Raw genomic sequence first — 57671 nt, forward strand, 5'->3', positions numbered from 1 at the left:
AAATATAATAATTGAAGAATATTCAGTTAAAAATTCAATCAACATAATATTTAATAAAGATAATTTGTTAATGGCAAAAAAAAATTTAGATATTACAGAAGAAGTTTTTAATTTATTTAATCAAAAATTTGATAAAATAGAACTAAAATAAAATGAATTTAAATAAACAAGATATTATTAACCTATTGCCTCATAGAGAACCGATGTTGCTAATCGATGAGTTAATAAATATCAAAAAATTACACTCCGCAACTGCAATAATGAATGTTAAAAAAGATGCTTTCTATGTTCAGGGTCATTTTCCAGATAATCCAGTTATGCCCGGTGTACTTATTGTTGAAGCTTTTGGACAAGCTGCTGCTGCATTGACAGCTGCTGGAATTGATAAAAAAGAATATGAAAACAAATTAGTTTTTCTAATGAGTGTGGAAAAAGCTAGATTTAGAAATCCAGTTATTCCTGATTGTAAATTGGAATTAAAAATAGAAGCTATTCGATCTCACGGAAGAGTTTGGAAATATAAAGGTGAGGCTTTTGTAGAGGGAAAAAAAATGGCTGACGCTCAATGGTCAGCTACTATTGTTGATAGAAAATAATTAGTAATATTTATTGATAAGTATTTAGTAATTGTTTTGATAAAAAACAATTAATGAAAAATCCTTTTTTTTTAAATAAAGGTCCAAAAGAAATTGCTGATATTTTAGCTAAGATCAATCTTAAAAATAAATCTGAATATAGTGGAATAAAAATTTCTGATGTTAAAGACCTTGTAAACGCATCAGATAAAGATATTACATTTTTTCATTCTAAAAAATATGAGTTAGCCGCTTCAAAAACAAAAGCAGCTTTTTGTATAACAACAAAAAATTTAGCTAATAAATTACCTGATACCTGTCAACCTATAGAAGTTGACAATGTTCTTGTATCAACTGCTATGATTACTACATTGTTTTATCCTGATGCTATTACAGATGATTTTGATATTAATACCTCAAATATTGAAAATACTTCTTACAACAATTCTGTAAATCATGGTCAAAACATATTAATTGGAAAAAATGTTAAAATTGGATCAAACTGCTCAATTGGTCACAATACAATTATTGAGAGCAATGTTGTTATTGGTGATAATTGTTCAATAGGTTCTAACGTTATTATTAGAAATACAATAATTAAAAACAATGTTTCAATATTAGACGGATGTGTTATTGGAAAAAAAGGATTTGGTTTTTTTCCAAGTAAAAATGAAAATATACGTTATCCTCATATTGGTATTGTTATAATTGAGGATAATTGTGAGATTGGTTGTGGCTCAACAATTGATAGAGGTTCTTTATCAAATACTATAATTGGCAAAAATACTTTTTTAGATAATCAAGTACATATAGCTCACAATAACAAAATTGGTGATAATTGTATTATTGCTGGACAAGTTGGTTTTGCTGGAAGTTCTACCCTTGGAAATAATGTTATGATTGGTGGACAAGCAGGAATATCGGGACATTTGAAAGTGGGAAACAATGTTCAAATTGGAGGTGGTTCAGGAGTAATTAAAGATGTTCCAGATAATTCTAAAGTAATGGGTTATCCAGCTAAAGATTTAAAAAAATTCATTAAGGAAAATAAGTGATACATAAAACTGCAATAATTGATTCAAAAGCAAAAATAGCATCAAATGTTGAGATCGGTCCATATTGCGTAATTGGTCCTAATGTAGAAATTGGTGAGAACACTATAATTCAATCACATGTTAATATTTCTGTAAGTGTGAAAATTGGAAAGGGAAACAAGATTTATCCTTTTGTTTCAATTAATGATCCACAGGACTTGAAATATAATGGAGAGTCTACAAATTTAGTAATTGGTGATAATAATAAAATTAGAGAATACGTAACTATAAATCCTGGAACAGTTGGAGGTGGAGGTAAAACAGTAATTGGAAATAATTGTTTATTTATGATTTCATCACATATCGCTCATGACTGCCAAGTTGGAAATAATGTAATAATTGCAAACAATGTACCTTTAGGAGGTCATGCAATCATTGAGGATAATGTTATTATTGGGGGCAACTCTGCTGTTCAACAATTCACAAGAATTGGAAAAATGGCTATGATTGGTGGGATGACAGGTGTATTGCATGACGTAATTCCTTATGGATTATCAACAGGAAATAGAAATTCATTACAAGGATTGAACTTAATAGGTCTAAGAAGAGCCAAATTTGAAAATAAGGATATCTTAGGCTTAAGCGAAGCTTATAAAGAAATTTTTGCTACTAAAAATATTAATGAAAATATAAGTAAATTGAATGGTTCTTTCAAAGAGAATCCGTTAGTTAAAAATGTAATTGATTTTATAACAAAAGATAAAAAAAGATCTATTTGTACACCATTCTCATAAAATGATAGGATTAATTTTTGGTGACACTGATTTTCCAAAGGAAATTTTAAAAACTATCAAAAAAAAGAAAATAAAGTATTTGATAGTTGATTTATCAAAAGCAAAAAAATTTAAAAAAGATAAAAAATCTTACTCGGTATCCATAGGTCAGTTTGGTAAAATTATTAACATTCTTAAAGAAAACAAATGTAAACAAGTCTTATTTGCTGGAAGAGTAAATAAACCAAATTTTTCTAAATTGAAGTTAGATTTAAAAGGAATTTATTATATCCCTAGAATAATCAAAGCTTCAAAGCTTGGAGATGCTGCAATCCTAAAAGAAATTATTAAAATATTAGCTCAAAATAAGATTAAAACTAAAAGTTCACTTACATTTAATTCAGAATTATACTTGAAGAAAGGTAATTATTCAAAAATCAAACCAAACAAGCAAGATGAATTAGATATTAAAAAAGCTGTAAAATCATTAAATAATTTAGGACAATATAATTTTAGTCAAGGGGTTGTAGTTAGGAATAAAAAAGTAATTTCTATTGAAGGAAAAGGTGGAACTAAAAAAATGCTTGAAAAAAGTAGAAGCAAAAAATTTAAAAATCAAGGTGTTTTAGTAAAGTTTCCAAAAAAGAAACAAGATTTAAGAATTGATCTACCTACTATTGGATTAAAGACTTTAAAACAATGTAAAACAGCTGGATTGAAAGGTATTGTAGTTAAAAATAAACAACATGTTTTTTTAGATAAAAGGAAATGTATTAACTTTGCTAATAAAAATAGGATGTTTATCTCTGTAATATGAAAAAGATATTTATAATTACCGGTGAACCTTCAGGAGATAAACTTGCTTCCAAAGTCATATATCAACTTCAAAAAAATGATCCTAATATTAAATATTCTTGTGTCGGTGGAACATATTTAAATTCATTAGGAATAAAATCTATTTTTGATCTTAAAGAAATTACCTATATTGGTTTCACAAGTGTTTTGTTAAATATTTTTAAAATAAAGAATAAAATAAACAAAACTGTAGAAGAGATAATAAAATTTAATCCTGATGTTTTATTTAGTGTAGATAGTCCTGAATTTACATTAAGAGTTGCTGAAAAAGTAAAAAAAATAAATAATCAAATCAAGACTGTTCATTATGTGGCTCCTCAAGTATGGGTATGGCGAGAGGGTAGAGTTAAAAAATTTAAAAAGTTTTTAGATCATGTTTTGTTATTATTTGATTTTGAAAAAAAATATTTTGATAAAGAAAATATTCCAAATACTTTTGTTGGACATCCATTATTAGAAAAAGAAACAAAAAATAGAACAGATCTATCTAACATTATATCAAGCGATAAAAAAATTATTTCGCTTTTCTGTGGTAGTAGATCGTCTGAGGTAAATTCACTCTTACCAATATTGATTAATTTTATAATTTTAATGAATAAAAAATTTGATAATTTCACTTTTGTTTTTCATGCTACTGATGAAAATAAAAATTTAATCAACATTAAAATTAATAATACCAATTTAGAAAATGTTGAAGTTATTTCTGATGAAGATATAAAAAAACAAATATTGAATAATTCTATTTTTGCAGTTTCAAAATCTGGAACAATTTCTCTTGAAATCTGCAATGCAAAAGTCCCCTCTATAATTATCTATAAAATGAATTTTTTAAATTTTTTGATTGTCAAAATGTTGGTAAAAATAAAATTTGCTAACATCATTAATATTATAAATAACAAAGAAATAATTCCAGAATTAATTCAAAAAGAATGTAATGCTAAAGAAATTTACAATTCTGTTGTTTACTTTTTAAAAAATCCTGAATTAATGAAAAAACAAATTAGTGATTGTGAGGAAACTTTAACTAAAATTAGATCTAAAACTTCATCTTCTGATGAAGCTGCTTCAGTATTAAACAATTATCTTGTTAGTTAATCTTTTTGTTACTTCCTCTTTTCCCAGAGAAATAATTATATCGTATATTCCAGGTCCAAATTTTGAACCTGTTAAAGCTATTCTCAAAGGTTGTCCTACACCCTTAAAATTTGTATCGTTTGATTTAATTAAATCATTTACAATGGGCTCTAATTTTTCTTTGCTAATTTTATCAACGGCAGCAAATTTAGTAGCAAAATCAGTAATGACTTTTTTTGCCTTGTCATCAATTAGTTTAATATCGTCCTGATTAAACTTTACTTCATCTTCCATGATATATTGACCATTATTAAATATATCTTCTAATGTTTTAGCCTTGTTCTTTAAGAAAGTTAGAGATTTTTTTATTTTATCTTTTTTATCTGATTTAATTTCACTTTTATATAATTTGCAATATTCAGTAAGTTGATTGAATAAATCATTTTCATCAATATTTTTAATGTAATACTCATTCATTGATAAAATTCTACTCATATCTAACTTAGATGGTGACTTTCCTATACCTTCTATGTTGAAGTACTTAATACTCTCATCTAAAGTAAATATCTCCTTATCCTCATAAGACCAACCTAATCTAAGTAAATAATTCCTTAAGGCATCAGGCATTATGCCAATTTTAGAATAATCATCTAATGTTGATGCATTGTCTCTTTTTGATAATTTTCTACCTTCCATAGTATGAATAAGGGGTATATGTGCAAATTTTGGTAAATCCCAGTTCATTGCTTCATAAATTTGCATTTGTTTAAATGTATTAATTTTATGATCATCTCCTCTAATTATATGTGTCATATTCATTTGATGATCATCTACAGTCGCAGATAAATTATATGTTGGTGAACCATCATTTCTTAAGATTATAAAATCTTCAATTGTATTATTTTCAATTTCAACATCACCTTGAACCAAATCTTTAAGTATTGTTGATCCTTCTATTTTACTTTTAAATCTTATCACGGGTTTAATATCTTTAGGAGCATCTTTCTCATCAGCATCTCTCCATTTTCTATTGTAGATATACGGAAGTTTTTTTTGTCTAGCTCTTTTCTTTTGCTCTTCTATTTCTTCTGCTGAGCAATAACATTTATACGCGTTACCATTTTTAAGTAATTCATTTGCAACCCTAATATGATCATTGATTTTACTTGATTGAATGTATTCATCCCCATCATGCTCAATACCAAGCCATTTTAAAGAATTAATAATCTGTTTTTTATGTTCGTCTTTAGATCTTTCTTTATCAGTATCTTCAATTCTTAGGTGAAAAGTTCCTTTTTGATTTTTAGAGAACAGCCAATTAAATAATGCAGTTCTAACTCCTCCAATGTGAAGAGCTCCAGTAGGGGACGGTGCAAAACGTGTTGCTACTTTAGACATCAATGTTGTTTAGACTATTTTTTTAGAAGTTTCTATATAAAGATACTAAAACTCCTTGAACTTTTACTCTATCAGGTCCAAAAATCTTAGTTTCATAGTTTCTATTGGCACTTTCAAGGGCTACAACTTTGCCTTTTTTTCGAATTCTTTTTAACATAGCCTCATGCTCATCAATCAATGCTACAACAATTTTACCATTATCGGCAGTGTCAGTTCTTTTTATAATCACTGTATCACCTTCATGAATACCTGCATCTATCATTGAGTCACCTTGAACTTTCAACCCAAAGTAATCTCCATTTTTTTCTAAATTATTTGGCAGGGGAATTCTAGAAACTTCATTTTGTATTGCTTCTACAGGCGTTCCTGCAGCAATTTTTCCAAGAACTGGTACTTCAATTTCATCAGAATTAATTTGTTCTTCATCTAATCCACCTTTAATTACACTTGGTGAAAAGCTATTATAAATATCATTTGCAGAAGCGGTCTCTGGTAATTTAATTACCTCTAAAGCTCTTGCTTTGTGAGCTAATCTTTTAATAAAACCTCTTTCCTCTAAAGCACTAATCAACCTGTGAATACCTGATTTAGATTTTAAATTAAGAGACTGTTTCATCTCTTCATATGAAGGAGAGACGCCAGAACTTCTCAACTTCTTGTTGATAAATAAAAGCAGGTTTTTTTGTTTTTTTGTTAGCATAAGAACAAATATCGTACAAATAATGTTCTATAAAAGTTCTTTTAAATTAACAATACTTAAAAAAACAAGTAAAATAGGGCTTTATTTAGCTATAAAACAGAAAAAATAGAATTTTTATCTAAATTTTTCAAAAGTGATTCACCAATCAAAAAAGTGTTAATTGATGTTTTATTATTTAGTTCTAACAACTCTTCTTTATTTTTAATTCCGCTTTCAGATATTAAAGGACCTTTATGATTTTTTATAACATCATAAATATCATAAGTTGTATTTATATCAGTTTTAAGAGTTTTTAAATTTCTATTGTTTATTCCAATTAAAGCATCTTTAAAATTCAAAGCTTTTTTTGCTTCTTCCACTGTATGAACCTCAACTATAACAGACATATTGTATTTCAAAGCCTCATCGTATAATTCAGAAGCAAGATTATCTGAAACCCCGGCCAAAATAATTAAAATAGCATCTGCGCCATAGCTTTTTGCCAATGGTATTTGAAATTTATCGATAAAAAAATCTTTACACAATACAGGTAAATTAATTTTATCTTTTATTTTACTGATGTGAATTAAATTTCCTAAAAAATAATCTTCTTCGGTTAAAACTGAAAGACAAGTTGCTTTATTATTTAAATAAATTTGAGCGATATCTACTGGGTTATAATCATCTATTATTATACCTGCCGAAGGACTTGCTTTTTTAATTTCAGCAATAATTGAAGTTTTATTATTTTTTATATTATTTTCTATTTTCTCTTTAAAATTAATATAGCGATTATTTTTATCAATAAATTCATCCAGAGTTTTAAGATCTAAGGATTTTTTTAATTTATCAACTTTTTCAATTTTCTTTTGAATGATATTTTGAAGTATATTTTCAGACATTTTGAATTTTTTCTAGATGTAAAAAAGTTTTTCCAGAAAGGATAAATTCTCTTGTGTGATTATAAGCTTCAGAAAAGTCAGAAAATTTTTCTCCAACAATTAAACCTGCTGCAGCATTTAAACAAACTGCTTTTGAAAAATCATTATCCTCACCTTTAAATATTTCAATCATTTTATCAGAATTAAATTTAGCATCATCACCTACTAAATTTTTAAAATTATCTGCATTAACTCCTAAAGCATTTGGATCTATTTTTATTTCAGATATTTGACCATCTTTTAATTGAATAACATTAGTGATTGCATATGGAGATATTTCATCTAATCCATCCTCACTATTTACTATCCAAGCAAATTTTAAATTTAAATTTTTAAGTCCTTCTGCAAAAATTTTTAGTAATTTTTTATCAAAAACGCCAACAACTTGTCTTTCTACAAGAGCAGGATTACTTAAAGGACCAATCATATTAAAAATTGTTCTTTTTCCAATTTTCTTTCTAACAGGACCAACAAATCTCATTGCACTATGATAATTTGGTGCAAACATAAAACCAAAACTATTGGTATTAATTTCTTTTTCTATATCCTCAGGTTCTAAATCAATTTTAATTTTAAGAGCCTCCAAAACATCACCAGATCCACATTTTGAAGAAACAGCCTTATTTCCATGTTTAGCTACTTTTGTGCCCATACTTGCTAAAAGTAGAGCAGAAGCTGTTGAAATATTAAGTGTATTCATGCCATCACCGCCTGTTCCACAAGTATCAATACAATCATTTACATTCACTCTTTTTGATTTTTCTCTTAATACAAAAACACCACCAGCTATTTCATCGGCAACCTCACCTTTTTCAGACAATAGTGTTAAAAAGCTAAAAATTTGTTCATCACTGGCTTTTCCAGTCATTAAAATTTCAAATGCAGACTTACTTTCCTCAAATGTTAAATCTTGTTTATTTGTTAGTTTTTCTAAAATTTGATCCATAAATTTAATAATTTATAAAGTTTCTCAGTATTTTCATCCCAAATTTAGTTTTTATACTTTCAGGATGAAATTGCACGCCATGAATGTTGAATTTTTTATGTTGAACACCCATTATAACACCATCCTCCGTTTCAGCTGTAATCATCAGCTCTTTTGATAATGTTTTTTTATCAATTACCAAACTATGATATCTGGTAGCTTCAAATGTATTTGGAAGATTTTTTAAAATACCGATTTTTTTAGATTTAATTTTGCTTGTTTTGCCGTGCATTAACTTTCTTGCTTGTATAATTTTTGATCCAAAAACTTGTCCAATTATCTGATGACCCAAACATACTCCTAAAAAGGGTAATTCTTTGTATAATGATTTCAATATTTTAATACAATTGCCGGATTGATTTGGGTTGCCGGGTCCTGGTGAAATAACAATTTTATCATATTTCTTTTTACTGATTTCTTTAGAATTAATTTTATCATTCCTAACTACGTCAACTTTAATATTTAATGAGGAGATATAGTGATACAAATTAAAAGTAAAACTATCGTAATTATCTATTAACAATACTTTCATTATCTTAAAGCGTTTATTAAAGCTTTCGCTTTATTAACTGTTTCCTCATATTCATTTTTAGGTTTACTATCTGCAACTATACCTGCACCTGCTTGCACATAAAATTTTTTATTTTTAGCCACAGCAGTTCTTAAGGCTATGCATGTATCAAATTCGCCATTTGCAGCGAAATATCCGATACCACCAGCATATACTTTTCTTTTTGTTGTTTCTAATTCATCTATAATTTCCATAGCTCTAATTTTTGGAGCTCCAGATACAGTACCTGCTGGAAAACCAGCCAAGAGCGATTTAAATTTTGAAAATTTTTTATTATATTCCCCAATTACATTTGAAACTATATGCATAACATGAGAATATCTTTCAATAATGAAGCTTTCTGTAACTTTTATTGAATTTATCTTTGAGACTTTACCAGCATCATTTCTACCTAAATCAAGAAGCATCAAATGTTCTGAAAGCTCTTTTTTATCTTTAAGTAGGTCTCTTTCATAAAAAAGATCTTCTTTTTTAGTTTTACCCCTTGGTCTAGTTCCTGCAATTGGTCTAACAGTAATTTTATTATCCCTAAGTCTCACAAGTATTTCAGGACTTGCACCGATTATTTGAAAATCCTCAAAATTGAAGAAAAACATAAAAGGAGAAGGGTTTGTTACTCTAAGTTTTTTATAAATATCTAAAGGTTTTTTTGTTAATTTTGCCTCAAATCTTTGACTTAAAACAACCTGAAAAATATCTCCTAATTTTATATATTTTTTTGCCTTTTTTACTATCGATAAAAATTTATTTTTTGAAGTGTTAGATTTCACTTTTATATTTTTTGATTTTTGAATTATTTTTTTATCAATATTTTTAATTGATGACTGAATGAGCAATTTAAACAAATCAGATTTAACTTCTTCATATTTATTTTGATAGCTTTTAATTTTTTCATCTTTAAAAATGTTAGATATATAAAATATTTCTTTTTTTAAATTATCATGAATGACTAATGTTCTTGGACGAAGAAGTCTCACATCAGGTAAATTGAGATCATTTTTACAATTATTTGGAATTTTTTCTATATATCTAATTGAATCATAAGAAAAATACCCAGAGATTAATGAGCAAATTTTAGGTAAATTTTTAGGAGTTTCAAATTTGAAGTCTTCAATGATTTTTTCAATTAATTTTTCTGGCTTGTCATTTAATTTTCTTTTTTTATTTTTTTGAATTAGATAAGAATTATTACTATTAAATTCCCAAATTTTATCAGGATTTTTACCAAATATTGTATATCTACCTTTGATTTTACCTTTTTCTACAGACTCGAATATAAAACTATTTTTTTCCTCTAGGAAATTATCGATTAGGTTTAATACTTCCTCATCATTTTTTACTTTCTTTTTAGTAAAGATGATTTGATTTTTTTTGCTTCTGTGTCGAAACTTAAAATCTTTGAAGCTTCGATTAATAATCATTTGAAGTAATTTTTAACTCTATCGATAGTTTTTTGGTTTAATTGTATTTTATATTTGCTAGCTAGCAGTTGATCATAGGCAGCCAAAATACTTTTTCTTGTATTGGTAAATTCACTACTTACAAAATTCTTGTAATCTTCATCTTCTTTGTTTATCTGGTTTTTATTATATCCTGTTATTTTTACTAGATAAATTTTATTTTCACTATTGTTTACTAAAGTAAAAGAATTGACTGGCAATGAGTAAAGCATTTTTACAGAATTTATCTCAAAAACTTTGTCATCGTTAATAGAGCTAATTGACATGTACTCTTTGTTAAAATTACTTAACTCATCAAATTTAGTGTTGTTAAATTTATTATTTTGAATTTCTTCTAAAATTTTTCTGTTGTAATCAAATTTTCCTTTTTGATAAATTAATTCAACTATTTCACTTTTGATTATTTCATCATCTAAATCTGGAGATAGATCATATTCTTGATCTATATTATAAAGTAAAAAATTATCACCACTCTCAATTAAATCTAATTTCGTTTCTTTTTTTGAATAAATTAATTCTTCATTTATTTGTTCACTTGAGGTAGGTGCAAATTTAAAAATATCTATTATATTTACATTAATATTTTCCAAAATATTTTCAAAACTCGTACCTTGTGAAATTTTGTTTTCAATTTCATCAATTTCATCAAAAAAGTCTTGATTAAATTCTTCAATACCAATCAAATTTTTAGGATTTAAAATAACGTATCTAAAATCAATATATTCTCTTTTTAATTGGTCTTTATTTTCATCAATAAATACTTTTATTTCATCATCTGTATAATCTGACTTTAGTTTATATAGATTTTCCATATCAAAGTATTCAATATCTAAAGATCTATTATTTTCTTCAAATTTTTTATTAATTATAAATTTTGGTGTAATAGTTCCAGCTCCAATAAAATCAAATAAGTGTTTTTGTAATTCTCTATTTTTTAATTTTAATTCAAACATTGGTGCAGACATATTGTTTGATAATAAAAATTTTTCATACTTAATTCTTTCAAATTTACCATTTTCATCATGAAAGTTTTTATTCTCTTTAATATTTTTAAGTATTGTTTTTTCATTAATTGAAATATTAAAATCCTTAATCTCTAGATCAATAAGTGTGGTTGATATAAGTCCTGATAATAGTTCCTCTATAATATTGTTATCTAAATTATTTCTAATTGCATCTGCTGAAATTCCACTTTGATTAACGTAATCCATAAAATCTTGAGTGGTGACATTTGTTTTATTTATTTTTGCAATATTGTTTTGATTATTTGTACTAAATCCACCACCAAAACCACCAAAGCCAAAAGCAATAATAATTATAATAATTAAAACCAATCCACCAAATTGTTTCCAGCTTAAGTTTTTTAATTTTTCAATCATTGCGTTATAAATTTATTGATCTGTAAAAAACAAATCTATAGATTAAAAAGTCAATTATGACAAATAAATATATGTATTTTGTAGCTAATTGGAAAATGTTTGGTGATTTAAGAACTCTAAATTCACTTGATAAAGTAATAAAGTTTTCAAAAACTAATAAAAAAAATAAGTTTAAAATAGTTTATTGTCCACCAAATACATTAATTCGACCTTTATCGAGAAGACTAAAAAAAACAAAAATAGAGGTTGGTGCTCAAAATTGTCATCAGAGCTATGATTACGGTGCTTACACTGGTCAAGTAAATTCCACCATGCTTAAAAATGTTGGAGCAAAGTTTGTTATTTTAGGACACTCAGAAAATAGACAACTAGGTGAGACAGATAATTTAATTAATTTAAAAATAAACAGTGCAATTAAATCAGGTCTCAAAATTATATTTTGTATTGGCGAAACTTTAAAAGAAAGAAGACAAAAAAAAACTAATCAAATTTTAAAAAAACAAATTGAAAAAGGATTAAAATCTATAAAGAATAAATCTAAAATTATTATAGCTTATGAACCTGTATGGTCTATCGGTACGGGTGTAATTCCAAAAGAAGCTGATTTAAATAAAACTATTTCATTTATTAAAAGTATATTTGTAAAAAAATATCCTAAAATTTTATATGGTGGATCTGTAAATACTAATAACGTAAGTATATTAAAAAAAATTGGTAGCATTGACGGGTTTTTGATTGGAGGTGCATCGCAAAACCCAAAAAAATTTATTGATATAATCAAAAAAACCATTAATTAGACCCTCATGGAAACTTTATTATTAGTAATCAACATCATACTTGCAGTTATTTTGGTTCTTTTGGTTTTATTTCAAAAATCAGAAGGAGGTGCTCTTGGAATCGGAGTTTCCCAAGAAAATTTTATGCTCTCTAGATCAGCAGGCAGCTTCATGACAAAAGCCACTGCAATCGTGGCAACACTTTTTATAATTTGTAGTTTAGCTCTAACAATTATTTCTAGAGCAGAACTTACTCCTACAGGGTCGGTATTGGATACAGTTGAGGAAAAAACTGAAGATACACCTTCAATTCCAGAAAATAATTAATTAATCCTTTTCAATTCATTTTTTATTCGCTATAAGATACTTCCATGGCGCGATATATATTTGTCACCGGCGGCGTGGTTTCTTCCCTTGGTAAAGGTCTCTCTTCAGCATCTTTAGCATATTTATTACAATCAAGAGGTTACAAAGTTCGTCTAAGAAAATTAGATCCTTATTTAAATGTGGATCCGGGAACAATGAGTCCGTTTCAACATGGAGAGGTTTTTGTAACCGATGATGGGGCTGAAACAGATTTAGATCTAGGTCACTATGAAAGATTTTCAGGTGTAACTGCAAAGAAAACAGATAACATTACAACTGGAAAAATTTATAGTGATGTTCTTAGAAAAGAAAGAAAAGGTCAGTATTTAGGTAAAACTGTTCAAGTTATTCCACATATTACGGATAGAATTAAAGAATTTATAAAACACGATACATCTAAAGAAGATTTTGTCATTTGTGAAATAGGCGGAATAGTAGGGGACATAGAAAGTTTACCATTTGTAGAAGCGATAAGACAATTTTCGAATGATATTGGTAAAAAAAATGCATTATTTATTCATTTAACTTTAGTTCCTTATTTAAAAGCATCGGATGAAATAAAAACCAAACCAACACAACATTCCGTAAAAGAACTAAGAAGTATTGGTATTCAACCTGATATTATAATTTGTAGATCAGAAAGACCTATTCCTTTAGAACATAGAAAAAAAATATCTTTGTTTTGTAATGTTGATATTAAAAATGTAATTGAAACTGTCGATGTTAAAACTATTTATGAGGCACCGATTAGTTTTGCTAATGAAAAATTAGATGTTCAAGTTTTAAATTATTTCAAAATAAAATCCAAAAAATCAAATAATTTAACACCATGGAAAAAAATAACTAAAATCACTCTTAATACTAAAAGAAATGTTAACATTGCAATTATTGGAAAATACGTTGAATTAAAGGATGCTTATAAATCTTTAGATGAAGCACTCACTCATGGAGGAATATCCAATAATCTTAAAGTTAATTTGGTTAGAATAGACTCTGAAAAATTAAAAGTTTCAGAAATAAAAAATAAACTTAAAAATGTTTCAGGAATTCTAATTCCAGGTGGGTTTGGTAAAAGGGGAACTGAGGGTAAAATTGAGGCGATAAGGTATGCAAGAATAAATAAAATTCCGTTCCTTGGAATTTGTTATGGAATGCAAATGGCAATAATTGAATTTGCTAGAAATCAATTAAAGATTAAAAAAGCAACTTCTTCTGAGTTTGATAAAAGTGGCGTTCATATTATTGGCTTGATGCATGAATGGGAGAAAAGTGGCAGAAAAGTTAAAGGAACAGATAAAGATTTAGGGGGTACCATGAGACTTGGTTCTTATGATGCTATCTTAAAAGATAAATCTAAAATAAGGGATATTTACAAGTCTAGATTAATTAAAGAAAGACATAGACATAGATATGAAGTGGATATTTCATATAAAGAAAAATTTGAGAAGAAAGGATTAATATTTTCAGGTTTATCCCCAGATCATAAGCTACCAGAGATAATTGAACTTAAAAATCATCCTTGGTTTATAGGAGTTCAGTTTCATCCTGAATTTAAATCTAGACCTTTGAACCCACATCCTTTATTCTCTTCTTTTATCAAAGCAGCAAAAAATCATAGATGAGTGCGATTAAAGTAAATTGTGAAAATATAGAAATTTCAAACAATAATAAGATTTGTATTATTGCAGGCCCTTGTCAGTTAGAGACAGAGCAACATGCAATGGATATGGCTGGAAAAATTAAGGAAATTACTTCAAAATTTGGCCTTGGATTTATTTACAAAACTTCATTTGATAAAGCGAATAGAACAAGTTTAAAAGGTAAAAGGGGAGCAGGATTAGATGCTTCACTTCCTGTATTTGATAAAATTAAAAAAGAATTGAATGTACCCATTTTAACAGACATACATAATTCTGAACAATGTGAAATTGTTTCAAAACATGTTGATGTTTTGCAAATCCCAGCTTTTTTATGTAGACAAACAGACTTGTTAATTGCTGCAGCTAAAACAAATAAAATTATTAATGTAAAAAAAGGTCAGTTCTTAGCACCGTGGGATATGGTTAATGTAACAAAAAAAATTTCAGAGTCTGGAAATGATAAAATATTAGTAACTGAAAGAGGTGCAAGCTTTGGTTACAACACTTTAGTTTCTGACATGAGATCTTTACCCATTATGGCAAAGAATGGTTATCCAGTAATTTTTGATGCAACTCATTCTGTTCAACAACCAGGTGGCCAAGGAGAATCCTCAGGTGGTCAAAGAGAATTTGTTGAATATTTAGCAAGAGCTGCAGTTGCGGTTGGAGTTGCTGGTGTATTTATTGAAACGCATCAAGATCCTGATAATGCTCCATCAGATGGACCAAACATGGTACCATTGAATAAATTAGAGAATCTATTAAAACAATTACACGATATAGATAATCTAATTAAAAAATAGTGAGTAAAATTTTAAAAGTAAAAGCACGTCAAGTTTTTGACAGCAGAGGAAATCCAACAGTAGAGGCAGAGGTTTATATTAAAAATAATAGTGCATCCGCTATTTGTCCTTCAGGTGCTTCCACAGGAACTTTTGAAGCTTTTGAGAAAAGAGATAAAAATAATAAACGGTATTTAGGAAAAAGTGTTTTAAATGCAGTTAACTTAGTTAACACAAAGATTTCAAAAAAATTAAAAGGACAAAGTATCCATAATCAAGAAAGAATTGATGCTTTGTTAATTAACTTGGATGGTACAAGACAAAAAACTAACTTAGGAGCTAATACGATGTTAGCTGTTTCTATGGCTGTAAAAAAATTGTCTGCAAAAGTAAAAAAATTACCTTTGTATAAAACTTTTTCTCAAAAAAATAACTTTCAATTACCTTATCCATTAATGAACATTATTAATGGTGGAGCGCATGCAAATAATGGTCTTAGAATTCAGGAGTTTATGATCAGACCTGATCGTGCAAAAAGTTTTTCTGAGGCAATGCGGATTTGTTTTGTTGTCATTAAAAACTTAAGCAAATTAATTAAAGACAAAGGTTTATCAACTTCAGTAGGTGATGAAGGTGGGTTTGCACCGATGATCAGTAGTAATAATCAAGCTTTAGATTTAATTGTGAGTGCGATTAAAAAATCAGGGTTTATTAATGGGAAAGAAGTTTCTATTTGCCTAGATGTGGCTGCTAATGAATTATATAAAAAGAACAAATACTCTATTCATTCAAAAAGTTATATTTCAGTAGATAAATCTATTAAGGAATATCAAAAAATAATTAAAAAATATAAAATTAAGTCTATAGAAGATCCATTTGCTGAAAATGATTGGTTAGCATGGAATAAATTAATGAGGTCAATAAAAAAAGTTCAGATTGTTGGAGATGATTTATACGTAACAAACCTGGAAAGATTAAAGAAAGGTTTTTTAAATATTTCCTCAAATTCTATTTTAATAAAATTAAATCAAATTGGCACTGTTTCAGAAACTTTAGATGTAATTAAATTTGCTCAAATCATTGGATATAAAACAATTATATCTCACCGATCAGGTGATAGTGAGGATACGTTTATTGCTGATTTAGCGGTTGGTACTAATTCAAATCAAATTAAAACAGGATCTTTAGCCAGATCTGAAAGGGTTGCAAAATATAATCAATTAATCCGTATCGAAGAAGAACTTGGAAAAAAAGCGAGGATGAATAAGATCAATTAATGCTTCGATTAATAAAAAGAAATTATTTTTTATTAATATCTGTTTTTCTTATTTTTTATTTTGGTTTCAATTTAGTATCTGGAGAAAGAGGTCTTTTTTCGTTTATAGAAAAAAAGGAACTTTTGTCTAACTTGAAAAAAGAAGAATTAACCCTAAATAGTAGAATAGAAGATGTAGATCACAAAAATTCACTTCTAAGCACTAATTTAGACCTTGATTATATTGAGACTTTAATTAGAGAACGATTTTTGTTTGGTAAAAAAAATGAGACAATTTATATAATTAAAAAAGATGAAAAGTAGACATCCAGAAAAAGAAAACAAACCGATTAATCCAATTAAAAAAAAACCTGAATGGATTAGATCAAAGCTTACAAATAGTAAGGAATTTTTTTTAACTAAAACAATAGTAAATAACAATAATCTTGTAACTGTTTGTCAGGAAGCAAACTGCCCAAATATAACCGAATGTTGGAGTAAGCGACATGCAACTTTTATGATTATGGGAGACACATGTACAAGAGCTTGTGCTTTTTGTGATGTTAAAACTGGTGTGCCAGGAAAATTGGATCAACTTGAACCTATTAAGATTGCAGAAGCAGTAAAAAAATTAAATTTAAAACATGTTGTGATTACTTCAGTGGATAGAGATGATTTAGATGACGGTGGATCAGAACATTTTTTTGAAGTGATTAATCAAACTAGAAAAACGAACCCGAATACAACTATTGAGGTTTTAACACCTGATTTTTTAAGAAAAGGAGATGCATATAAAAAAGTATTAGCTGCTAAACCTGATGTTTTTAATCATAATATTGAAACTGTCCCTAGTCTTTATTTAAAAGTTCGACCTGGATCTAGGTATTTTGCATCTTTAGAACTTTTGAAAAATGCAAAAAAAGTTAATAAAAATATTTTTACTAAATCAGGAATAATGGTTGGCTTAGGGGAGACAAGAGACGAAATTTTACAAATCATGGATGATTTAAGAGCTGCAGATGTTGATTTCATAACGATCGGTCAATATTTACAACCTTCTACCAAACATTATCCATTAGATCGATATTACACACCAAAAGAATTTGAAGATTTAGGAACAATAGCAAAAGCCAAAGGATTTTTGTTAGTTTCTTCATCCCCTTTAACAAGATCCTCATATCATGCTGATGAAGATTTTGCGAAACTTCAACAAAACAGATTAAAAAATAATTAATGCCAAAAGCATCAGTTAAGAGATTAATTGATAATAGAAAAGATAAGCTAATTGAGTTTGTTTTAGATATTGAAAAATACCCAGAATTTATTCCTTTCTGTGATAATTCAAAAGTTTATGAGAGAAGTGATAAAGGGGATACAATAAATATAATTGCGGATCTTACAATAGGTAAAGGGCCGTTTAAGGATACATTTAAAAGTGACGTTAAATTAAATAAAAAAAATGATCATATTCATGTTGTTAATTTAGGTGGACCGTTAAACCATTTAGAAAATAATTGGAAATTTATTGAAGTAGGAAATGATGCTGATGGTTACAAAACAGAAGTTTTATTTGATATTGATTTTGAAATCGAAAATAAGTTTTTAAACATTTTAATGACTAAATCTTTTCAATTTGGCTTGGAAAAGATAGCAGACGCGTTTCAAAAAAGAGCTGAAAGTATTAAATAATTTTACTGATTATCTTAATTGCAGTACGAACTGTTGATTTTTGTATTAAATTTCGATTTTTTGATTTAAATTTATTTTCTTTGATAAGCAAAGTTGCACCTTTTTTGACACCAATATAAACAAGACCAACCGGTTTTTCTTTTGATCCACCGCCTGGACCAGCAATTCCTGTTATCGACACGTTGATTTTACTCTTTGAAATTTTAGATAAATTTTGAACCATTGCCTTACAACACTCATTGCTTACCGCACCATATTTTTTAATAATATTTTTATTAACTTTTAACATCTTTATTTTAGCTTGATTAGAGTAAGTGGTCAGACCCATTTGAAAGTATTTTGATGAATTAGCTAATTTGGTGAAATTATGAGCCAATAATCCACCTGTACAAGACTCAGCTACGGATACAGTTAATTTTTTCTTAATTAATTTTTTATGAAGTAATTGAATGCTCATTAGAATTTTAAACTTATTAAGTATATTAATATCATTGAATATAATCCTGCCATTATATCATCCATAATTATTCCAAAATAGTTCTTATGATTTTTATCAAAATAACTTACTGGAAAAGGTTTTAGGATGTCAAAAAATCTAAAAAATAGAAAAGATAAAATATAATAAATTTCGATTGAAATACTTATCTGATTGGTTTGATTTAAATACAATAATAAAATTAAAGGCATGGATTGCCCTAATACTTCATCAATTACTATTTGCCTTGGATCTTTATTTTTAAATTCAGATTCAGTGTCTTTTACTGCATAAAATGAATAAAAGAATAAAAGTGTAAAAAAGATAATTGAAAATTTAAGATCTGTGTAACCTAGAATTTCATAAGCAATATAAATAAAAACAGTTGTCACAACAGAGGTTATAGTTCCAGGAATTTTAGTTAAATATCCATAGCCAAAAAAAGTTGACAACAAAACATTTATTTTTTTCATTGCGTAATTGAGCATATAACTTCACAAGCTATTGCTTTTTCCCTTCCGATTAATCCAAGTTTTTCTACTGTTTTACCTTTTAGATTTATTAATTCTTTATCAATATTTAATAAATTAGATAGAGATTTGATTATTTTATCACGATGCTTTGAAACTTTTGGTTGTTCACATATTAAATTTATATCTAAATTATTTATATAAAAATCATTATTATTTAATATTTCAATAATAGGTTTAAGCATTTTATGGGATCTAATATTTTTATATTTTTTTTGATTATCCGGAAAAAAGGTACCAATATCTTTTTTTCTCATAGCTCCAAGAAGAGAATCGATTATTGAATGAATAATCACATCTCCATCTGAGTGTCCCTTAAGTCCTGAGTGATAAGGGATTTTAACACCACCTAAAAAAAGTTTTTTGCCTCTTATTAATCTATGAATGTCAAAACCTATACCAAAATAAGTTTTATTAGTTTCTATATCTTCTTTAAAAGTAATTTTATTATTTAAATTTTCTCCTTTAATAAATTTAATTTTTAGATTGTTTTCAATAAATAATGTTGCTTCATCAGTAATTTTATCTTTTTGTTTATTTGAAAGATTATATAAATCTTTAAATTTAAAAGCTTGAGGGGTTTGAGTTAAAATTGAATTATTTCTATTTAAGTTAAAAAGTTGGTTTTTTATTTTGTATTTAATAGAATCTTTTGAATTTATAGAAGGTATTACTGCTTTGTTGTTTTTAAGTGATTTAATTAGATTTTTTAAAATCTTGATAGTGAAGTTTGGTCTTGCAGCATCGTGAATTAGAACATTATTAGGTTTAAATTTTTTAATATATTTTAAGGCTTTTGAAGAAGAATCAGATCTCTCTTTACCACCCTTTATTATTGATACATTTTTAGGAAATTTTTCTTTAATACTTTTTTTATTATTTACGACTAATATAATTTTTTTAAATAGCTTTGATTTTAATGCTTTTTCTAAAGAATGTTTAAAAAGAGCTTTGTTTTTGTAAATATTGAATTGCTTTGGTTTATTTGAATTAAATCTTTTGCTTTGTCCTGATGCTAGTATTATAAAATAATTATTCATTTATATAGTATTTTTTATATTCAAATGTACGATTTTATTAAAAAAAATATATATCTAATAATATTATTTATTATCACTTTAGCGATAGGTTTTTTAACCTTTTTAACTTTTATTGATAAAGGATTTATTGAATTATCAGATCAAAATTTACAAATATTATTAGTTCTAAATATTGTCCTTTTAGTAGCACTTTTTGTTTATATTTTTATTGAAATTAAGAACGCAATTAAAAATGATATCGATAAGGATGGTTTTAAATCCAATAAAAAATACATTACATACTTTGGTTTATTTACTTTAATTCCATCAGTACTAATTTCAATATTTTCACTCTTTTTATTTTCTTTTGCTTTAGAAAAATATTTTGACAAAAAAGTTACCACAGTTGTTAACAATTCTTACGAGTTAGCAAGAAATTATGTTGAGGAAATTAGAAATAAAATTCAATCTGATATTGTTTTAATAGCTTTTGATACGAATAAAAGTAAAAAATTTCTAAATGATAATCAAAATGAATATAAGAGATTTTTAAATACACAAAAATTGATAAGAGATGTTGATGAGGTACACATTATAGATATTAATAAAAAACTTTTATTTTCAACTTTAAATGATGATCAATCATATGTCCCTCCAGTTGATAAAGCTTTAAATTTAGTTTTGGATGATGATCGTCCTTTAAAGATTATTAATGCACCCGCAAATATTTCCGCTGCAATAATGAGATTGCAAAATTTTGAAGATAGATTTTTATATGTTGTTAAATATTTAGATAAAGATATTTCAAGGTATTTAACAGAGTCTGAAGAAGCTATTAATTTTTATTACACCGTCGAGGAAAAAAGCACTGGTATCAAAATCTCATTTGCTATTATTTATATTATAGTTGTTAGTGTTTTATTGTTTGTCTCTATTTCTATAGCAATAAAATTTTCGTCTAGATTTTTTAGGTCTATCAATAATTTAATTCTTGCATCAACATCGATTGGACAAGGGAATCTTAATGCAAAAGTTCCTGAAGTTAAGACAGACAAAGATTTAGAGAATTTAAATAAAAATTTTAATTTAATGATAGACAGACTGAAAAGCCAGCAAGAAAAACTAATTATTAACGAAAGACATGAAGCATGGGGTAGCTTAGCTAGAAAACTTGCTCATGAAATTAAAAATCCACTTACACCAATTCAATTAACTATAGATAGATTAAAAAATAAATATTCTAAACAATTAGACAAAAATGAAACTGAAAACTTTAAAGAAAATTTAAAAATTATAAATAATCAAATAAAACAAATCGAAAAATTAGTTAACGAATTTTCTGACTTTGCAAGAATGCCTAAACCAATTTTTAGAGAAAATAATTTAGTAAATATAATTCATGAAAATATAAATTTGCTAAAAGAATTAGACAATTCTATTGATATTACTTTTAAAAAAGATTTTGAAAAAATTGTTTTAGAGAGCGATAAAGAGCAAATAAGTAGAGTATTTTTAAATTTGATTAAAAATTCTATAGAAAGCATTAATCAAAAAGCTCAAAACAACGACAAATTCAGCAAAAAAATCACTATTGAACTTACTGAAGATGATAGCCACATAGAAGTATCTATAGAAGATAATGGTGTTGGTTTTAGTGAATTAAAAAATAATATTAAAGATATACTTAATCCGTATTTCACAACTAAGAAAAATGGAACCGGTTTAGGATTATCAATAGTTAACAAAATAATTAATGATCATAATGGAAAAATTGAATTTATACCAATTCAAAATGGTGCAAAAATTAATATTTCATTTATAAAACAATAATGAGTGAAGAAATTTTAATTGTAGACGACAACGTTGATATCAGAAATATAATTAATGAATTAATTATAGATGCTGGCTATAAAACTCGTTTAGCAGCAAATTATAACCAAGCACTAGCTGAGATAGATAAAAAATTACCTGATGTTGCAATATTGGATGTAAAATTAGATAAAGGAGATAATGATGGTATAGAACTTTTATCTCATATAAAATCCAAAGATAAAGATGTGCCTGTCATTATAATTTCTGGTCATGCAAGTATTGAAATGGCTGTAAAATCACTTCATGAAGGAGCTTTTGAATTTATTGAAAAACCATTTGATCAAGAAAGATTATTAAATTTTGTCAAAAGAGCGGTAGAAAATTATAATCTTAAGAAACAAAATAAAGAATACGAAAGCAAATTATTTTCTTCTTATGAATTAATAGGAAACAGTAAAAATATATTGAACATTCAAAATCAAATAGAAAAGATTTCAGTTACAGAAAGTAGAGTTTTTATTAATGGACCATCTGGTTCCGGTAAAGAATTGGTTGCAAGAAAAATTCACAAACTATCTAACAGAAGTAAAAATCAATTCATAATATTAAACGGTGCCTTACTAGATTCAAGTAAATATGAATTAGAGTTATTTGGAGAAGAAAAAGAAAATGGCTCTATCTCGTATGGTGCTCTTGAAAAAGCAAATAAAGGAACTCTATTAATAGATCAAGTTTCAGAGATACCATTAGATATTCAATCTAAAATTTTAAGAGTTCTTACAGATCAAAAATTTAAGAGAGTTAATGGTGCCAATGATGTAAGTGTAAATGTAAGATTAATTTGCTCATCAAGTAAAGACTTGAAAAAAGAAATAGAAATTGGAAATTTTAGAGAGGATTTATTTCATAGAATAAATGTTTTTGAGATAAATATTGAACCATTAAATCAAAGAATTTCTGATATTCCTTTGTTAATCAAATATTTTTCAAGAAAAATATCTGAGAATTATAATATTAAAGAATTAGATATAGATGAAAACAATAGTTATATTCTCAATCATAATTGGCATGGTAATGTTAGAGAGTTAAGAAATTTAATTGAGAGGATTGCAATATTACAACCAGATTCAAAAGATAAAATTTCAAATATCATTAAGGAGTCTTTAAAAAATACAAATTTTGATGATCAATTGTCTGAAAATAGCCTTTCTGTGCCATTAAAAGATGCTAGAGAAAAGTTTGAAAAGGAGTATTTAACTATTCAACTTAAGAAATTTAATGGAAATATTTCTAAAATGGCAAATTTTGTTGGAATGGAAAGAAGCGCATTGCATAGAAAATTAAAAGGTTTGGGCATCAAAGAATTTAATTAGATGAATATAATCATTTGTGGGGCTGGAAGAGTAGGGTTTACTATAGCTAAACAGCTAAGTGAACAAGGTCATTCTATAACTGTTGTTGATCCTTCTAGCGAAGATATACAAAAAATTGATGATGCTTTAGATGTTAAAGCTATAGTGGGAAAAGGAACTTATCCGTCTATTCTGGAAAAAGCTAACGCAGCAGAGACTGACATGATTATAGCAGTTACGAGAAATGACGAAATTAATATGCTTATTTGTCAAATAGCCTTTTCAATTTTTAAAATTCCAAAAAAGATAGCAAGAATAAGATCTCAAGATTATTTAAACCCAAAATTTACAAGAGTTTATAATAAAGAGAATTTACCAATAGATGTCATCATTTCCCCTGAAATTGAAATTGCAAAATCAATACAAAGAAAACTTGAGGCGCCAGGAGCACTAGACAGTGTTCCATTTGCAGATAATAAAATAAGATTATTAGAGATTTTAATTAATGAAAATTGTAAATTAATTAACATTAAACTTAATGATTTGACAAAAAAACATCCTAATTTAGATGCAAACATTATTGGAATAATTAGAGATGAAAAATTTTTAATTCCAAAGAAAAATGATGATGTTCGAAAAAATGATAAAATTTATGTAATAATCAATTCATCACAAATGTTAGATACTCTAGAAGCTTTTGGACATGAAGAAAAAGTATCTAAAAACATTTTAATTGTAGGTGGTGGGAATATAGGTTTTAATTTAGCTAAAAATATTGAAGAAACGTTGGATGCAGCAAGAGTTAAAATTATTGAAAAACAAAAAGAAAGAGCCGAATTTCTTGCCAGTGAATTAAATAATACGATTGTTATTAATGGAGATGCTTTAGATGAGGAGGTTCTCGTAGAGGCTAATTTACAAGAAGCAGAAACGGTTCTTGCTTTAACAAATGATGATGAAGATAATTTGATGGTAAGTGTTCTTGTTGAAAAATTTGCAAAAGATGAAAAAGATGTAGATGACAAAAGAACAATGGCTCTAATTAATAAGCCAAATTACTCTCTATTACAAAATTCTTTAAAAATTGATGATCTCATAGATCCTAGAATGAATACTGTCTCAAGTATTTTAAAACATATTCATAAAGGTACCATCGAAACAGCTTATACAATTATGAATGGTGAATATGAAGTAATTGAAGCTGAAATTATAGAAACATCAGAACTTATTAATAAAGAATTAAAAAATTCTAACTTGCCAGAAGAAATAAGAATAGGTGCTGTATTAAGAGAAAATAAAGTTATTATACCTCGATCAAATTTTGTTTTTCAAAAGGAGGATAAAGTTGTTTTTTTAGCAAAGAAAGACTCAATTTCAGTAGTAGAAAATATATTTAGAATTAGTTCTATTTAATTAAATGTCATACTTTAGAGTAAAATACTTAAGTTTTTTTTTTATATTAATTTCTTTCTTTTCTTTTTTTAATATTATTTATTCATATTATTTTAATTTATACCTAAATCTAAACACATATTATTTTAGCTTAATTATTTCTGCGGTAATCGGAATAATATTTTACAAAATTAAAATTTCCTCCAAAAAACCTTCGGTATTTGAAAAAATATTAACCATCTTATTGGGATATTTTTTAATGCCCTTGATTTTATCGATACCTTTTTATTTGAGTATTTATAATTTATCTTTTTTAAATTCTTTATTCGAAGCTGTTTCTGGATTTACTTCAACAGGTTTTACTGTTTTTGAAAATATTAAACATATTGATCAAGGATTAATTCTATGGAGATCATCAATACAATGGATAGGTGGTTTATATTTTTTATACTCTATTATTTTTTTAATTGATATCTATGACGAAAGTTTAAAAAAATCTTTAACTAATTTTTTATCTTTTAATTCTTCTGAGATTTTAAAACAATCAATTAAAATTCTTTTATTATACTCTGGATTAACCATATCGATTTTTATTATTCTAAATGTTCTTGGAATTAGATCATTTAATTCACTTAATTTAGCAATGACGATAATTTCTTCAGGGGGATTTCTACCTGTGAATGAACTTTCGTCAATTTTAATAAATGAATTTCAAATAATTATATTCTCTTTTTTAATGCTAATTTCCTTTTTTAGTATTTTTTTTACATATAATTTAATTTTTTTAAGAAATAAAAATTTAAATTTCTTTTATGAAGATATACATTTATTTTTATATTTTATTGTAATTGTAAGTATTTTTTTTGTTTTCTTTAGTTATAATGCTAATTTCATATTTAGTTTTTTATCTTTAGTGAGTAGCATTTCTAATATTGGTATTTCTCTTCAAGTTGATCAAGCTAACTTACACTTTATATATATCTTACTTGTAATTATTGGTGGATCTTTTTTTTCTACAAGCTCAGGTTTAAGGTTTTTAAAAATATATTCTTTAACAAAATATTCTATTAATCAAATTCTTTCTTTTAGCAGGCCAAAAAATGTATTCATGAATAAGCTTGTTTTTTCTAAAATTAAATTTGATACAAAAGACATAAATAAATATTTTTTAACAATCTTAATTTTTGTTATTTCACTTTTTTCTTTAACAATCTTATTGTCTTTGTCTAATATTCAATTTGAATATTCATTTAAATTAGCTGTATTGACATTAATGAATACGGTTAATTCATCTGCTTATGGTCTATCGGACTTTAATTTTCAAAATTTGCATTTTTTAACCAAATATTTTCTAATATTTTTTATGATTATCGGAAGGGTTGAACTGATATCTTTATTGTTGATTGCTAAAAAATTTCTTTTTAAAAATTAATTAAGTATTATATATATCGATATATATTGCGCCCTTAGCTCAGCTGGATAGAGCATCGGTTTTCTAAACCGAGGGTCGTAGGTTCGAATCCTTCAGGGCGCGCCATTTCTCACATTTTTAGCAAATAATAATTTAATATTTAGCTTGACGTAATTTTATATTGAACTTGATTTTTTAATTATTTTTCCTTGAACAGTAATTTCTTACATGCTTAAATTAGAAATATTCAAAAGTAATTTTGAATTATTTGTTAACAAATAAAAATAACATAAAGGAAGAATAATGTTTAAATACTTAAAACAATTAACTTCTTTAGTTGCTATGGTTGCAGTGTTGTTTACTTTTACAACAGAAACTATGGCTGCTAAAAAATCTAAAACACTTAAAAACACTCAAAAGAAAGGTTTTGTAAGATGTGGAGTATCTCAAGGTCTTCCAGGATTTTCTAATGCTGATGCTGCAGGAAATTGGACTGGTATTGATGTTGATGTATGTAGAGCGGTAGCTGCTGCAGTACTAGGTGATGCAAACAAAGTAAAGTTTACACCACTAAGTGCTAAAGAAAGATTTACAGCTTTAACTTCTGGTGAGATTGATATCTTATCGAGAAACACAACTTGGACTCTTTCTAGGGATGCTGATATCGGACTTACTTTCGTTGGAGTAAACTTCTACGATGGTCAAGGTTTCATGGTTAGAAAAAGTTCTGGTATTACTTCAACAAGCCAATTCAAAGATGGTATCTCAGCTTGTACAAACATTGGTACAACAACTGAGTTAAACATGAGAGACTTCTTCAACTCTAAAGGAATTTCTTATGAGCCAGTTGCTTTCGAAAAAGCTGATGAAGTTGTAGCTGCTTATGATGCTGGTAGATGTGATACATACACTACTGATAAATCAGGTCTAGCTGCACAAAGAACTAAAATGTCTAACCCAGATGAACACATTGTATTACCTGAAACTGTTTCTAAAGAGCCTTTAGGACCAGTTGTAAGACAAGGTGATTCTGTATGGGAAGATATCGTTAGATGGTCTTTAAATGCTATGATCGAAGCAGAAGAGTATGGAATTACTTCTGCAAACGCAGACTCAATGAAAACTTCAGATAACCCAGCTGTAAAAAGATTAGTTGGTGCTGAAGGTGAATTAGGTGCTGCTTTTGGTCTAGACAATGAGTGGAGCTTAAGAATTATTAAGCAAGTTGGTAACTATGGTGAAAGCTACAAAAGAAATATAGCTGACACTGGAATTTTACCTGACAGAGGTCCAAATGAATTGTGGACTAAAGGTGGAATTCTTTATGTACCACCTGCAAGATAATTGCACATTTAACTAATTAAAAAGGGCTAGATTTTTCTAGCCCTTTTTTTTATAAGCGTTCAAATGGACCTAAAATTACAAAAAATCATTCCCCAATTAATTACCGTTTTAGTTGTAGTATTAGTTTTTGGATTTTTTACATATAATGCCCAAATCAATATGGAGAATAGAGGTATTGATTTTGGATATGGGTTTCTTTCACAAGAATCTTCATTTGATGTACAATTTTCACTTATAGAATACGATGGATCCCATTCTTACTTCAGAGCCTATCTAGTTGGTTTGCTTAATACTATTTTAGTTTCTGTAATTGGAATTGTTATTGCAACAATTTTGGGAGTTATAGTTGGTGTTGCAAGACTCTCGCCAAACTATTTAATAAATCAGTTTGCTGCCTTTTATGTGGAATTTTTTAGAAACATCCCATTACTTTTACAAATATTTTTTTGGTATTTTGCTGCTTTAAGAGCTCTACCATTGCCTCAAGATGCGGATGCAATGTTAGGTGTTTTTTTCTTAACGATTAAAGGTTTGTATGTTCCAGCATTTGTTTGGGAAAATCTTAATGTATTTTTATATTCAATAATTGCAGCAATAATTGCAATAGTTGTAATTAGAATTCATGCAAGAAAAGTTCAAGAAACGCAAGGTAAACAGTTACCAGTTTTTTGGATATCAGTAGGTTTAATTTTTATATTACCTTTACTTAGCTTTTTAATTGGAGGTGTGAGTTTATCGTTTGAAATTCCTAAATTAAAGCAATTAGCTGCAACATCATTCAAATATGAAGGTGGTATAAGCTTACCCCCTGAATTAATAGCTTTAACTTTATCGCTGGCATTATATACAGCAACTTTTATTGCTGAGTGTGTAAGAGCTGGAATTCAAGGTGTAGGTAAAGGTCAAAAAGAGGCAGCTGCATCAATTGGATTGAATCCTAACCAAGTTTTAAAATTAGTTGTTATGCCACAAGCATTAAGAATTATTATTCCACCAACAACAAACCAATATTTAAATTTAACTAAGAATTCTTCATTAGCTGCTGCAATTGCTTATCCTGATCTAGTACTAGTTTTTGCGGGGACTGCATTAATGCAAACTGGTAAAGCGATTGAAATAGTTTCAATAACGATGTTTACTTACCTAAGCTTAAGTATTTCAATTTCAATTCTTATGAATTGGTACAATAAAAAAATTGCTATTAAGGAAAAATAAATGTCAAAAATTAATTTTTTAAAACCAGATAAAGATAATTTGACTACCTTTTTATATATGGGTTCATTTTTATTTGTTATTAGTGTTATTGATGTTTTTCTTAATTCATTCTTTAGATTAAACATCACTGGATTTTTACCTGAATCATTAAGCTTTATAATTCCAATTATACTAGGTTTTATAGGACTGTATTTTATTAGAATTGAACACAGTGGTAATAAATTTCTAGATCAAGTAAATAAAAATATTAATACAAGTAATTTTAATGCAATCTTATCCCTATTAATTATATTTGTAATTATTAAATCAATACCACCAGTTTTAAGTTGGTTTGTGGTCGATGCAAGTTTTGCTGGTGATAGTAAAGATGTTTGCTCAGGCACTGGTGCTTGTTGGACTTACATAAAAGTCTGGTTTCGAAGATTTATGTATGGAATGTATCCAAATGCAGAACAGTGGAGAATAAATTTATCTTTTATTGCCTTAGCTCTTTTAGGTTCTGTAGGATATTTTGCTACAGAAAAATTTAAAAAATATTTAACTTTATATTATGTTGTAATTTATCCATTTATAGCATTCCTATTTATTTTCTTTTTTATATCAGGCGGTCCTGTATTTTTTGACTTTTCTTACGGAATAATCGCAGCAGTAATTTCAATAATTATTGGTTTCTTTATTCCAAGTAAATTTAAATTTTATTATTTTATATTTGTGCCAATTACTCTTTATATTGTTTTAAAATATTTCATCTTTTACGAGGAATTAATTGAATTAGGTAAACTTGATGGATTAAATTGGGTCGAAACTGGAGCTTGGGGAGGATTATCACTTACATTTATAATTTCATTTTTCTGTTTAATTTTCTGTTTTCCTATAGGAATGGCATTTGCTCTTGGTAGAAGATCAGATTTTCCATTAATAAGATATATATCAATTGGTTTTATTGAATTTTGGAGAGGTGTTCCGTTAATTACAGTTTTATTTATGTCTGCTGTGATGTTTCCAATGTTTTTACCTGCAGATTTTTTTATAGATAAGTTGGTGAGATGTATAATAGCTATTTCTTTGTTTGAGGCGGCTTATGTTGCTGAAGTTATTAGAGGAGGCTTACAAGCATTACCACGTGGTCAATATGAAGCTGCAAAATCATTAGGTATGGGATATTGGAGAATGCATATATTTGTAATTCTTCCTCAAGCTTTAAAATTAGTAATTCCAGGTATTGCTAATACTTTTTTAGCTTTAGTTAAAGATACTCCTTTAATATTTGTAGTTGGTTTACTTGAAATAGTAGGAATGTTAAATTTAGCCAAAACTAATCCAGAGTGGTTAGGTTTTGCTATGGAAGGCTATGTTTTTGCTGCAATAATTTTCTGGATTATTTGTTATGCAATGAGTAAGTATAGCTATAATCTAGAACAGAAATATAAAACAGAGCGATAAATTATGTCTGAAAGTATTATTCAAATAAAAAATGTAAATAAATGGTTTGGTGATTTTCAAGTTTTAAAAGATATTAATCTAGAGGTTAAGCCAAAAGAAAAAATTGTTGTTTGTGGCCCATCAGGATCAGGTAAATCTACATTAATTAGATGTATCAATAGATTAGAAGAACATCAGCAAGGTGATATTATTGTTGATGGAAACACTTTAACTGAAGATACAAAAAATATTGAACAAATTAGAGCAGAAGTTGGAATGGTATTCCAACAGTTTAATTTATTCCCTCATTTATCAATTGTAGATAATTGTACTCTTGCACCAATTTGGGTAAAAAAAATGCCAAAAAAAGAAGCTGAAGAATTGGCTTTAAAACATTTAGAAAGAGTTCAAATTCTTGACCAAGCTCACAAATTTCCTGGTCAATTATCAGGTGGTCAACAACAAAGAGTTGCCATTGCTAGAGCACTTTGTATGGAACCAAAAATAATGTTGTTTGATGAGCCTACATCAGCTCTTGATCCAGAAATGATTAAAGAAGTTTTAGACGTAATGGTTGATTTAGCAAACCAAGGTATGACAATGATAGTTGTTACTCATGAGATGGGATTTGCTAAAGAAGTAGCTGATGAGGTTATTTTTATGGATGAAGGAATGATTGTTGAAAGAGCTGAAACTAAAGAGTTTTTTGCTAACCCTAAGAGTGATAGGACCAAGCTGTTTTTAAGTCAAATACTATAAAAAATATATTAATTTAAGGCAATAAATTTAGATTAAAGCAATCGAAATATGTTTATTTTCCATTCAACTAATGCTTGACAGTATTTTGATTATTCCAAATTTCTTTCAAAAAAAAATAAATTTTTCTATTGCAGTAACTTTAATAAATAGGTTGAATAGACTTTATAAATTTAATTAAGAGGGGTCTTAATGGAAGATAATTTCAATAAACACTTAGGCAATAAGCTTAAGCTGAGAAGATTAGCTTTAGGTCTAACACAAACTAAAGTAGCAAAAGCAATTAATGTAACATTTCAACAAATTCAAAAATACGAAAAAGGGACTAACGGTGTAAGTTCGATAAGACTACTTCAACTTGCAAACTATTTAAAAGTACCGATTAATTATTTCTTTGAAGATTTTTCAGAATATTTAGTGAATTTGGAAAAATCACAAGAAGGTCACATGAATGTTAATTATAATTTTTTAGTTAAATTATATTCAGAACTTAATGCTGATCAAAAATTAAAATTTAATAAATCTTTACAAATTTCAGGATCAGGAATTTCTAAAGCAGTTTAATTAAAGTTTTAATTAAGACCCTAGATATTAATTTTAGAGATATTCTATTTTTTAATTTCATTTTGGCTCCTCGGGCAGGACTCGAACCTGCGACCAATTGATTAACAGTCAACTGCTCTACCAACTGAGCTACCGAGGAATGTAAAAAAGCCAACTTACTTTTTTTTATAACTAAAACAAGATTTTTTTTGGAGGCAACGCCCGGAATCGAACCGGGATACAAGGATTTGCAATCCTCTGCGTAACCATTCCGCCACGTTGCCATCTTATTTTTAGCTAATAGCTCCAGATGCCTTTTTATATTAAATTTTTTCTATTAGTCTATTAAATAACGATCCAAATTGATTATTGTTAATTTAGATTATTAAATTATAAACTTTAACACCAATGAGTAGCGATAAATATATACATTCTGATGTAGAAAATAGAATTTATTCTTATTGGGAAAAAAATGGTCTTTTTAAACCTAAAGAAAATTCAAAAAAATTCTCAATTGTAATACCTCCACCAAATGTGACGGGTAGTTTACACATGGGACATGCTCTTAATAATTCAATTCAAGATTTATTAGTTCGTTACCATAGAATGAATAATTTTGAAACTTTATGGCAACCGGGAACGGACCACGCTGGCATAGCTACTCAAGCTTTAGTAGAAAAAAAATTAACATCAGAAAAAATTGATAAAAATGAAATTGGTAGAGAAAAATTTATTGAAAAAGTTTGGGAATGGAAAGAGCAATACGGAGACATAATAATTAACCAATTAAAAAAACTAGGTTGCTCTTGTGATTGGTCAAGAAATGCCTTTACCATGGATGAGAATTTATCCAAATCAGTAATTAAGGTTTTTGTAGACCTTTATAACAAAGGTTTAATCTATAAAGATAAGAAACTAGTTAATTGGGATACAGTTTTAAAAACAGCTATTTCAGACCTAGAAGTAGATCAAAGAGAAGTAAATTCTAAAATTTATTACATCAGATATCCAATAGATGGAACGGAAGAATTTATTACAATTGCAACGACAAGACCCGAAACTATGCTTGGTGATACAGCTATAGCTGTAAATCCAAAAGACGAACGATTTAAATCCTTTGTTGGAAAAACAGTTACTATTCCAATTGTTGGAAGAAAAATAAAAATTATTGAAGATGACTATGCAGATCCTGAACAAGGAACAGGGGCATTGAAAATAACTCCTGCACATGATTTCAATGACTATGATGTAGGTCAAAGAAACAATCTTGAAATAATTAATATTTTTACAGAAGCAGGTAAAATAAATGAAAATGCTCCAGAATATTACAGAGGTCTTGATAGGTTTGAAGCTAGAAAAAGAATTTTAAAAGAACTTAAAGAAAAAGAATTTTTTGTAAAAGAAGAAAATATTAAAAATAAAGTTCCTTATGGAGATAGATCCAATTCAATAATCGAACCTTTCCTAACAGAACAATGGTTTGCTGATGCTAGTAAATTATCAGTTAAAGCTAAAGAAGTTGTTAATTCAAAGAAAACAAATTTTTTTCCTGAGAATTGGTCAAAAACTTATTTTCAATGGATGAATAATATTGAGCCATGGTGTATTTCAAGACAGCTTTGGTGGGGCCATCAAATACCTGCTTGGTATGGTCCTGATGAAAAAATTTTTGTTGCTGAAAATGAAGATGATGCAAAACAACAAGCTAAAAAACATTATGGTAAAAATGTTGAATTAAATCGTGATCTAGATGTTTTAGACACTTGGTTCTCATCTGGCTTATGGCCTTTTGCAACACTTGGTTGGCCGGATGATAATAAATATGTCGATAAATTTTATCCAACGTCAGTATTAGTTACAGGTTTTGACATTATATTTTTCTGGGTAGCTAGAATGATTATGTTTGGTACTGAATTTTTAAATAAAGAACCGTTTAAAGATATTTATGTTCATGCATTGGTTAGAGATGAGAAGGGACAGAAAATGTCTAAATCGAAAGGAAATGTAATTGATCCTTTAGATTTAATTGAAAAATATAGTGCTGATGCACTAAGATTTACTTTGTTATCAATGGCATCACCAGGTACAGATGTTAAGCTTTCTGAGGATAGAGTTAAAGGTTATAGAAATTTTTTAAACAAATTATGGAATGCAAATAACTTTTTAATCACTAATGAATGTGATTTTAAAGATATAGATAAAGTTCCTAGTTTAAATGTAAATATCAACAAATGGATTTACTCAGAACTTATTGAAACTAAAAATAAGATAGAAAAAAACCTTAATGATTACAGATTTGATGAAGCAGCTAAAAACGCTTATCAATTTGCATGGCATTCGTATTGTGATTGGTATTTAGAACTATCTAAAACAATACTATTTTCAGAAGATGAAAAAGCTAAAGCAGAGGTTAAAAAAGTATCATCTTTTGTATTTAAACAAATTTTGATTTTGCTACATCCTTTTATTCCGTTTGTTACTGAAGAAATTTGGCTCAAAAACAAATTTGATAATGATGGTAGCGATTATCTTATGCTTAAAAACTGGTTATCTGGTGAAATAAACAAAGATAGTAGCACCGAACAAGTTGAAAATATCATCAATATTATTTCAGAGATTAGATCATTTAAAAACGAGTTAAATGTAAGTCCAGGCTCATTCATTGATGTATCAATAAGCAACATTAATAAAAATCAAAAAGATTTTATTAATACGAATGAAATTATTCTAAAAAAACTAGGAAGAATAAACAGCATATTAGATAAGGATTTAGATAAACCAGCTGCGACAATGGTTGTTTCTGGAGATTTGTTTAAGATTTATTTCGATAAAGATGTTGATTTAAAATTAATTAAAGAAAATTTAACAAATAAACAAAGTAGATTGGAGCAAGAGATGAATAAAATATCTCAAAGATTAGAGAATAAAAGTTTTGTAGACCGAGCTCCAAAAGAGATTGTTGAACAAGAAAAAAATAATTATAATAATTTAAAGAATGATATTGAGAAAATATCAGTAACAATAAAGGGTATATAATGGCTAAATTTAATAAAAAGAAACTTCCAAGTAGACATACATCATTAGGTGCAGATAGAGCTCCGCATAGATCGTTTTATTATGCTATGGGAGAAACTGAGAAAGATGTAGCAAAACCCTTTGTTGGTGTGGTTTCTACATGGAATGAGGCAGCTCCTTGCAACATTGCCTTAATGAGACAAGCCCAATCAGTTAAAAAAGGAGTTAGAGCTAATGGTGGAACTCCAAGAGAATTTTGTACAATTACCGTTACTGATGGTATTGCAATGGGTCATGAAGGAATGAAGTCTTCATTGATATCTAGAGAAGTAATTGCTGACTCTGCTGAACTTACGGTTAGAGGTCATTGTTATGATGCTTTAGTTGGTATCGCAGGGTGCGATAAATCCTTACCTGGTCTAATGATGTCTATGGTTAGATTGAATGTACCAAGTGTATTTATATATGGTGGATCAATCCTTCCAGGCAAATATAAAGGAAAAGACGTAACAGTTGTAGATGTATTTGAGGCGGTTGGAAAACATTCAACAGGTCAAATGTCTGCTGCAGAACTTAGAAAATTAGAATTAGTTGCTTGTCCTAGTGCAGGCGCTTGTGGAGGTCAATTTACTGCAAATACAATGGCATGTGTATCTGAAGCAATTGGATTAGCACTTCCTTATTCAGCAGGAACACCAGCTCCATATGAAGAAAGAGATAAATACGCAAAAGCTAGTGGTAAAACAGTTATGAACCTCTTGAAAAAAGGAATTAAACCAAGAGACATTGTTACAAGAAAAGCTTTAGAAAATGCTGCAACTGTTGTTGCTGCAACAGGTGGTTCTACAAATGCAGGATTACATTTACCTGCTATTGCGAACGAAGCAGGTATTAAATTTGACTTAATGGATGTTGCTAAAATTTTCAAAAGAACACCTTATCTTGCAGATTTAAAACCAGGTGGAAAATATGTTGCAAAAGATATGTGGTTAGCAGGTGGTGTTCCAATGTTATTAAAAACTTTATATGAAGGCGGATATATTCATGGTGACTGCATGACTGTTACTGGAAAAACTATGAAGGAAAATTTAAAAGAAATTAAATTTAATCCAAAACAAAAAGTAATGAGATCTTATAAAAATCCATTATCACCAACAGGAGGTGTTGTTGGATTGAAAGGAAATTTAGCTCCAGAGGGTGCAATTGTTAAAGTTGCAGGACTTAAAAAATTACAATTTACTGGTAAAGCAAGATGCTTTGAAAATGAGGAAAGTGCAATGAAAGCTGTTCAAAGCAAAAAGTATAATGATGGTGATGTAATTATAATTAGATACGAAGGACCTGTCGGAGGCCCTGGTATGAGAGAAATGTTATCGACAACAAGTGCAATTTATGGACAGGGAAAAGGGGAGAAAGTAGCCCTTATTACTGACGGTAGGTTCTCTGGAGCCACTAGAGGCTTTTGTGTGGGTCACGTAGGCCCTGAGGCCGCTCTAGGGGGTCCTATAGGCCTTTTACGTACAGGTGACATCATTGATATCGATGCTAAAAAAGGAACAATTAACGTAAGACTTTCTAAAAAAGAATTAGCTACAAGAAAAAGAAAATGGAAGGCTAGAAAATCAGATTTTGGATCTGGTACTTTATGGAAATATGCACAAACAGTTGGACCTGCGTATTTAGGTGCACCAACTCATCCAGGTAAGAAAAAAGAAGTTAAGGATTATTCAGAAATTTAATGAAAATTCGTCCAGTTATTTTATGTGGAGGTGCTGGAACTCGACTTTGGCCAAATTCTAAAAATCATCAAGCAAAGCAGTTTATTGATTTTGGTAATTGGACTTTACTTGGAAAAACACTTGAGAGAACTAAAGCATCAATTTACGACCCTCCAATTATTAGCACTAATAAGAAATACTTAAGCAAAGTAAAACAGCATTTAAGAAAAAACAAAATAAATAAATATAAAATTGTTGTAGAACCAGCTAAAAGGAACACTGCACCAGCTATTTTAAGCACTGCTTTAATTAAAGATATTCCAGACCATCAGCCTTTAATGTTTTTTACAGCAGATCATCTGATTGAAAAAATGAGTATTTTTAATAAGGCAATAAAAAAAAATAAATCAAATCTAAATAAAGAAAATATATTTGTTTTTGGAATTAAACCTAAATCTCCAACTAGTGATTATGGTTATTTTTTAACTAAAAAAATTAAAGGAAATATTAATAAAGTAACAAGATTTATTGAAAAACCAAAAGAAGCTAAAGCAAAACAAATTATAAAGAATAAAGGTTATTGGAATTCAGGGATGTTTTATCTCCGAAAAGACTCCATTATTAATAACTTTAAAAAATATCAACCTAAAACTTATAAAAATTGTGTAAATGCAGTTAATAAAGCAAAATATAAAGCTAATACTTATCGCTTAAATAAAGCTTCATTTATAAAAGCAACCGCCAAATCATTTGATTATGCAATTCTTGAAAAAACCAAACAAATTAACGCTATCAAATTAGATATACCTTGGTCAGATCTTGGTAGTTGGAGAGAAATTCTGAAGATGTATGACAAAAATAAAAACAAATATATAAAGAAAAAAAATGTGTATTACCGTCCATGGGGCAGATACACCAATTTATTTGAAGGAAAAGAATTTTTAATAAAAGAACTATATGTAAAACCAAAAGGAATCTTAAGTTTACAAAAACACCATCACCGAGCTGAACATTGGTTAGTCACCCAAGGTAATGCCAAAATAACGCTTAATAAAGATATTATAATTAAAAAACCTGGTGAACATATATTCATTCCGTTAGAGGCAATCCATAGAGTTCAAAACTCAGGAAAAAAACCTGTAAAAATTGTTGAAGCTCAAATTGGCTCAATTTTGAAAGAAAGTGATATTGTTAGATATCAGGACGTATATGGCCGTGTTAAATAATATAACACGACCATAAAGATTTATTTAAAACCAATTATTTGGGATAATAATGTAGTGGATCGCTAAAACGATACCTACTGAAACACTTAATCCAAAAATCATTTTAAGAAAGTCTTTACCAATTAATGGGAAGACATACTTAAATTTATAGTCTTTATTCATAGTTGATATTGCAAGTTCTCTACCACACAATAACCCAACGAACACCCATGTTGTTGACATTGGCAAATCATTAAGCTCTTTAAAGTAGAATAAAACACCAGCATAAATCACATTAATAATTGTAGCTGATCTTGCATATCTTGTTCCTGTTTTTTCAAGAACAACTTTTTGAATTGGTCCACCTTGAATGTAGAAAATATAAAATAGTAATGAAGTAAAATAGGCCATTACAATTAAAAGTAATGATAAATCTAATTGCCTAGGCAGATATACAGCAATATTAGCTACATCGTGAGATAACCAAACCCACCATAACCAACCCGATGAAACCCAAACAGCATTTCTCCAAAAGCTTCTCCATTTGTCATCTACTTCATCAAATTTTTCATTAATAAACTTTGATACTGCTATCCAGGCTATATAAGCAACCATTGCTGCTAATCCATAACCTACAACGCTTTTTAACAACATTTTTTCAAGCACAACGGTTGAAGCAAATGCTGAAAGAACTAAAAAGGTTGTTGATACCGGTATCCCAATTCTTGTTAATAATAATAGTATTGCAGGTGCTACTGCATGATACCATTGAATTTCTTGATAAGGTATTCTAGTTAATCTTCCGTAAGAAATATCACCATCATAAGTATACCACCCCCAAGCTAACGCAAAAATCATAACTGCTGATGCCGATCCAGCTAGCACGTACCATTTAAACCACTTCTTTTTTGAAGCTATAAAGGTACCAAGTGTTTGAATTGAGTCGTTAGCGATTACGCTATATCCAGCAAGGGCAAACCCTATTACTGTATATACTAAAGTCATATCCATTTATTCTCCTATATATTATTGTTTTCGGTTCCGTCTAATGACTTGAGAAACTAATTATTCGTTAAAGGTAAAAAATTCTACGATTAAATTTATTTATTTGAGAATCAAAGAGTTGATTCATTAACGTTTAATCTAAGTTGTAGAGAAGTCTATAAGTGAAATATTTTATTTTGAAAACCTTAAGAGGATTCGTCTTGAATATAATATTTAAAAATTATGTAAATAAAATTTTAATATAATTTACATATATAAGTTGTGTTATTTATAGATAATTTTAAGAATATACGCTGCTAAAATTAATCCAATAAATTCAGCTAAAATATAGGTTGGTGTATTAAGATAATTAATTCCAGTAAAAGAATCAGTAAATGTTCTAGCTATAGATACAGCTGGATTTGCAAAAGATGTTGAGGAAGTAAACCAATAACCTGCAGAAATATATGTTGCTACGCTAATCGCAACTATTATTTTTCCATCCTTTAAAGTTGCAAAAATAATAAATATAAGACCAAAAGTTGCTACAATTTCAGAAAAAAATATATGCAATCCGTCTCTATTTTTAGTTGATAACTCTAAAAGAGCGTGTTCAAAAAAAACATTAGCCAACATTACTCCAAATAAACAACCAGATATTTGTGCAGGAATATAATATTTTAAAAGATTACTTTTAATTTTTTTTCTAAAAAACATAGCTAAACTTACAAAAGGATTAAAATGAGCCCCTGAAATATCAGCAAAGGATGTAATTAAAACAAATAATCCAGCTCCAGTAGCAATTGTATTGGCTAAAAGCTTAATACCATCATCATTTGTTAGATTTTCTGCCATGATACCAGATCCAACGATAATCATTACAAGAAAACAACTTCCTAAAAATTCGCCAATAATTATTTTTTTTTTAATTTTCATTTTCTAACAAAATTTTAATTTTTTTACTTATTATATCGTAAGTCTCACTAATAATTTCGTTTATCTGCTTTTCATTTGAATTTTGAAATTTTGATACAGGATCATCAATATCCCAATGAATAATTTGGTTATTGTTTGGCCATACAGGGCACACTTCTTTATTTGCACTATTACATACTGTTATTACATGATCTATATTAAACTTCTTATTTAAAAATATATCAAAATTTTTTGAAGAATAATTTTCAAGATTAAAATTTTTTATTTTAGTTAGATATAATTTGATATTTTCGTTAATTTTTCCTGTCGGGTTGCTTCCAGCACTATAAGCTTTAAACTTATATGAATATTTATTGTTAATAATACTTTCAGCTATGATGCTTCTTGCAGAATTACCAGTACATACAAACAGTATATTTTTCATTAAATTATGATTTTATAAATTCCTATTAAAAATAAAGGTATTTGTAATCCAAAATTAGTTAAGATAGCCTTATCATTGCTGATAAAACCAGCAATAGTCCATCCAATAACTCCTAATCCATGAAAATATATATTTAATGGATATATATTTAAATTAGTTAAAAGTATTCCTGTTAGTACCAAAAATGTACTTATCCACTTAAGATATTTTCTAATAAACATGATTTCCTCTCTAAATTTTTTTTAAATAATTGTTCTATTTATAAAATATTGAGGTTAACTAAAAGAAAGATTTTAATTTTATAGTTTAATTTTTTTGAAGTTCATAGATAGAAACGTAGTGTTTCTTCTTAGGCAGTGGGATTATGGTTGGAACTTTAGTCAATCTTGGTTTTATTGATTTATTTCCTACAATAATATTTTTGTCATAATTTTCTAAATCAACTTCAGGATGAGGGTTTCCATCATTGATTAATGGCCACGCATCACAAGCTCTATAACCAAATAAAATTAAGGGTCTTGAGTTATTCATTTGATTGTGCCCAGACCCATGAACTGATCTACAATGAAAAAATACTACTGTTCCAGCTGTTCCAGTTATGGAAACACTATCCTTAGTTCCTATTTTATTTTTCTTAGTGTCTATTTTTCCAACAAAATAATTTTCTTTGCTGTGATGGCTGTACAATTTCTTTTTGTGTGAATTCTTTATTATTTTAAGTGGCCCATTTTTTTCGTAGCAATCATCTAAATATATGCCAACTGTAATTAAATCATCGTTTGTATGCGGGTAAAAAGCCCAATCTTGATGCCATCCAATTTCACTACCTTTTTTCTTATTAGGAAGCTTAAAATTTAATTTACCTAGATGAAATCTAACTGTTCCACCTAACAATTTTTTAGCTATAGATATAATTCTTTTATCTCTAGATAATTCATAGAAAACTTTATGTCTGTTCTGAGGATTATTTAGTCTTAAAATTTCTTTATTTTTTGAAGAACCTGAATTGTATACAAAATGGTAATTATTATAGGATTGAGTTCCATTTGCACCATTAGTTTTTTTTCTTTTTTTTTCTTTTGAAATTACTTCATTAACAATTTTATTAATTTTATTTATCTTTGCTTGAGAAATTAGATTTTCTTTAACAAGAAAGCCATTTTTTTTATATAAATTTAAATCATTCATATAGTCAGATTATGAAAGAAAATAAATCTTCTTTAAAATAAATACAATGTTTTTTGTGAGATTAAATAACAGTAATAATTATTTGTTAATCCGAGAATTTAAAAAAATTCCCGGATTAAACCTAATTTTAAATTAACAACCTTTGAAGGATGCAGACATATTCCTAATTAAATTGAAATATAGATCTTTACCTGGGTCTAATGTAGCTCCTAGTGGATCTAAAACGCCAGTTTTAATCTTCATATCTTTTGCAACTGCATTGATAATATCAGGATTAAACTGAGGCTCTGAGAATACACAAGCTACCTTATCATGCTCGATAATTTCTCTAATTTCAGCAAGTTGTTCAGCACCAGGCATAACATCTGTATTAACAGTAAATGCACCTAACACTTTAACATTAAATCTTTCCTCAAAATATTGATAAGCATCATGGAATACAATTGAAGAAACACTGCTGCTTAAATCTGTCATTACATCAATTGTAAGTTTATCGATTTCTTGTAAAGCTTTAGCTAAATTACTTTTGTATTTAGCATCATTTTTTGGATCATTTTCAATTAGGTGTTCAGCCATTTCATTTAACATAGCTTTTGCATTAATTGGGTCCAACCAAATGTGTGGATCAAATTCACCATGTGCATGTCCTTCATGATCATCATGTCCGTGATCGTCATGATCATCCTCTTTTTTACCATGATCGTCATGATCGTGGTCATGATCATCTTCTTTTTTACCATGATCGTCATGGTCGTGATCATCTTCCTTTTTACCGTGGTCATCATGTCCGTGATCGTCATGATCATCCTCTTTTTTACCATGATCGTCATGTCCGTGATCGTCATGATCATGTTCGTCAAAAATATTTCTTTCTCTAAATTTTAATACTTGCAAACCTTTGATTTCTATTAATTCAATTTTTTCTGCTTTTTTTGCAATTGAACTTAGTGGTTTTTCTAAAAAATTTTCTAAATCTTCACCTACCCAAAATATTAGATCAGCATTTTGGAGCATTTTTGCATGAGAAGGTTTCATTGCAAATCCGTGTGGAGATGCATATCCATCAACTATTAGATCAGGTTTAGCAATACCGTCCATTAAATAACTGGCTAATGAATGAATTGGTTTAATAGATGCAACTACTTTTATTTCAGCTTTTGCTGGTGTAAAGAATGTTAGAATTGATAATATTGAGAATATAAGTGGTATTTTTTTAATATTTTTCATAATAAGTAATTTAATTGGTTGTTATAATATAACAGTATGTAATAATATAACATTTACAAGTCAAGCAATTTATGAGTTTTGAAAATAGTACATTAGTAAAATTAAATAACGCTGGTTTTAAACAAAATGATAAATGGCTAGTGGAAGGTGTTTCATTAACTGTTGAAAAAGGTAAAATAGTCACTCTTATTGGTCCTAATGGTTCTGGAAAAAGCACTACAGCTAAAATTGCATTAGGAATTTATAAAAACATAGAAGGAACTGTAGAAAAATATACTAACAAAGTTGGATATGTTCCTCAAAAAATCTCAATTGATTGGACACTGCCATTAAGAGTATATGATTTTATGCTTTTAACAGAAGACATAAAAGATGAAGCAATTGATGAAGCTCTTACGCTTACAGGTGTTACACATCTAAAAAATAAAAATCTAGGGAATTTATCAGGAGGTGAATTTCAGAGAGTTTTAATAGCTAGAGCTATTTCAAAAAAACCTGAATTATTAGTCTTAGATGAACCTGTTCAAGGCGTAGATTACACAGGAGAGATTGCATTATATGAACTTATTAAAAAAATTTCAGATACTTTAAATTGTGGAATATTATTAATTTCTCACGATCTACATACAGTCATGACTGCAACGGATCATGTTGTTTGTTTAAATGGACACGTATGTTGTTCTGGAACACCAATGGATGTTGCAAGAAATAACGAGTATAAAACGTTATTTGGGGAACAAGCTTCTCAAATTTTAACAGTTTATGAACATAAACATGACCACGTTCATTCTGATGAAGGTCAAATAAAAAAAAATTAATATGTTAGATGATTTTTTTGTTAGAGCGTTAATTGCTGGTATTGGTGTTGCTTTAGTAACAGGACCACTTGGATGTTTTGTTGTTTGGAGAAGATTATCTTATTTTGGTGATACTTTATCACATTCGGCTTTATTAGGCGTCACGATGGCTTATTCTTTTGAACTTAATATTGCGCTATCTGTGTTTATAATTTCATCTGTAATCGCACTGATATTAATTCAGCTACAAAAAAAAACTAATTTACCAGGGGACGCTTTGCTTGGTTTATTGGCTCATTCTTCATTAGCAGTTGGATTAGTGGTTATTGGTTTTTTAACTTTTATTCGTTTTGATATTATGGGTCTTTTATTTGGTGATATATTAGCTGTAACAACAAATGACATATTTATTATATGGACTGGTGGAGCAGTAATTTTAATAGTTCTTAAATTGATTTGGAAACCATTGTTTGCATCTACAGTTAATTACGAATTAGCTGAAGCAGAAGGGTTGAATCCTGACAGGGCAAAAGCAATATTTACTATTTTGATGGCTGCTGTAATAGCCATATCAATTAAAATGGTTGGATTATTATTAATTACTGGAATGTTAATTATCCCTGCGGCAATGGCTAGAAACATATCAGACAGTCCTCAAAAGATGGTTTTATTTTCTGTTATTGGTGGTCTTTTATCAGTTTTATTAGGGCTATTTTCTTCATTAGAATTTAACACATCATCTGGACCTTCAATAATCATGGCCGCTTTAGTATTATTTATACTTTCTTTACTTAATATTAAACAATCGATTAAATTGAAAAACTGATAACTAATTGATAAGAATTTAATAATGCAAAAAGAACATAACCTTTCCAAAAATCAAAAAATTATTTTTGATCTTATTGATAAATCTGGCGGGCCTATGAAAGCTTATTCAATTTTATTTAATGTTCAAAAAAAAGGAATTAAAGCTCCATTACAAGTTTACAGAGCGTTAGATAAGTTAGTTGAAATTGGAAAAATTCATAAGATCGAAAGTAGAAATGCTTTTATTGCTTGTCAAAATTCTAGCTGTCAGGTTTCAAAAGCTACAGCTTTTTCAATTTGTGAAAGTTGTGAGAACGTATCTGAAATAAGTAATTCAAAACTTTCTAAATATTTATCTAATTTTTCAGACAATTCAGGAATGAAATATAACAAATATAATTTAGAATTTTTTGGTTTATGTAAGAAATGTAAATCAAAATAATGAGCACTATATCATTAACTTTAGACGAAATATTTAAACTAGCTAAAAAAACTCTTTTAGCTAACGGTTGTGATGATGAAACAGCATCAATACTATCAGACTTGATCAGAAATGCTGAACGAGATGGCTCGGTATCACATGGTCTATTTAGATTACCAGCATATGTCACTGGATTAAAAAGTGGAAAGATTAATGGAAAAGGAAAACCAGAAGTAAAAAAAATATCTCCATCAGTAATTAAAGTTGAAGGAAATAATTGTTTAGCACCTGTTGTATTAAACAAAGGATTACCCGAATTAGCAAAAGCCGCGAAAGAAAATGGTGTTGCTGTATTAGCAATAAATAATTCACATCATATGGCTGCTATGTGGCCTGAAACAGAAAAATTAGCGGAAGATGGTTTGGTTGCTTTTGCTTGCACATCTTATAAGCCTGCTGTAGCACCTGCTGGTGCAATAAAGCCTTTATTTGGAACAAACCCAATTTCGTTTGCTTGGCCACGTCCAGGTAAAACACCAGTTGTTTATGATATGGCAACTGCTTCAATGGCAATGGGAGAAGTTCAAGTTGCTAAAAGAGAAGGACACAAAGTTCCACTAGGAACTGGTTTAACTAAAGATGGTAAAGAAACAACTGATCCAGGTGAAATTGCTGATGGTGGAGTTTTGTTACCTTTTGGTGGTTACAAAGGATCTGCAATTGCAATGATGGTAGAATTAATGGCAGGTGCATTAGTTGGAGATAATTTTAGTTTTGAAACTGCTGCCAAAGATAATAATGATGGTGGTCCTCCAAGTGGCGGTGAATTCATACTAGCCATTAGCCCAGATAAAACTTCAGGTACCAATTGGCAAAAACATGCTGAGGAATTTTTTGAAAAAATGAAATCAATGGGTGAAGTAAGATTACCTGGAGAAAGACGACATAAGAATAGAATGGATACTGGTCCAAGAAATATTAACGAAGAATTAGTAAATAAAATTAAATCTTTAAGCTAAATTAATCTCAATTGGTGTGTGATCAGAAGGCTTTTCTCTTCCACGTGGATCTTTATTAATATTAATATCTTTAATTTGATCAATTATAGAATTTGAAACTAAAAAATGATCAATCCTCATCCCATTATTTTTTTGCCATGCACCTCTCATATAATCCCAAAATGTATATCCTTCTTTATCCTCATGAAAATGTCTGTAGACGTCATTAAAACCAAGATTAATCATTTCTCTAAATTTTTTTCTTATTTCAAGTCTGTATAAAGCATCGTCTTCAAAACTTTTAACATTATAAACATCTTCTGCTGAAGGGATAATATTGAAATCACCAGCTAAAATAATATTTGAATTTTTTTTAGATAAAGTTTTTAATTGCTTTATTAATTGATTAAGCCAATCTTTTTTATAATCGTATTTTTCAGTATCTACAGGATTACCATTAGGGGTGTAAATATTTATTAATTGTATATTTTTTTTCTTATGTTCAAATTCAGCTGAAATTATTCTTGATTGTTTTAACTTATCCTTAATTAAATCTGTTTTGACATTTTTTAATTTATTTTTTGAGATGATGGCTACACCATTGTAACTTTTTTGACCAAATACATGACTTTCATAATCCATTGATGAAAAATCATCATATGGAAAATTAATATCTTCAGTTTTGATTTCCTGCATCATTAAAATATCAGGTTTATATTTTAATAAATAGCTTTTGATATTTTCAATTCTTGCTCTTACCGAGTTAACATTCCAAGATGAAATGAGCATTAAAGTGAGAAAGAAACTCCACAACCACACGAAGATTTGGTTTGTGGATTAGATATTTTGAATTGTTCACCTATAAGTTCAGAAACATAATCAACCTCAGATCCTTTAAGCAAATCAGCTGAAGTTTTATCAATTAAAATATTTTGATAATTTAAATCATCATCTTGTTTTGATTTATCAAATGTAAATTCATATTGAAAACCAGAGCATCCTCCACCTTTAATAGCGATTCTAAAGAATGACCCTTTGTCTTTTTTCGATAACAAATTATCTATTTGTTTTAACGCTTTATCCGTAAATTTAATTTCTTTAATCATGTCTCAACACTGATATTACTAATATAATACTTAATTATTTAAATTAAAGGATGAAAAAAGACACTTTGTTAGGCGTATTTAAAAGTAAAGGTAGACTTAATAAAGAAGCTAATTCAAAATATAGATCTCCTTTTCAGCGTGACAGAGATCGTATAATTCATAGCGCATCATTTAGAAGATTAAAGCATAAAACCCAGGTATTTGTTAATACAGAAGGGGATCATTTTAGAACCAGGATTACACATTCAATAGAAGTTGCTCAAATAGCAAGATCAATTGCGAAATATCTAAAATTAAATGAAGATTTAGCAGAAACCTTAAGTCTTGCTCATGACTTAGGACATACTCCATTTGGCCATGCAGGGGAGGATGCTTTAGATGAGTGTATGGAAAACTATGGTGGCTTTGATCACAATCTTCAAACACTAAGAATAGTAATGTTTTTAGAAAATAAATATTTTAAATTTGCGGGATTAAATTTAACCATTGAAACTTTAGAAGGACTTTTAAAACATAATGGACCAGTAGATGATCTAAGTATGGTCAATAAACTAATTGGTTTAAAAACTTTTAAAAAAAAGATTAATTTTAACACCTATGCATCATTAGAAGCTCAAATATCAGCTATATCAGATGATATTGCCTATAATAATCATGATATTCAGGATGGTATTAAAGCAAACCTATTTAAACTTGAGGAATTAGTTGAATTAGATTTTTTCAAAAATATTTATCAAAAATATAAAAATAAAATTAATAAAAAAAATTATAAAATTGCTATTTACCAAATCATAAGAGACTCAATAGATATTATGATTAGAGATTTACTAAGTAATACTGAAAAAAATATTAAAAAATTTAAAATTAAGTCAATAAAAGATGTATCAAAATCAGATCAATTAATAGTTTCTTTTTCAGATAAAATAGAAAATTCAGAACGAGAAATCCGATCATTTTTAAGACATAGAATGTATGACAATAAATCGGTACTTAATAAGAATCAAAGAGGTAAAATGATAATTAAGAGATTATTTAAAATAATTAAATCAAATCCTAGAAAATTTCTTACTAAAGAGCAATTGACTAAGGACAAATATAGAGCTATTTCAGATTTTATATCTGGTATGACAGATAGATACGCAATTAACCTTTATAACGGTAATAAATGAATATTTTTGAATTATATTTAGATAAAATTAAATCAATTATTGTTGAGCTTAGTAAAAAAAATCAACTTATCGTTCCAGAAAGTTTCAATGGTATTAATGCGGAAATACCACCCCCAAAATTTGATTGTGATATTTCAACTAATGTTGCTATGGTTTTATCGAAACTAAATAAAACCTCTCCAATCGAATTAGCAGAAAAACTTGCATCCGAAATAAAAAATAGCGATGATCAAATAGACAATATTTCTGTTGCCAAACCTGGTTTCGTAAATATTAAATTTAAGTCATCTTTTTGGTCAAACTTTATTAAAGAAATTATTGATAACGCAGAAAAATTTGGAATTAATGAGAAAGAGAAAAAAAATAATTACTTAGTTGAATTTGTATCAGCCAATCCAACTGGGCCTTTGCATGTTGGTCACTGTAGAGGGGCTATTTTAGGTGATGTCATATCTAATGTGTTAATATTTAATAAACACAAGGTTACAAAAGAGTATTATGTAAATGATTATGGTAACCAGATTATAAATTTTACAAAATCAGTATACTTTAGAATTAGGGAAGTAAAATTTAACGAAACATTTCCTCAAGACAACCCTGATTTATATCCTGGAGATTACCTTATTGATTTTGCAAAAAATATAGTTTCGGATAATTCAGATCTGAATTTTGATGGTTATGATGAAATAAGCGATAAGTTAACAGCTTTATCTATAAAACAAGCACTACTTTTAATTAAAAAAAACCTTAAGAGTTTAGGAATTAACCACGATAATTTTGTTAGTGAAAAAAGCATTGTTTTAAACAATGAAGTAGAGAGTGTAATAAAATTTTTAGAAAAGAATAAATTAGTATACAAAGGAAAAATAAAAGCTCCAGCTGGAGAAGACGATAAAAACTGGGTAGAAAGAGAACAGTTACTTTTTAAATCTACTGATTTTGGTGATGATAAAGATAGAGCATTACAAAAATCAGATGGAACATGGACTTATTTTGCAAGTGATGTTGCTTATCATAAAAATAAAGTAGATCGTAAATTTGATTATTTAATAAATATTCTTGGTGCAGACCATGCTGGATATATCAAAAGAATATCATCTTCAGTTGAAGCTTTGTCAGGAAAAAAAGATAAATTGATTTGTAAAATTAGTCAGCTAGTAAAATTAATTAAAGATAACAAACCATTTAAGATGTCTAAACGAAAGGGAGACTACATTACTGTTGATGATTTAATTGAAGAGGTTGGAAAAGATGCAACTAGATTTATTATGCTAAACCGAAGTAGTGATGTCGAATTAGATTTTGATTTTGATGCTGTAAAAGAAAAATCAAAAGATAATCCATTGTATTACGTTCAATATTGTTATGCTAGAATTTCATCTGTCTTTAGACATATTGGTAAAGATTTAAATTCAAATATTAAATTTGATGATTTTAGTTTCGAATACTCAAATGATGAGATTAAAATTTTAAAAAAGATTTCAGAATGGCCAAAATGTATCGATGCAGCTAGTTCAAAATTAGAACCACATAGAATACCAGTTTATTTATATGATCTTGCTTCAGAATTTCACTCTTATTGGAATCTTGGTAAACAAAACCCAGAAAAAAGATTTATTAATGATCAAAAAAAAGTTTCACCAGATAAATTAATTTTTTTAAAAGCAATATCTAACGTTGTAAAATCCGGGATGGATATAGTTGGTGTAAATACACCAGATAAAATGTAATGTTAAAAGAAATTAAGTATTTAATCTTTATTCTTGTAATTACTTTATTTATTTTTTTGACTGGTAGATATTATTTTTCAGATGAAAATAAGAAGAATTCATACAGATCCTATAAATATAATGATGAAAAAATTAAATTATATTCAAAAAATCTACCTGTTTTGGAAAACGACACACAAAATTCAATAGAATACGTTAAGCAAACAAACAAAAAAAAGAAAAAAAAGTTCAATTTTTGGAAACTTTTAGAGAATGATTAAGAATAGAAGAGCTTTTATTGTTGGTTTAAAATCATCAAAATTATCAAACAAAGAGATTACTTTTTTAAATAAATATAAACCATGGGGAGTTATTTTATTTTCAAGAAATATAAGTTCAATTGAACAAACTAAAAAATTAACCGATAAAATAAAAAAGATATTTAAAGATAAAAAATACCCAATACTAATTGATCAAGAAGGTGGACGAGTAAATCGATTAAGTAAAATTATTTCATTTGACAATTTAACCTCTGAATATTTTGGTAATTTATTCACAAAAGATAAGAGAAAATTTAATATTATTTATAAATTATTTATCGATAAAACTTCATATTTACTTAAATCAATTGGTGTTAATATAAATACTGTTCCTGTTTTAGATATTCGAGTTAAAGGAGCTAGCAACATTATTGGTGATAGGTCTTTTTCAAAAAATAAAAAAAATATCTCTAAAATTGGAGATATTTGTATTGATTTTTTTCATGAAAATTCCATTGGCACTGTCATAAAACACATACCTGGACATGGATTAGCTAAGGTAGATAGTCACAAATTTACTCCAGTAGTTACCAAAAACTTAAATTATTTGAATAAAAATGATTTTTTCCCATTCAAGAAAAAACAAAGCTATTTTGCTATGACAGCACATGTAATATTTCGAAGCATTGATAGATTAAATACAGCTACACACTCTAAAGAAATTATAAATTTAATTAGAAAAAAAATTGGTTTTAAGAACATTTTAATATCAGATGATTTATCAATGAAAAGTTTAAAAGATGATTTAAAAACTAATACTATTAAAACGTTTAGCGCAGGTTGTAATCTTGCTCTTCATTGCAATGGTAAATTGTCTGAAATGAAGGTAGTTGGTGATAATTCACCAAAGGTTAGTAATTTTATTATAAAAAAAACATCGTCATTTTATAAAATTTTAAGTTAATATCTAAGCATGACTATTTCTGATTCTGCATTATTTAATGTTGATATAAATAACTATAATGGTCCTCTAGATGTACTTTTAGATCTAGCAAAAGCTCAAAAAGTAGATCTTGAAGAGATATCAATTACAAAGTTAGCAGATCAGTTTCACGATTATATTACAAAAGAAAAAGATTTAAACTTAGAAATTGCTTCAGAATATTTATTGATGGCAACTTGGTTAGCTTATTTAAAATCTAAATTATTACTTCCAGGAACACCAGAGGAAGAATTTAAAGTTCAAGAAGTTGCTGAAAAATTAAAATTACAACTAAAAAAATTAGAACTAATAAGATTACTTTCTGAACAAATGCTAAAAAGAAAAAGACTGGGTAGAGAAATTCGATTAAGAGGAATGAAAGGAAATATAAGATCTATTTATAGTACAGAATATAATTTAAGTTTATTTGAACTACTTAAGTCATATTCAACAATTATTATGACCAAAGACTTTCAAAAAATGAATATTCCAAAATTACCTGTCTTTACTGCAGAGGATGGAATTAAAACTATAAGAGAGTTTTTTGGTAAATTAATTGATTGGAAAAAATTAGATGATTTAATTCCTAAAAATTTTAAAAACGGTTCAAAATATAAACGTACTGGTAAAGCAGGAATTTTTGCTGGTTCATTAGAATTAGTTAAAGAAGGAAACCTGACTATGAAACAAGATAAATTATTTGACGATATTTATGTGAAGGAAAATAATGATTAAAAAAGAAAAAATTTCAAAAGATAATATCGTTAAATTTCCATCTAAGTTAACTGATTTAGAAAAAGAAATCGAAGCAGTTATTTTTGCTGCTGCTGAACCATTAGATGTTGATACAATCGAAAGTAAAGTTACTAAAAAAGGTAGCGTATCTAAATCATTAGAAAAGTTGCAGCAAGAATACTCTAAACGTGGAATTAATCTAGTTTGTATTAAAGAAAAGTGGTCCTTTAGAACTACTCCTAACTTGTCAAACATCATGTCACAAGAAAGAACGGTTGAGAAGAAACTTTCTAGAGCAGCAGTGGAGACTTTAGCTATAATTGTTTATCATCAGCCTGTTACTAGAGCTGAGATAGAAGAAATAAGAGGTGTTGCATTTGGAACAAATACTCTTGAAATATTGATGGAACTAAACTGGGTGAAACCAGGTGGACGTAAAGATGTACCGGGTAGACCAATTCAATATGTCACAACTGATGAATTTTTAAGTCATTTCAATCTTCAAAAATTATCTGATCTACCAACAATTGATGAACTAGGTGCTGCTGGATTAATTGACAGTTCTAGTGTCGATAATGCTATTTTTGGAACAGGTAAATTCTATAAAGAAAAACAAGAAGAAAAAAAAGAGGATATTTATTCTAATATTGACGAGATGTTGAATAGTACTCTTGATACAGAGGAGAAAGATTAATAAAAAGTAACTTTTAAATTAATCATAAAAAGGTTATAAGTTTTTTATGAGCATAGGAATTTGGCAAATAGCAATCGTAGTTATATTAGTAGTCTTATTATTTGGACGAGGTAAAATCTCTAGTCTAATGGGTGATGTAGCTAAGGGAATTAAAAGTTTCAAAAAAGGAATGGCGTCAGATGTTACTGACGATACAGAGCCAAAAAATATATCCGACAAAAATAAAGACTCAGAAAACAAAGATTAAATCACATGCCTACTATTGGTTGGTTTGAGATATTAATTGTTGTTGGTATCGCAATTGTTGTTCTTGGTCCTAAAGATTTTCCAATCATGTTAAAAAAAGCTGGTTCTTGGATAGGGACTGCAAAAAGATATGTAAGTAACATTCAAAATGAAGTCTCTAATTTAGAAATTGATGAAGAAAAAATTGATAATGAAATAAAAAAAGAAACTAAAAAAGATGAGCAATGAAGAAAATGAAGGTGGATTTGTTAGCCATCTAACAGAACTAAGAAAAAGATTAATACATAGTTTTATATTTTTAATAATCTTTTTTGTTATTTGTTATATCTTTGCAGAACACATTTATGGTTTTTTAGTTGATCCATTTGCTCAAGCTGTAAAAGATGATGGATCTGATAGAAGGCTTATTTTTACAGCCTTACAGGAAACTTTTTTAACGTATATTAAGGTATCTTTTTTCACAGCTTTTTTCGTAACTTGTCCTTTTATTCTAATGCAAATATGGAAATTTATTGCTCCAGGTTTATATAAACATGAAAAAGTTGCCATACTCCCATATCTTGTATTAACACCCATCCTTTTCTTTTTGGGAGGTATGCTTGTTTACTATTTGATAATGCCTCTAGCTATTAAATTCTTTTTATCATTTGAAAGTACAGGGATGTCTACAAGTTTACCAATTCAATTAGAAGCCAAAGTAAATGAATACTTATCACTTGTTATGAAGTTAATTTTTGCATTTGGAATAAGTTTCCAGCTACCTATAGTCTTAAGTTTATTAGCAAGAATAGGTGTTGTTGACAGTGAATTTTTAAAAGAAAGAAGAAAGTATGTAGTAATAATTATATTTGCTGCAGCCGCATTACTTACACCACCAGATCCAATTACTCAAATAGGTTTAGCTATACCTTTATTAATTTTATATGAATTATCAATATTTTCAGTAAAATTTATAGAAAAGAAAAATTTAGAAAAAACTGATGCATAATTTAAAAGAAATTAGAAAAGACTTTTCAAAATTTGAAAAAGATCTTGAAAAACGTTCAGTTAAAATTGATTTTAATAATTTAAAAAAACTTGATGAGTTAAATAGAGATTTAATTCAAAAGAAAGAAAATTTAGAAAAAGAAAAAAAAGATATTTCAAAATCAAAAGATGAAAGTTTATTTAAAAAATCTAAAGAAATATCTACCGAATTAGAAAAGATTTCTGAGCAACAAAAAAATACTAAAACTGAATTAGATAACATTTTATCAAGCATACCCAACATACCTCATCAAGATGTTCCAAATGGAAAAGATGAAAATGATAATGTAGAAGTTTTAAAAGCTGGAAAAGTTCCAGAATTTGATTTTAAGCCCAAATCTCATCACGAACTTGGTGAAAATTTAGGTATGCTTGATTTTGATCTTGCAACAAAAACAACTGGATCAAGATTTGTATTTGTTAAAAAAGAATTAGCGTTATTGGAACGAGCATTATCTAACTTTATGCTAGATACTCATATTGTTCAAAATGGCTACCAAGAGATTTCACCTCCATTGATTGCCTCTGATGATACAATGTATGGAACAGGCCAATTACCAAAATTTGAAAACGATCAATTTGAAATAAAATTTGATGAAGGATCTGATAGAAAATTTTTAATTCCAACTGCTGAAGTAATTTTAACAAACATTGTTAAAGATAAAATTGTAGACCAAATAGATTTACCAATGAGATTTGTTGCCTCAACCCCATGTTTTAGAAAAGAAGCCGGCAGTTATGGAAAAGACACCAAGGGAATGATTAGACAACATCAATTTTATAAGGTTGAGATGGTTAGTATTGTAGAAAAAGAAAATTGCCTAGAAGAATTAGAGAGAATGACAAACTGCGCAACAGATATTCTTAATAAGCTAGAGTTACCTTATAGAAAAGTAATTTTATGTTCAGGTGATATGGGTTTTAGTGCAGAAAAAACTTATGATATTGAAGTGTGGTTACCATCAGAAAACAAGTATCGTGAAATATCATCATGCTCTTCTTGTTCAACATTTCAGGCACAAAGAATGAAATCAAGATATAAAAATAAAAACAAGGAAACTGTTTTTGTTGGAACCTTAAATGGAAGTGGTTTAGCCGTGGGTAGAACTTTAATTGCTGTATTAGAAAACTATCAACAAAAAGATGGTTCGATTATTGTTCCTAAGGTACTGCGACCGTATATGAATAATTTGGAATTGATTGCAGCTAAATAAAGTTGTTTTAATTACACAGATAGTATAAGTATTCACTTAATTTATTAAGGAGATTTATGGAAGGATCAGGAATAGGACAATTTATACCGTTAATTTTAATTTTTGTTATTTTTTATTTTTTCTTAATCAGACCACAGCAAAAAAAAGTTAAAGAGCACAAAGCAATGGTTGAAAGCCTTAAGAGAGGTGACAAAGTTGTTACTTCTGGTGGAATTACAGGCACTGTGGAGAGACTTATAGACAATGATAAAGTTGAAGTAGAAATTGCTGAAAACGTTAAAGTTGAGATAGTTAAATCAACTGGTATTCAAAGTCTTGTTAATACAAATACACAAGAAGTTAAAAAATAATTATTTTTAGTTAAGTGCTTTATTTCTCTAAGTTAAGAATTTTATTTATAACTCTTTTTTCGGTTTTATTTATTTTAATTGCTTCATCAAATCTTTTTAAATTTGATGATGATTTTTTTGATAAAAAAATTAATCTTGGATTGGACCTTCAGGGTGGATCATATCTATTACTTGAAATTGATAATAAACCTGTAATTGAACAAAAATTACAAAACCTAACAACAACAATAAGAAATTACTTCAAAGAAAAAAATATTAAAATCAACAATATTAAAATAGATAATCAGAACATTTTTTTTAATGTAACAAATAACGATAAGCAATCTGTCTTAGATGTTTTTCAGGACGAAAATAGTGACCTTAACCCTTATTACCCAAGATTTAAATCACATCAGTTAGAAATAGAAGACACAGGGTTAAATTTAAAAGTTAATTTTTCAAGACAGGGTTTAATTAAACTTAAAACTTCTTCTCAAGATCAAGCTATAGAAATAGTAAGAAGAAGGGTAGATGAGGTTGGAACTAATGAACCCAACATACTTAAAAGAGGAAATAACAGAATTTTAGTAGAGCTTCCTGGATTAGATGATCCAATGAGAATAAAATCATTACTTGGGAAAACTGCAAACCTTACTTTTCGTTTTGTAACAAATGATGAAAATGATCGTTTTGGTGTTGAAAAGTTAAAATTTGAAAATGGCCTAGAAGAAGCCATAGTTAGTAAAAGAATTATAATCAGTGGTGAAAACTTACTTGATGCTCAACCAAAAATGGACACTCAAGTTAACCAAACAATTGTTTCATTTACTTTAGATAGAGTAGGTGCAAAAAGGTTTGGTAAGGCGACATCAACTGGTATTGGAAAGCAATTAGCAATTGTTTTAGATGGTAAAATTATTAGTGCACCTGTAGTTAGAGATACGATTGCTAGTGGCTCTGGTCAGATAAGTGGCGGCTTTACTTTTCAAACAGCAACTGATCTAGCTTTATTATTAAGATCAGGAGCATTGCCAGCACCATTAGAAATAATTGAAGAAAGAACAGTGGGTCCAGATCTTGGACAAGACTCAATTAATGCAGGAATGATTGCTTTGGCAATAGGTTTTATGTTGGTCATAATTTTTATGTTCGTAAAATATAAAATTTTTGGATTAATCACCAACGTAACACTAATAGTTAATTTGTTTATTCTTTTAGGTGTTTTAACTTTATTTGAAGCTACTTTAACATTGCCAGGTATTGCAGGTATTATTCTAACAGTAGGTATGGCTGTTGATGCAAATGTTTTGATTTTTGAGAGAATTAAAGAAGAATTAAAAGACGAGACTAATAATATTTTGGCTTTTGATGGTGGATATACTAAATCAAGAACAGCAATTTTAGATGCTAATATTACTACATTATTAGCAGCAATTATTTTGTTTTTCATGGGCTCAGGTCCAGTGAAAGGTTTTGCTGTGACTTTAGGTGTTGGAATATTTACAACGCTATTTTCTGTCTATTTCATAGCAAGATTGTTCACTAGCATTTATGTATCAAGAAATAAAGATAAGGAAAAATTAATATAATGATTGCTTTTAACAAATATTATAATCACTTTAATTTACTCTCATCAATTTTAATTGTTATTTCATTATTATTATTAATTTTTAAAGGACTTAACTTTGGTATAGATTTTAAGGGTGGTACTTTAATTGAATTAAGAGCTTCAGATTCTAAAATAAATGTAAGTTCATTAAGAGATAGATTTAATCAAATGGATTTAGGAGATGTCTCAGTGAAGAAATTTGGCAATGATACAGATTTTTTAGTAAAATTTGAAAATAAAGATAATAAAAAAAATATTATTGAAGAAATTAAGACTAATTTAGATAAATCTTTTGGAAATAACTATGATTTTAGAAGAGTAGAGAATGTTGGGCCAAAGGTAAGTGCTGAATTACTTAAATCAGGAGTTATAGCAATATCTTTGTCTTTAGCATTAATGTTAATTTATATTTGGATAAGATTTGAATGGCAATTTAGTTTGGGTGCAATTTTAGCTTTGTTTCATGACGTTATTGTAACTTTAGGAGTTTTTTCACTATTTAGTTTAGAAATTAATTTATCAATTATAGCTGCGGTGTTAACAATAGTTGGATACTCAATGAATGATACGGTAGTTATTTTTGACCGTGTGCGAGAAAATTTAAGAAAATATTCAGATATAAAAATTTTTGAATTAACTAATATTTCAATCAATGAAACTTTATCAAGAACTATAATTACATCTGCAACTACTTTACTTGCTTTATTAGCAATCTATTTTTTTGGTGGAGAAATATTAAAAGGATTTTCACTTGCAATGATACTCGGTGTTGTTTTTGGTACTTATTCCTCAATTTATATAGCTAATACTGTCTTGGTTAGACTAAGAGTTTCACAAAAAACTGTTCTTAGAGAAGAAGAGGATAAAAAATAAATTAATATAAATTTTGAGCTATTACCATTGTAAGTAACATTGGTAATGATAACAAAGTATTTGTTCTTGAGAATAGCATTGCAGTTTTAGCTGATTTAGCTTTTGTTTCTGGATCAGTCTCAACTATTCCCAAAGCTCTTTTTTGATTTGGCCAAATTACAAACCATACATTAAATGCCATTATAATTCCTAGCCACATGCCAATTCCGATTGCAGTATGTTTTGGTACACCTGAACCAATACTTAAAGTCATTGCATCATGAAGATATCCATTAAGAAGAGCAAGAATTAAACCTGAAAGAACAGTTAATGCAGCAGCCCACCTGAAGTAAAATAATGCAGCTGGCGCTATAACTTTGCCTATAGCTGGCTTTTGTTCATCTGGAATTTTTCCCATGTTTGGAATCTGTACAAAATTGAAATACCACAATAATCCAATCCACATTATTGCGACAATTACATGTATATATCTAAATAACCAGCTCCAGAATAATGT

The 57671-nt window shown here is 28.0% G+C and carries 61 protein-coding genes and 3 tRNA genes (1 of these 64 running past the window's edge); 43 read left to right on the forward strand and 21 right to left on the reverse strand.

Annotated elements, in window-relative coordinates; all coding sequences use genetic code 11:
- Positions 1–152 precede the first annotated feature (152 nt).
- Genes fabZ through lpxB form a run of 5 tightly spaced genes read left to right on the forward strand, consistent with a single transcriptional unit; the run spans position 153 to position 4332 of the window.
- Positions 153–596 carry a 3-hydroxyacyl-ACP dehydratase FabZ gene (fabZ, locus tag ACTT9R_RS04235; RefSeq protein ID WP_440926793.1) on the forward strand — a complete coding sequence of 148 codons (444 nt, stop codon included), beginning with the start codon at positions 153–155 and terminating at the stop codon, positions 594–596.
- Between the two features lie 53 nt (positions 597–649).
- Positions 650–1630 carry a UDP-3-O-(3-hydroxymyristoyl)glucosamine N-acyltransferase gene (gene lpxD, locus ACTT9R_RS04240; protein ID WP_440926794.1) on the forward strand — a complete coding sequence of 327 codons (981 nt, stop codon included), beginning with the start codon at positions 650–652 and terminating at the stop codon, positions 1628–1630.
- Positions 1627–2403: an acyl-ACP--UDP-N-acetylglucosamine O-acyltransferase gene (lpxA, locus tag ACTT9R_RS04245; protein WP_440926795.1), complete on the forward strand. Its 777-nt coding sequence runs from the start codon at positions 1627–1629 to the stop codon at positions 2401–2403. Before lpxD ends, lpxA begins: the two co-directional genes overlap by 4 nt.
- Before the next feature lies 1 nt (position 2404).
- Positions 2405–3199 (forward strand): LpxI family protein, encoded by a 795-nt coding sequence (locus ACTT9R_RS04250; RefSeq protein ID WP_440926796.1) that lies wholly within the window; start codon positions 2405–2407, stop codon positions 3197–3199.
- Entirely contained in the window at positions 3196–4332 is a 1137-nt protein-coding gene (gene lpxB / locus ACTT9R_RS04255; protein WP_440926797.1) for a lipid-A-disaccharide synthase, read from the forward strand. Before ACTT9R_RS04250 ends, lpxB begins: the two co-directional genes overlap by 4 nt.
- Here lpxB and gltX read toward each other — a convergent pair.
- From gltX to ACTT9R_RS04290, 7 genes are all read right to left on the reverse strand, one after another.
- A complete protein-coding gene (gene gltX, locus ACTT9R_RS04260; RefSeq protein WP_440926798.1) occupies positions 4309–5709 on the reverse strand; it encodes a glutamate--tRNA ligase in 1401 nt (466 codons plus the stop codon). The genes lpxB and gltX overlap by 24 nt on opposite strands.
- Positions 5710–5731: 22 nt before the next feature.
- Positions 5732–6409 carry a transcriptional repressor LexA gene (gene lexA / locus ACTT9R_RS04265; protein WP_440643859.1) on the reverse strand — a complete coding sequence of 226 codons (678 nt, stop codon included), beginning with the start codon at positions 6407–6409 and terminating at the stop codon, positions 5732–5734.
- An 89-nt stretch (positions 6410–6498) separates the two neighbouring features.
- On the reverse strand, positions 6499–7290 hold the full coding sequence (locus tag ACTT9R_RS04270; RefSeq protein WP_440926799.1) for an indole-3-glycerol phosphate synthase TrpC: 792 nt from the start codon (positions 7288–7290) through the stop codon (positions 6499–6501).
- Positions 7283–8275: an anthranilate phosphoribosyltransferase gene (gene trpD, locus ACTT9R_RS04275; RefSeq protein WP_440926800.1), complete on the reverse strand. Its 993-nt coding sequence runs from the start codon at positions 8273–8275 to the stop codon at positions 7283–7285. Before trpD ends, ACTT9R_RS04270 begins: the two co-directional genes overlap by 8 nt.
- A gap of 4 nt (positions 8276–8279) precedes the next feature.
- Positions 8280–8846: an anthranilate synthase component II gene (locus ACTT9R_RS04280; protein WP_440926801.1), complete on the reverse strand. Its 567-nt coding sequence runs from the start codon at positions 8844–8846 to the stop codon at positions 8280–8282.
- On the reverse strand, positions 8846–10303 hold the full coding sequence (trpE, locus tag ACTT9R_RS04285) for an anthranilate synthase component I (RefSeq protein WP_440926870.1): 1458 nt from the start codon (positions 10301–10303) through the stop codon (positions 8846–8848). The genes ACTT9R_RS04280 and trpE overlap by 1 nt, the downstream gene beginning before the upstream one ends.
- A complete protein-coding gene (locus ACTT9R_RS04290) occupies positions 10303–11724 on the reverse strand; it encodes a SurA N-terminal domain-containing protein (protein WP_440926802.1) in 1422 nt (473 codons plus the stop codon). The genes trpE and ACTT9R_RS04290 overlap by 1 nt, the downstream gene beginning before the upstream one ends.
- Positions 11725–11780: 56 nt before the next feature.
- On the opposite strand from ACTT9R_RS04290, the gene tpiA reads away from it, so the two are divergent.
- The 8 genes from tpiA to ACTT9R_RS04330 are packed head-to-tail and all read left to right on the forward strand — an operon-like array spanning position 11781 to position 18232.
- Positions 11781–12521 (forward strand): triose-phosphate isomerase, encoded by a 741-nt coding sequence (gene tpiA / locus ACTT9R_RS04295; protein ID WP_440926803.1) that lies wholly within the window; start codon positions 11781–11783, stop codon positions 12519–12521.
- A gap of 6 nt (positions 12522–12527) precedes the next feature.
- Complete coding sequence (gene secG / locus ACTT9R_RS04300; RefSeq protein WP_075484473.1) at positions 12528–12827, forward strand: preprotein translocase subunit SecG; 300 nt, start codon at positions 12528–12530, stop codon at positions 12825–12827.
- Positions 12828–12871: 44 nt separating this feature from the next.
- A complete protein-coding gene (locus ACTT9R_RS04305) occupies positions 12872–14488 on the forward strand; it encodes a CTP synthase (protein ID WP_440926804.1) in 1617 nt (538 codons plus the stop codon).
- The gene (gene kdsA, locus ACTT9R_RS04310) at positions 14485–15309 is read left to right on the forward strand and encodes a 3-deoxy-8-phosphooctulonate synthase (protein WP_440926805.1); all 825 of its coding nucleotides are present in this window, start codon (positions 14485–14487) and stop codon (positions 15307–15309) included. Before ACTT9R_RS04305 ends, kdsA begins: the two co-directional genes overlap by 4 nt.
- Positions 15309–16565, forward strand: a complete 1257-nt coding sequence (gene eno / locus ACTT9R_RS04315) for a phosphopyruvate hydratase (RefSeq protein ID WP_440926806.1) — start codon at positions 15309–15311, stop codon at positions 16563–16565. The genes kdsA and eno overlap by 1 nt, the downstream gene beginning before the upstream one ends.
- Positions 16565–16867, forward strand: a complete 303-nt coding sequence (locus tag ACTT9R_RS04320; RefSeq protein ID WP_440926807.1) for an FtsB family cell division protein — start codon at positions 16565–16567, stop codon at positions 16865–16867. The genes eno and ACTT9R_RS04320 overlap by 1 nt, the downstream gene beginning before the upstream one ends.
- On the forward strand, positions 16857–17777 hold the full coding sequence (lipA, locus tag ACTT9R_RS04325; RefSeq protein WP_440926808.1) for a lipoyl synthase: 921 nt from the start codon (positions 16857–16859) through the stop codon (positions 17775–17777). Before ACTT9R_RS04320 ends, lipA begins: the two co-directional genes overlap by 11 nt.
- Entirely contained in the window at positions 17777–18232 is a 456-nt protein-coding gene (locus tag ACTT9R_RS04330) for a type II toxin-antitoxin system RatA family toxin (protein ID WP_440926809.1), read from the forward strand. The genes lipA and ACTT9R_RS04330 overlap by 1 nt, the downstream gene beginning before the upstream one ends.
- On the opposite strand, the gene ACTT9R_RS04335 is transcribed toward ACTT9R_RS04330, so the two are convergent.
- Genes ACTT9R_RS04335 through ispF form a run of 3 tightly spaced genes read right to left on the reverse strand, consistent with a single transcriptional unit; the run spans position 18225 to position 20277 of the window.
- Positions 18225–18689 carry a CinA family protein gene (locus ACTT9R_RS04335; RefSeq protein WP_440926810.1) on the reverse strand — a complete coding sequence of 155 codons (465 nt, stop codon included), beginning with the start codon at positions 18687–18689 and terminating at the stop codon, positions 18225–18227. The genes ACTT9R_RS04330 and ACTT9R_RS04335 overlap by 8 nt on opposite strands.
- Positions 18689–19180, reverse strand: a complete 492-nt coding sequence (locus ACTT9R_RS04340; protein WP_440926811.1) for a phosphatidylglycerophosphatase A family protein — start codon at positions 19178–19180, stop codon at positions 18689–18691. The genes ACTT9R_RS04335 and ACTT9R_RS04340 overlap by 1 nt, the downstream gene beginning before the upstream one ends.
- Complete coding sequence (gene ispF, locus ACTT9R_RS04345; protein WP_440926812.1) at positions 19177–20277, reverse strand: 2-C-methyl-D-erythritol 2,4-cyclodiphosphate synthase; 1101 nt, start codon at positions 20275–20277, stop codon at positions 19177–19179. The genes ACTT9R_RS04340 and ispF overlap by 4 nt, the downstream gene beginning before the upstream one ends.
- Positions 20278–20301: 24 nt before the next feature.
- Between ispF and ACTT9R_RS04350 the strand changes: the two genes are divergently transcribed.
- The 10 genes from ACTT9R_RS04350 to ACTT9R_RS04395 all read left to right on the forward strand — a co-directional run bounded on the left by ACTT9R_RS04350 (position 20302) and on the right by ACTT9R_RS04395 (position 31524).
- Positions 20302–22086, forward strand: a complete 1785-nt coding sequence (locus tag ACTT9R_RS04350) for an ATP-binding protein (RefSeq protein WP_440926813.1) — start codon at positions 20302–20304, stop codon at positions 22084–22086.
- A complete protein-coding gene (locus ACTT9R_RS04355) occupies positions 22086–23441 on the forward strand; it encodes a sigma-54-dependent transcriptional regulator (protein WP_440926814.1) in 1356 nt (451 codons plus the stop codon). The genes ACTT9R_RS04350 and ACTT9R_RS04355 overlap by 1 nt, the downstream gene beginning before the upstream one ends.
- Positions 23442–24833 (forward strand): Trk system potassium transporter TrkA, encoded by a 1392-nt coding sequence (gene trkA / locus ACTT9R_RS04360; RefSeq protein WP_440926815.1) that lies wholly within the window; start codon positions 23442–23444, stop codon positions 24831–24833.
- Between the two features lie 238 nt (positions 24834–25071).
- Entirely contained in the window at positions 25072–26244 is a 1173-nt protein-coding gene (locus tag ACTT9R_RS04365; protein ID WP_440926816.1) for a TrkH family potassium uptake protein, read from the forward strand.
- A 28-nt stretch (positions 26245–26272) separates the two neighbouring features.
- Positions 26273–26349 (forward strand) — tRNA-Arg (locus ACTT9R_RS04370).
- 177 nt (positions 26350–26526) lie between these two features.
- A complete protein-coding gene (locus ACTT9R_RS04375) occupies positions 26527–27567 on the forward strand; it encodes an amino acid ABC transporter substrate-binding protein (protein WP_075484502.1) in 1041 nt (346 codons plus the stop codon).
- Positions 27568–27630: 63 nt separating this feature from the next.
- Positions 27631–28782: an amino acid ABC transporter permease gene (locus ACTT9R_RS04380; protein ID WP_440926817.1), complete on the forward strand. Its 1152-nt coding sequence runs from the start codon at positions 27631–27633 to the stop codon at positions 28780–28782.
- Complete coding sequence (locus ACTT9R_RS04385) at positions 28783–30225, forward strand: amino acid ABC transporter permease (RefSeq protein ID WP_440926818.1); 1443 nt, start codon at positions 28783–28785, stop codon at positions 30223–30225.
- Positions 30226–30228: 3 nt separating this feature from the next.
- Positions 30229–30963 (forward strand): amino acid ABC transporter ATP-binding protein, encoded by a 735-nt coding sequence (locus tag ACTT9R_RS04390; RefSeq protein WP_440926819.1) that lies wholly within the window; start codon positions 30229–30231, stop codon positions 30961–30963.
- Positions 30964–31152: 189 nt separating this feature from the next.
- Positions 31153–31524, forward strand: a complete 372-nt coding sequence (locus ACTT9R_RS04395) for a helix-turn-helix domain-containing protein (protein WP_075504160.1) — start codon at positions 31153–31155, stop codon at positions 31522–31524.
- A 63-nt stretch (positions 31525–31587) separates the two neighbouring features.
- On the opposite strand, the gene ACTT9R_RS04400 is transcribed toward ACTT9R_RS04395, so the two are convergent.
- Positions 31588–31663 (reverse strand) — tRNA-Asn (locus ACTT9R_RS04400).
- Positions 31664–31713: 50 nt separating this feature from the next.
- Positions 31714–31787, reverse strand: a tRNA-Cys gene (locus ACTT9R_RS04405).
- Positions 31788–31911: 124 nt separating this feature from the next.
- Between ACTT9R_RS04405 and ACTT9R_RS04410 the strand changes: the two genes are divergently transcribed.
- Genes ACTT9R_RS04410 through ACTT9R_RS04420 form a run of 3 tightly spaced genes read left to right on the forward strand, consistent with a single transcriptional unit; the run spans position 31912 to position 37462 of the window.
- Complete coding sequence (locus ACTT9R_RS04410; protein ID WP_440926820.1) at positions 31912–34539, forward strand: valine--tRNA ligase; 2628 nt, start codon at positions 31912–31914, stop codon at positions 34537–34539.
- Entirely contained in the window at positions 34539–36257 is a 1719-nt protein-coding gene (gene ilvD / locus ACTT9R_RS04415) for a dihydroxy-acid dehydratase (protein WP_440926821.1), read from the forward strand. Before ACTT9R_RS04410 ends, ilvD begins: the two co-directional genes overlap by 1 nt.
- A complete protein-coding gene (locus ACTT9R_RS04420) occupies positions 36257–37462 on the forward strand; it encodes a sugar phosphate nucleotidyltransferase (RefSeq protein WP_440926822.1) in 1206 nt (401 codons plus the stop codon). The genes ilvD and ACTT9R_RS04420 overlap by 1 nt, the downstream gene beginning before the upstream one ends.
- Before the next feature lie 24 nt (positions 37463–37486).
- Here ACTT9R_RS04420 and ACTT9R_RS04425 read toward each other — a convergent pair whose 3' ends face one another.
- The 6 genes from ACTT9R_RS04425 to ACTT9R_RS04450 form a co-directional block, all read right to left on the reverse strand.
- Positions 37487–38452: a hypothetical protein gene (locus tag ACTT9R_RS04425; RefSeq protein WP_440926823.1), complete on the reverse strand. Its 966-nt coding sequence runs from the start codon at positions 38450–38452 to the stop codon at positions 37487–37489.
- 258 nt (positions 38453–38710) lie between these two features.
- Positions 38711–39361, reverse strand: coding sequence for an aquaporin (locus ACTT9R_RS04430; RefSeq protein ID WP_440926824.1), 651 nt, complete (start codon positions 39359–39361; stop codon positions 38711–38713).
- Entirely contained in the window at positions 39351–39785 is a 435-nt protein-coding gene (locus ACTT9R_RS04435; RefSeq protein ID WP_075504168.1) for an arsenate reductase ArsC, read from the reverse strand. The genes ACTT9R_RS04430 and ACTT9R_RS04435 overlap by 11 nt, the downstream gene beginning before the upstream one ends.
- The gene (locus ACTT9R_RS04440; RefSeq protein ID WP_075504169.1) at positions 39785–40006 is read right to left on the reverse strand and encodes a DUF6552 family protein; all 222 of its coding nucleotides are present in this window, start codon (positions 40004–40006) and stop codon (positions 39785–39787) included. Before ACTT9R_RS04440 ends, ACTT9R_RS04435 begins: the two co-directional genes overlap by 1 nt.
- An 85-nt stretch (positions 40007–40091) precedes the next feature.
- On the reverse strand, positions 40092–40973 hold the full coding sequence (locus ACTT9R_RS04445; protein WP_440926825.1) for a phytanoyl-CoA dioxygenase family protein: 882 nt from the start codon (positions 40971–40973) through the stop codon (positions 40092–40094).
- Positions 40974–41105: 132 nt separating this feature from the next.
- Complete coding sequence (locus ACTT9R_RS04450; protein ID WP_440926826.1) at positions 41106–42200, reverse strand: zinc ABC transporter substrate-binding protein; 1095 nt, start codon at positions 42198–42200, stop codon at positions 41106–41108.
- A 71-nt stretch (positions 42201–42271) separates the two neighbouring features.
- Between ACTT9R_RS04450 and ACTT9R_RS04455 the strand changes: the two genes are divergently transcribed.
- From ACTT9R_RS04455 to ACTT9R_RS04470, 4 genes are read left to right on the forward strand one after another with little or no spacing between them, the layout of a single operon-like run.
- On the forward strand, positions 42272–43018 hold the full coding sequence (locus ACTT9R_RS04455) for an ATP-binding cassette domain-containing protein (protein WP_440926827.1): 747 nt from the start codon (positions 42272–42274) through the stop codon (positions 43016–43018).
- 1 nt (position 43019) lies between these two features.
- Positions 43020–43823 carry a metal ABC transporter permease gene (locus ACTT9R_RS04460; RefSeq protein WP_440926828.1) on the forward strand — a complete coding sequence of 268 codons (804 nt, stop codon included), beginning with the start codon at positions 43020–43022 and terminating at the stop codon, positions 43821–43823.
- A gap of 24 nt (positions 43824–43847) precedes the next feature.
- On the forward strand, positions 43848–44246 hold the full coding sequence (locus ACTT9R_RS04465) for a Fur family transcriptional regulator (RefSeq protein WP_440926829.1): 399 nt from the start codon (positions 43848–43850) through the stop codon (positions 44244–44246).
- Entirely contained in the window at positions 44246–45244 is a 999-nt protein-coding gene (locus ACTT9R_RS04470; RefSeq protein ID WP_440926830.1) for an Ldh family oxidoreductase, read from the forward strand. The genes ACTT9R_RS04465 and ACTT9R_RS04470 overlap by 1 nt, the downstream gene beginning before the upstream one ends.
- Here the strand turns inward: ACTT9R_RS04470 and xth are convergent.
- Positions 45236–46012, reverse strand: a complete 777-nt coding sequence (xth, locus tag ACTT9R_RS04475) for an exodeoxyribonuclease III (RefSeq protein ID WP_440926831.1) — start codon at positions 46010–46012, stop codon at positions 45236–45238. The genes ACTT9R_RS04470 and xth overlap by 9 nt on opposite strands.
- Entirely contained in the window at positions 46012–46329 is a 318-nt protein-coding gene (locus tag ACTT9R_RS04480) for a HesB/IscA family protein (RefSeq protein ID WP_023853837.1), read from the reverse strand. Before ACTT9R_RS04480 ends, xth begins: the two co-directional genes overlap by 1 nt.
- Positions 46330–46379: 50 nt before the next feature.
- On the opposite strand from ACTT9R_RS04480, the gene ACTT9R_RS04485 reads away from it, so the two are divergent.
- The 13 genes from ACTT9R_RS04485 to secF are packed head-to-tail and all read left to right on the forward strand — an operon-like array spanning position 46380 to position 57175.
- Positions 46380–47498, forward strand: a complete 1119-nt coding sequence (locus ACTT9R_RS04485; protein WP_440926832.1) for a deoxyguanosinetriphosphate triphosphohydrolase — start codon at positions 46380–46382, stop codon at positions 47496–47498.
- The gene (gene argS / locus ACTT9R_RS04490) at positions 47495–49228 is read left to right on the forward strand and encodes an arginine--tRNA ligase (RefSeq protein ID WP_440926833.1); all 1734 of its coding nucleotides are present in this window, start codon (positions 47495–47497) and stop codon (positions 49226–49228) included. Before ACTT9R_RS04485 ends, argS begins: the two co-directional genes overlap by 4 nt.
- Positions 49228–49488: a hypothetical protein gene (locus ACTT9R_RS04495; RefSeq protein WP_440926834.1), complete on the forward strand. Its 261-nt coding sequence runs from the start codon at positions 49228–49230 to the stop codon at positions 49486–49488. The genes argS and ACTT9R_RS04495 overlap by 1 nt, the downstream gene beginning before the upstream one ends.
- Positions 49481–50431 (forward strand): glycoside hydrolase family 3 N-terminal domain-containing protein, encoded by a 951-nt coding sequence (locus tag ACTT9R_RS04500; RefSeq protein ID WP_440926835.1) that lies wholly within the window; start codon positions 49481–49483, stop codon positions 50429–50431. The genes ACTT9R_RS04495 and ACTT9R_RS04500 overlap by 8 nt, the downstream gene beginning before the upstream one ends.
- Before the next feature lie 9 nt (positions 50432–50440).
- On the forward strand, positions 50441–51184 hold the full coding sequence (locus ACTT9R_RS04505; RefSeq protein ID WP_440926836.1) for a segregation and condensation protein A: 744 nt from the start codon (positions 50441–50443) through the stop codon (positions 51182–51184).
- Positions 51177–51878 (forward strand): SMC-Scp complex subunit ScpB, encoded by a 702-nt coding sequence (scpB, locus tag ACTT9R_RS04510; RefSeq protein WP_440926837.1) that lies wholly within the window; start codon positions 51177–51179, stop codon positions 51876–51878. The genes ACTT9R_RS04505 and scpB overlap by 8 nt, the downstream gene beginning before the upstream one ends.
- 46 nt (positions 51879–51924) lie before the next feature.
- Complete coding sequence (gene tatA / locus ACTT9R_RS04515) at positions 51925–52125, forward strand: twin-arginine translocase TatA/TatE family subunit (protein WP_440926838.1); 201 nt, start codon at positions 51925–51927, stop codon at positions 52123–52125.
- A gap of 5 nt (positions 52126–52130) precedes the next feature.
- Positions 52131–52352 carry a Sec-independent protein translocase protein TatB gene (gene tatB / locus ACTT9R_RS04520; RefSeq protein ID WP_023853829.1) on the forward strand — a complete coding sequence of 74 codons (222 nt, stop codon included), beginning with the start codon at positions 52131–52133 and terminating at the stop codon, positions 52350–52352.
- Positions 52342–53112 (forward strand): twin-arginine translocase subunit TatC, encoded by a 771-nt coding sequence (gene tatC / locus ACTT9R_RS04525; protein WP_440926839.1) that lies wholly within the window; start codon positions 52342–52344, stop codon positions 53110–53112. Before tatB ends, tatC begins: the two co-directional genes overlap by 11 nt.
- On the forward strand, positions 53105–54364 hold the full coding sequence (gene serS, locus ACTT9R_RS04530; protein ID WP_440926840.1) for a serine--tRNA ligase: 1260 nt from the start codon (positions 53105–53107) through the stop codon (positions 54362–54364). Before tatC ends, serS begins: the two co-directional genes overlap by 8 nt.
- A 56-nt stretch (positions 54365–54420) precedes the next feature.
- On the forward strand, positions 54421–54714 hold the full coding sequence (gene yajC / locus ACTT9R_RS04535; protein ID WP_023853826.1) for a preprotein translocase subunit YajC: 294 nt from the start codon (positions 54421–54423) through the stop codon (positions 54712–54714).
- A 14-nt stretch (positions 54715–54728) separates the two neighbouring features.
- Positions 54729–56282: a protein translocase subunit SecD gene (gene secD / locus ACTT9R_RS04540; protein ID WP_440926841.1), complete on the forward strand. Its 1554-nt coding sequence runs from the start codon at positions 54729–54731 to the stop codon at positions 56280–56282.
- Complete coding sequence (secF, locus tag ACTT9R_RS04545; protein WP_440926842.1) at positions 56282–57175, forward strand: protein translocase subunit SecF; 894 nt, start codon at positions 56282–56284, stop codon at positions 57173–57175. The genes secD and secF overlap by 1 nt, the downstream gene beginning before the upstream one ends.
- 1 nt (position 57176) lies before the next feature.
- On the opposite strand, the gene ACTT9R_RS04550 is transcribed toward secF, so the two are convergent.
- Positions 57177–57671, reverse strand: partial view of a urate hydroxylase PuuD gene (locus tag ACTT9R_RS04550; RefSeq protein ID WP_440926843.1) — the 3' portion only. Its footprint extends 108 nt past the window's final position; the window shows 495 of its 603 coding nt (coding positions 109–603); its start codon lies off the right edge, out of view — the gene reads right to left on this strand; the stop codon is at positions 57177–57179.

The sequence above is a fragment of the Candidatus Pelagibacter sp. genome (genome assembly GCF_052049835.1).
Taxonomy (GTDB): domain Bacteria; phylum Pseudomonadota; class Alphaproteobacteria; order Pelagibacterales; family Pelagibacteraceae; genus Pelagibacter.

What these genes read in the sequence shown, in the direction of transcription:
- fabZ (WP_440926793.1), top strand. Translation starts at nt 153, where the DNA reads ATGAATTTAAATAAACAAGATATTATTAACCTATTGCCTCATAGAGAA.
- lpxD (WP_440926794.1), top strand. Translation starts at nt 650, where the DNA reads ATGAAAAATCCTTTTTTTTTAAATAAAGGTCCAAAAGAAATTGCTGAT.
- ACTT9R_RS04250 (WP_440926796.1), top strand. Translation starts at nt 2,405, where the DNA reads ATGATAGGATTAATTTTTGGTGACACTGATTTTCCAAAGGAAATTTTA.
- lpxB (WP_440926797.1), top strand. Translation starts at nt 3,196, where the DNA reads ATGAAAAAGATATTTATAATTACCGGTGAACCTTCAGGAGATAAACTT.
- gltX (WP_440926798.1), bottom strand. Translation starts at nt 5,709, where the DNA reads ATGTCTAAAGTAGCAACACGTTTTGCACCGTCCCCTACTGGAGCTCTT.
- lexA (WP_440643859.1), bottom strand. Translation starts at nt 6,409, where the DNA reads ATGCTAACAAAAAAACAAAAAAACCTGCTTTTATTTATCAACAAGAAG.
- ACTT9R_RS04270 (WP_440926799.1), bottom strand. Translation starts at nt 7,290, where the DNA reads ATGTCTGAAAATATACTTCAAAATATCATTCAAAAGAAAATTGAAAAA.
- trpD (WP_440926800.1), bottom strand. Translation starts at nt 8,275, where the DNA reads ATGGATCAAATTTTAGAAAAACTAACAAATAAACAAGATTTAACATTT.
- ACTT9R_RS04280 (WP_440926801.1), bottom strand. Translation starts at nt 8,846, where the DNA reads ATGAAAGTATTGTTAATAGATAATTACGATAGTTTTACTTTTAATTTG.
- ACTT9R_RS04290 (WP_440926802.1), bottom strand. Translation starts at nt 11,724, where the DNA reads ATGATTGAAAAATTAAAAAACTTAAGCTGGAAACAATTTGGTGGATTG.
- tpiA (WP_440926803.1), top strand. Translation starts at nt 11,781, where the DNA reads ATGACAAATAAATATATGTATTTTGTAGCTAATTGGAAAATGTTTGGT.
- secG (WP_075484473.1), top strand. Translation starts at nt 12,528, where the DNA reads ATGGAAACTTTATTATTAGTAATCAACATCATACTTGCAGTTATTTTG.
- ACTT9R_RS04305 (WP_440926804.1), top strand. Translation starts at nt 12,872, where the DNA reads ATGGCGCGATATATATTTGTCACCGGCGGCGTGGTTTCTTCCCTTGGT.
- kdsA (WP_440926805.1), top strand. Translation starts at nt 14,485, where the DNA reads ATGAGTGCGATTAAAGTAAATTGTGAAAATATAGAAATTTCAAACAAT.
- ACTT9R_RS04320 (WP_440926807.1), top strand. Translation starts at nt 16,565, where the DNA reads ATGCTTCGATTAATAAAAAGAAATTATTTTTTATTAATATCTGTTTTT.
- lipA (WP_440926808.1), top strand. Translation starts at nt 16,857, where the DNA reads ATGAAAAGTAGACATCCAGAAAAAGAAAACAAACCGATTAATCCAATT.
- ACTT9R_RS04330 (WP_440926809.1), top strand. Translation starts at nt 17,777, where the DNA reads ATGCCAAAAGCATCAGTTAAGAGATTAATTGATAATAGAAAAGATAAG.
- ACTT9R_RS04335 (WP_440926810.1), bottom strand. Translation starts at nt 18,689, where the DNA reads ATGAGCATTCAATTACTTCATAAAAAATTAATTAAGAAAAAATTAACT.
- ACTT9R_RS04340 (WP_440926811.1), bottom strand. Translation starts at nt 19,180, where the DNA reads ATGAAAAAAATAAATGTTTTGTTGTCAACTTTTTTTGGCTATGGATAT.
- ispF (WP_440926812.1), bottom strand. Translation starts at nt 20,277, where the DNA reads ATGAATAATTATTTTATAATACTAGCATCAGGACAAAGCAAAAGATTT.
- ACTT9R_RS04350 (WP_440926813.1), top strand. Translation starts at nt 20,302, where the DNA reads ATGTACGATTTTATTAAAAAAAATATATATCTAATAATATTATTTATT.
- ACTT9R_RS04355 (WP_440926814.1), top strand. Translation starts at nt 22,086, where the DNA reads ATGAGTGAAGAAATTTTAATTGTAGACGACAACGTTGATATCAGAAAT.
- trkA (WP_440926815.1), top strand. Translation starts at nt 23,442, where the DNA reads ATGAATATAATCATTTGTGGGGCTGGAAGAGTAGGGTTTACTATAGCT.
- ACTT9R_RS04365 (WP_440926816.1), top strand. Translation starts at nt 25,072, where the DNA reads ATGCCCTTGATTTTATCGATACCTTTTTATTTGAGTATTTATAATTTA.
- ACTT9R_RS04375 (WP_075484502.1), top strand. Translation starts at nt 26,527, where the DNA reads ATGTTTAAATACTTAAAACAATTAACTTCTTTAGTTGCTATGGTTGCA.
- ACTT9R_RS04380 (WP_440926817.1), top strand. Translation starts at nt 27,631, where the DNA reads ATGGACCTAAAATTACAAAAAATCATTCCCCAATTAATTACCGTTTTA.
- ACTT9R_RS04385 (WP_440926818.1), top strand. Translation starts at nt 28,783, where the DNA reads ATGTCAAAAATTAATTTTTTAAAACCAGATAAAGATAATTTGACTACC.
- ACTT9R_RS04390 (WP_440926819.1), top strand. Translation starts at nt 30,229, where the DNA reads ATGTCTGAAAGTATTATTCAAATAAAAAATGTAAATAAATGGTTTGGT.
- ACTT9R_RS04395 (WP_075504160.1), top strand. Translation starts at nt 31,153, where the DNA reads ATGGAAGATAATTTCAATAAACACTTAGGCAATAAGCTTAAGCTGAGA.
- ACTT9R_RS04410 (WP_440926820.1), top strand. Translation starts at nt 31,912, where the DNA reads ATGAGTAGCGATAAATATATACATTCTGATGTAGAAAATAGAATTTAT.
- ilvD (WP_440926821.1), top strand. Translation starts at nt 34,539, where the DNA reads ATGGCTAAATTTAATAAAAAGAAACTTCCAAGTAGACATACATCATTA.
- ACTT9R_RS04420 (WP_440926822.1), top strand. Translation starts at nt 36,257, where the DNA reads ATGAAAATTCGTCCAGTTATTTTATGTGGAGGTGCTGGAACTCGACTT.
- ACTT9R_RS04425 (WP_440926823.1), bottom strand. Translation starts at nt 38,452, where the DNA reads ATGGATATGACTTTAGTATATACAGTAATAGGGTTTGCCCTTGCTGGA.
- ACTT9R_RS04430 (WP_440926824.1), bottom strand. Translation starts at nt 39,361, where the DNA reads ATGAAAATTAAAAAAAAAATAATTATTGGCGAATTTTTAGGAAGTTGT.
- ACTT9R_RS04435 (WP_075504168.1), bottom strand. Translation starts at nt 39,785, where the DNA reads ATGAAAAATATACTGTTTGTATGTACTGGTAATTCTGCAAGAAGCATC.
- ACTT9R_RS04440 (WP_075504169.1), bottom strand. Translation starts at nt 40,006, where the DNA reads ATGTTTATTAGAAAATATCTTAAGTGGATAAGTACATTTTTGGTACTA.
- ACTT9R_RS04445 (WP_440926825.1), bottom strand. Translation starts at nt 40,973, where the DNA reads ATGAATGATTTAAATTTATATAAAAAAAATGGCTTTCTTGTTAAAGAA.
- ACTT9R_RS04450 (WP_440926826.1), bottom strand. Translation starts at nt 42,200, where the DNA reads ATGAAAAATATTAAAAAAATACCACTTATATTCTCAATATTATCAATT.
- ACTT9R_RS04455 (WP_440926827.1), top strand. Translation starts at nt 42,272, where the DNA reads ATGAGTTTTGAAAATAGTACATTAGTAAAATTAAATAACGCTGGTTTT.
- ACTT9R_RS04460 (WP_440926828.1), top strand. Translation starts at nt 43,020, where the DNA reads ATGTTAGATGATTTTTTTGTTAGAGCGTTAATTGCTGGTATTGGTGTT.
- ACTT9R_RS04465 (WP_440926829.1), top strand. Translation starts at nt 43,848, where the DNA reads ATGCAAAAAGAACATAACCTTTCCAAAAATCAAAAAATTATTTTTGAT.
- ACTT9R_RS04470 (WP_440926830.1), top strand. Translation starts at nt 44,246, where the DNA reads ATGAGCACTATATCATTAACTTTAGACGAAATATTTAAACTAGCTAAA.
- xth (WP_440926831.1), bottom strand. Translation starts at nt 46,012, where the DNA reads ATGCTCATTTCATCTTGGAATGTTAACTCGGTAAGAGCAAGAATTGAA.
- ACTT9R_RS04480 (WP_023853837.1), bottom strand. Translation starts at nt 46,329, where the DNA reads ATGATTAAAGAAATTAAATTTACGGATAAAGCGTTAAAACAAATAGAT.
- ACTT9R_RS04485 (WP_440926832.1), top strand. Translation starts at nt 46,380, where the DNA reads ATGAAAAAAGACACTTTGTTAGGCGTATTTAAAAGTAAAGGTAGACTT.
- argS (WP_440926833.1), top strand. Translation starts at nt 47,495, where the DNA reads ATGAATATTTTTGAATTATATTTAGATAAAATTAAATCAATTATTGTT.
- ACTT9R_RS04495 (WP_440926834.1), top strand. Translation starts at nt 49,228, where the DNA reads ATGTTAAAAGAAATTAAGTATTTAATCTTTATTCTTGTAATTACTTTA.
- ACTT9R_RS04500 (WP_440926835.1), top strand. Translation starts at nt 49,481, where the DNA reads ATGATTAAGAATAGAAGAGCTTTTATTGTTGGTTTAAAATCATCAAAA.
- ACTT9R_RS04505 (WP_440926836.1), top strand. Translation starts at nt 50,441, where the DNA reads ATGACTATTTCTGATTCTGCATTATTTAATGTTGATATAAATAACTAT.
- scpB (WP_440926837.1), top strand. Translation starts at nt 51,177, where the DNA reads ATGATTAAAAAAGAAAAAATTTCAAAAGATAATATCGTTAAATTTCCA.
- tatA (WP_440926838.1), top strand. Translation starts at nt 51,925, where the DNA reads ATGAGCATAGGAATTTGGCAAATAGCAATCGTAGTTATATTAGTAGTC.
- tatB (WP_023853829.1), top strand. Translation starts at nt 52,131, where the DNA reads ATGCCTACTATTGGTTGGTTTGAGATATTAATTGTTGTTGGTATCGCA.
- tatC (WP_440926839.1), top strand. Translation starts at nt 52,342, where the DNA reads ATGAGCAATGAAGAAAATGAAGGTGGATTTGTTAGCCATCTAACAGAA.
- serS (WP_440926840.1), top strand. Translation starts at nt 53,105, where the DNA reads ATGCATAATTTAAAAGAAATTAGAAAAGACTTTTCAAAATTTGAAAAA.
- yajC (WP_023853826.1), top strand. Translation starts at nt 54,421, where the DNA reads ATGGAAGGATCAGGAATAGGACAATTTATACCGTTAATTTTAATTTTT.
- secF (WP_440926842.1), top strand. Translation starts at nt 56,282, where the DNA reads ATGATTGCTTTTAACAAATATTATAATCACTTTAATTTACTCTCATCA.